The 55,762-nt window shown below is 67.3% G+C and carries 55 protein-coding genes (1 of these 55 cut by a window edge); 33 read left to right on the forward strand and 22 right to left on the reverse strand.

The genetic code is table 11. The features are described from left to right. The first annotated feature begins 137 nt into the window (after positions 1-137). The 5 genes from TSH20_RS16515 to TSH20_RS16535 all read left to right on the forward strand — a co-directional run bounded on the left by TSH20_RS16515 (position 138) and on the right by TSH20_RS16535 (position 2,607). Positions 138-794, forward strand: a complete 657-nt coding sequence (locus TSH20_RS16515) for a cytochrome c oxidase subunit 3 family protein (protein ID WP_109075757.1) — start codon at positions 138-140, stop codon at positions 792-794. Next, the gene (locus TSH20_RS16520) at positions 791-1,123 is read left to right on the forward strand and encodes a cytochrome C oxidase subunit IV family protein (RefSeq protein ID WP_109075758.1); all 333 of its coding nucleotides are present in this window, start codon (positions 791-793) and stop codon (positions 1,121-1,123) included. The genes TSH20_RS16515 and TSH20_RS16520 overlap by 4 nt, the downstream gene beginning before the upstream one ends. 25 nt (positions 1,124-1,148) lie before the next feature. Continuing rightward, on the forward strand, positions 1,149-1,622 hold the full coding sequence (locus TSH20_RS16525) for a hypothetical protein (protein ID WP_109075759.1): 474 nt from the start codon (positions 1,149-1,151) through the stop codon (positions 1,620-1,622). A 235-nt stretch (positions 1,623-1,857) separates the two neighbouring features. After that, on the forward strand, positions 1,858-2,052 hold the full coding sequence (locus TSH20_RS16530; protein ID WP_109075760.1) for a hypothetical protein: 195 nt from the start codon (positions 1,858-1,860) through the stop codon (positions 2,050-2,052). 210 nt (positions 2,053-2,262) lie between these two features. Beyond that, positions 2,263-2,607, forward strand: coding sequence for a hypothetical protein (locus TSH20_RS16535; RefSeq protein ID WP_109075761.1), 345 nt, complete (start codon positions 2,263-2,265; stop codon positions 2,605-2,607). A 31-nt stretch (positions 2,608-2,638) separates the two neighbouring features. Here the strand turns inward: TSH20_RS16535 and TSH20_RS16540 are convergent, their stop codons facing one another. Genes TSH20_RS16540 through TSH20_RS16565 form a run of 6 tightly spaced genes read right to left on the reverse strand, consistent with a single transcriptional unit; the run spans position 2,639 to position 8,253 of the window. After that, entirely contained in the window at positions 2,639-3,463 is an 825-nt protein-coding gene (locus tag TSH20_RS16540) for a quinoprotein dehydrogenase-associated SoxYZ-like carrier (RefSeq protein ID WP_109075762.1), read from the reverse strand. Positions 3,464-3,499: 36 nt separating this feature from the next. Continuing rightward, positions 3,500-4,435 (reverse strand): quinoprotein relay system zinc metallohydrolase 2, encoded by a 936-nt coding sequence (locus TSH20_RS16545; protein WP_247871344.1) that lies wholly within the window; start codon positions 4,433-4,435, stop codon positions 3,500-3,502. Continuing rightward, positions 4,432-5,301 (reverse strand): triphosphoribosyl-dephospho-CoA synthase, encoded by an 870-nt coding sequence (locus tag TSH20_RS16550; RefSeq protein ID WP_109075763.1) that lies wholly within the window; start codon positions 5,299-5,301, stop codon positions 4,432-4,434. Before TSH20_RS16550 ends, TSH20_RS16545 begins: the two co-directional genes overlap by 4 nt. Continuing rightward, complete coding sequence (gene mch / locus TSH20_RS16555; protein WP_109075764.1) at positions 5,298-6,272, reverse strand: methenyltetrahydromethanopterin cyclohydrolase; 975 nt, start codon at positions 6,270-6,272, stop codon at positions 5,298-5,300. Before mch ends, TSH20_RS16550 begins: the two co-directional genes overlap by 4 nt. Beyond that, positions 6,272-7,177: an NAD(P)-dependent methylenetetrahydromethanopterin dehydrogenase gene (locus TSH20_RS16560; RefSeq protein ID WP_109075765.1), complete on the reverse strand. Its 906-nt coding sequence runs from the start codon at positions 7,175-7,177 to the stop codon at positions 6,272-6,274. Before TSH20_RS16560 ends, mch begins: the two co-directional genes overlap by 1 nt. Before the next feature lie 59 nt (positions 7,178-7,236). Then, entirely contained in the window at positions 7,237-8,253 is a 1,017-nt protein-coding gene (locus TSH20_RS16565; RefSeq protein WP_109075766.1) for a beta-ribofuranosylaminobenzene 5'-phosphate synthase family protein, read from the reverse strand. Between the two features lie 296 nt (positions 8,254-8,549). Between TSH20_RS16565 and TSH20_RS16570 the strand changes: the two genes are divergently transcribed. The 9 genes from TSH20_RS16570 to pqqA all read left to right on the forward strand — a co-directional run bounded on the left by TSH20_RS16570 (position 8,550) and on the right by pqqA (position 17,336). Further along, complete coding sequence (locus TSH20_RS16570) at positions 8,550-9,806, forward strand: formylmethanofuran dehydrogenase (protein ID WP_109075767.1); 1,257 nt, start codon at positions 8,550-8,552, stop codon at positions 9,804-9,806. Beyond that, a complete protein-coding gene (locus tag TSH20_RS16575; RefSeq protein WP_109075768.1) occupies positions 9,800-11,476 on the forward strand; it encodes a formylmethanofuran dehydrogenase subunit A in 1,677 nt (558 codons plus the stop codon). The genes TSH20_RS16570 and TSH20_RS16575 overlap by 7 nt, the downstream gene beginning before the upstream one ends. Next, positions 11,476-12,387 carry a formylmethanofuran--tetrahydromethanopterin N-formyltransferase gene (fhcD, locus tag TSH20_RS16580; protein ID WP_199231985.1) on the forward strand — a complete coding sequence of 304 codons (912 nt, stop codon included), beginning with the start codon at positions 11,476-11,478 and terminating at the stop codon, positions 12,385-12,387. Before TSH20_RS16575 ends, fhcD begins: the two co-directional genes overlap by 1 nt. Beyond that, on the forward strand, positions 12,384-13,139 hold the full coding sequence (locus TSH20_RS16585) for a formylmethanofuran dehydrogenase subunit C (RefSeq protein WP_109075769.1): 756 nt from the start codon (positions 12,384-12,386) through the stop codon (positions 13,137-13,139). Before fhcD ends, TSH20_RS16585 begins: the two co-directional genes overlap by 4 nt. A gap of 19 nt (positions 13,140-13,158) precedes the next feature. Beyond that, positions 13,159-14,376 carry an ABC transporter substrate-binding protein gene (locus tag TSH20_RS16590; protein WP_109075770.1) on the forward strand — a complete coding sequence of 406 codons (1,218 nt, stop codon included), beginning with the start codon at positions 13,159-13,161 and terminating at the stop codon, positions 14,374-14,376. A 13-nt stretch (positions 14,377-14,389) separates the two neighbouring features. After that, on the forward strand, positions 14,390-15,364 hold the full coding sequence (locus tag TSH20_RS16595; RefSeq protein WP_109075771.1) for a PQQ-dependent catabolism-associated beta-propeller protein: 975 nt from the start codon (positions 14,390-14,392) through the stop codon (positions 15,362-15,364). 148 nt (positions 15,365-15,512) lie between these two features. Beyond that, positions 15,513-15,896, forward strand: coding sequence for a hypothetical protein (locus TSH20_RS16600; RefSeq protein ID WP_109075772.1), 384 nt, complete (start codon positions 15,513-15,515; stop codon positions 15,894-15,896). A 314-nt stretch (positions 15,897-16,210) separates the two neighbouring features. Next, positions 16,211-16,741 (forward strand): formaldehyde-activating enzyme, encoded by a 531-nt coding sequence (fae, locus tag TSH20_RS16605; RefSeq protein WP_282183574.1) that lies wholly within the window; start codon positions 16,211-16,213, stop codon positions 16,739-16,741. 514 nt (positions 16,742-17,255) lie between these two features. Next, positions 17,256-17,336: a pyrroloquinoline quinone precursor peptide PqqA gene (gene pqqA, locus TSH20_RS16610; protein WP_085083035.1), complete on the forward strand. Its 81-nt coding sequence runs from the start codon at positions 17,256-17,258 to the stop codon at positions 17,334-17,336. A gap of 73 nt (positions 17,337-17,409) precedes the next feature. Here the strand turns inward: pqqA and TSH20_RS16615 are convergent, their stop codons facing one another. The 3 genes from TSH20_RS16615 to TSH20_RS16625 are packed head-to-tail and all read right to left on the reverse strand — an operon-like array spanning position 17,410 to position 20,266. Continuing rightward, positions 17,410-18,246 carry a dihydrofolate reductase family protein gene (locus tag TSH20_RS16615; RefSeq protein ID WP_109075773.1) on the reverse strand — a complete coding sequence of 279 codons (837 nt, stop codon included), beginning with the start codon at positions 18,244-18,246 and terminating at the stop codon, positions 17,410-17,412. Beyond that, complete coding sequence (locus TSH20_RS16620; RefSeq protein ID WP_109075774.1) at positions 18,243-19,151, reverse strand: RimK family alpha-L-glutamate ligase; 909 nt, start codon at positions 19,149-19,151, stop codon at positions 18,243-18,245. Before TSH20_RS16620 ends, TSH20_RS16615 begins: the two co-directional genes overlap by 4 nt. After that, positions 19,148-20,266 (reverse strand): ATP-grasp domain-containing protein, encoded by a 1,119-nt coding sequence (locus tag TSH20_RS16625; protein WP_247871345.1) that lies wholly within the window; start codon positions 20,264-20,266, stop codon positions 19,148-19,150. The genes TSH20_RS16620 and TSH20_RS16625 overlap by 4 nt, the downstream gene beginning before the upstream one ends. A 173-nt stretch (positions 20,267-20,439) precedes the next feature. Here TSH20_RS16625 and TSH20_RS16630 point away from each other — a divergent pair, with 173 nt between their 5' ends. The 5 genes from TSH20_RS16630 (at position 20,440) to TSH20_RS16650 (ending at position 26,274) form a co-directional block, all read left to right on the forward strand. Beyond that, positions 20,440-21,228, forward strand: a complete 789-nt coding sequence (locus TSH20_RS16630; protein ID WP_109075776.1) for an ABC transporter ATP-binding protein — start codon at positions 20,440-20,442, stop codon at positions 21,226-21,228. Further along, positions 21,225-22,040, forward strand: a complete 816-nt coding sequence (locus tag TSH20_RS16635; RefSeq protein WP_109075777.1) for an ABC transporter permease — start codon at positions 21,225-21,227, stop codon at positions 22,038-22,040. The genes TSH20_RS16630 and TSH20_RS16635 overlap by 4 nt, the downstream gene beginning before the upstream one ends. Before the next feature lie 399 nt (positions 22,041-22,439). Further along, positions 22,440-24,275, forward strand: a complete 1,836-nt coding sequence (locus tag TSH20_RS16640) for a methanol/ethanol family PQQ-dependent dehydrogenase (protein WP_109075778.1) — start codon at positions 22,440-22,442, stop codon at positions 24,273-24,275. A 123-nt stretch (positions 24,276-24,398) separates the two neighbouring features. Next, positions 24,399-24,926: a c-type cytochrome gene (locus TSH20_RS16645; RefSeq protein WP_109075779.1), complete on the forward strand. Its 528-nt coding sequence runs from the start codon at positions 24,399-24,401 to the stop codon at positions 24,924-24,926. A 7-nt stretch (positions 24,927-24,933) separates the two neighbouring features. Then, a complete protein-coding gene (locus TSH20_RS16650) occupies positions 24,934-26,274 on the forward strand; it encodes a quinoprotein dehydrogenase-associated putative ABC transporter substrate-binding protein (RefSeq protein ID WP_109075780.1) in 1,341 nt (446 codons plus the stop codon). 9 nt (positions 26,275-26,283) lie between these two features. On the opposite strand, the gene TSH20_RS16655 is transcribed toward TSH20_RS16650, so the two are convergent. Then, a complete protein-coding gene (locus TSH20_RS16655; protein ID WP_247871346.1) occupies positions 26,284-26,922 on the reverse strand; it encodes a hypothetical protein in 639 nt (212 codons plus the stop codon). Positions 26,923-27,033: 111 nt separating this feature from the next. Here TSH20_RS16655 and TSH20_RS16660 point away from each other — a divergent pair, with 111 nt between their 5' ends. The 5 genes from TSH20_RS16660 to TSH20_RS16680 all read left to right on the forward strand — a co-directional run bounded on the left by TSH20_RS16660 (position 27,034) and on the right by TSH20_RS16680 (position 30,793). Further along, a complete protein-coding gene (locus tag TSH20_RS16660) occupies positions 27,034-27,519 on the forward strand; it encodes a DUF3280 domain-containing protein (protein ID WP_247874483.1) in 486 nt (161 codons plus the stop codon). Positions 27,520-27,592: 73 nt separating this feature from the next. After that, on the forward strand, positions 27,593-28,039 hold the full coding sequence (locus tag TSH20_RS16665) for a dihydroneopterin aldolase (RefSeq protein WP_109075781.1): 447 nt from the start codon (positions 27,593-27,595) through the stop codon (positions 28,037-28,039). A 46-nt stretch (positions 28,040-28,085) separates the two neighbouring features. Further along, positions 28,086-29,471, forward strand: coding sequence for a DUF6513 domain-containing protein (locus TSH20_RS16670; protein WP_109075782.1), 1,386 nt, complete (start codon positions 28,086-28,088; stop codon positions 29,469-29,471). Between the two features lie 3 nt (positions 29,472-29,474). Further along, on the forward strand, positions 29,475-30,059 hold the full coding sequence (locus TSH20_RS16675; RefSeq protein ID WP_199231986.1) for a DUF447 domain-containing protein: 585 nt from the start codon (positions 29,475-29,477) through the stop codon (positions 30,057-30,059). Further along, positions 30,056-30,793 (forward strand): (5-formylfuran-3-yl)methyl phosphate synthase, encoded by a 738-nt coding sequence (locus TSH20_RS16680; RefSeq protein ID WP_109075783.1) that lies wholly within the window; start codon positions 30,056-30,058, stop codon positions 30,791-30,793. The genes TSH20_RS16675 and TSH20_RS16680 overlap by 4 nt, the downstream gene beginning before the upstream one ends. Here TSH20_RS16680 and fdhF read toward each other — a convergent pair. The 11 genes from fdhF to TSH20_RS16735 all read right to left on the reverse strand — a co-directional run bounded on the left by fdhF (position 30,753) and on the right by TSH20_RS16735 (position 45,046). Beyond that, positions 30,753-33,524 carry a formate dehydrogenase subunit alpha gene (fdhF, locus tag TSH20_RS16685; RefSeq protein ID WP_109075784.1) on the reverse strand — a complete coding sequence of 924 codons (2,772 nt, stop codon included), beginning with the start codon at positions 33,522-33,524 and terminating at the stop codon, positions 30,753-30,755. The two genes, TSH20_RS16680 and fdhF, sit on opposite strands and share 41 nt — an antisense overlap. Before the next feature lie 10 nt (positions 33,525-33,534). Further along, entirely contained in the window at positions 33,535-35,310 is a 1,776-nt protein-coding gene (locus TSH20_RS16690; RefSeq protein ID WP_247871347.1) for an NAD(P)H-dependent oxidoreductase subunit E, read from the reverse strand. Between the two features lie 114 nt (positions 35,311-35,424). After that, positions 35,425-36,165, reverse strand: a complete 741-nt coding sequence (gene gph / locus TSH20_RS16695) for a phosphoglycolate phosphatase (RefSeq protein WP_109075785.1) — start codon at positions 36,163-36,165, stop codon at positions 35,425-35,427. Positions 36,166-36,176: 11 nt separating this feature from the next. Then, the gene (fba, locus tag TSH20_RS16700; protein WP_109075786.1) at positions 36,177-37,268 is read right to left on the reverse strand and encodes a class II fructose-bisphosphate aldolase; all 1,092 of its coding nucleotides are present in this window, start codon (positions 37,266-37,268) and stop codon (positions 36,177-36,179) included. Positions 37,269-37,285: 17 nt separating this feature from the next. Then, positions 37,286-39,310, reverse strand: coding sequence for a transketolase (gene tkt / locus TSH20_RS16705; protein WP_109075847.1), 2,025 nt, complete (start codon positions 39,308-39,310; stop codon positions 37,286-37,288). A 92-nt stretch (positions 39,311-39,402) separates the two neighbouring features. Continuing rightward, complete coding sequence (locus TSH20_RS16710; protein ID WP_109075787.1) at positions 39,403-40,278, reverse strand: phosphoribulokinase; 876 nt, start codon at positions 40,276-40,278, stop codon at positions 39,403-39,405. A gap of 14 nt (positions 40,279-40,292) precedes the next feature. Next, on the reverse strand, positions 40,293-41,405 hold the full coding sequence (locus TSH20_RS16715; RefSeq protein ID WP_109075788.1) for a class 1 fructose-bisphosphatase: 1,113 nt from the start codon (positions 41,403-41,405) through the stop codon (positions 40,293-40,295). A gap of 46 nt (positions 41,406-41,451) precedes the next feature. Continuing rightward, complete coding sequence (cbbX, locus tag TSH20_RS16720; RefSeq protein ID WP_247871348.1) at positions 41,452-42,372, reverse strand: CbbX protein; 921 nt, start codon at positions 42,370-42,372, stop codon at positions 41,452-41,454. Beyond that, complete coding sequence (gene rpe, locus TSH20_RS16725) at positions 42,369-43,079, reverse strand: ribulose-phosphate 3-epimerase (RefSeq protein ID WP_348770441.1); 711 nt, start codon at positions 43,077-43,079, stop codon at positions 42,369-42,371. The genes cbbX and rpe overlap by 4 nt, the downstream gene beginning before the upstream one ends. A 16-nt stretch (positions 43,080-43,095) precedes the next feature. After that, complete coding sequence (locus TSH20_RS16730) at positions 43,096-43,536, reverse strand: ribulose bisphosphate carboxylase small subunit (RefSeq protein ID WP_109075791.1); 441 nt, start codon at positions 43,534-43,536, stop codon at positions 43,096-43,098. Between the two features lie 13 nt (positions 43,537-43,549). Next, positions 43,550-45,046: a form I ribulose bisphosphate carboxylase large subunit gene (locus TSH20_RS16735; RefSeq protein ID WP_109075792.1), complete on the reverse strand. Its 1,497-nt coding sequence runs from the start codon at positions 45,044-45,046 to the stop codon at positions 43,550-43,552. Between the two features lie 122 nt (positions 45,047-45,168). On the opposite strand from TSH20_RS16735, the gene TSH20_RS16740 reads away from it, so the two are divergent. Continuing rightward, positions 45,169-46,116 carry a LysR family transcriptional regulator gene (locus TSH20_RS16740; protein ID WP_247874484.1) on the forward strand — a complete coding sequence of 316 codons (948 nt, stop codon included), beginning with the start codon at positions 45,169-45,171 and terminating at the stop codon, positions 46,114-46,116. 9 nt (positions 46,117-46,125) lie between these two features. Here the strand turns inward: TSH20_RS16740 and TSH20_RS16745 are convergent, their stop codons facing one another. Beyond that, on the reverse strand, positions 46,126-46,893 hold the full coding sequence (locus TSH20_RS16745) for a DeoR/GlpR family DNA-binding transcription regulator (protein ID WP_109075848.1): 768 nt from the start codon (positions 46,891-46,893) through the stop codon (positions 46,126-46,128). A 274-nt stretch (positions 46,894-47,167) separates the two neighbouring features. Between TSH20_RS16745 and deoC the strand changes: the two genes are divergently transcribed. From deoC to TSH20_RS16785, 8 genes are all read left to right on the forward strand, one after another. Then, positions 47,168-47,839: a deoxyribose-phosphate aldolase gene (gene deoC / locus TSH20_RS16750; protein ID WP_109075794.1), complete on the forward strand. Its 672-nt coding sequence runs from the start codon at positions 47,168-47,170 to the stop codon at positions 47,837-47,839. Positions 47,840-48,025: 186 nt separating this feature from the next. Next, positions 48,026-49,072 carry an autoinducer 2 ABC transporter substrate-binding protein gene (locus TSH20_RS16755; RefSeq protein WP_109075795.1) on the forward strand — a complete coding sequence of 349 codons (1,047 nt, stop codon included), beginning with the start codon at positions 48,026-48,028 and terminating at the stop codon, positions 49,070-49,072. An 85-nt stretch (positions 49,073-49,157) separates the two neighbouring features. Continuing rightward, positions 49,158-50,660, forward strand: a complete 1,503-nt coding sequence (locus TSH20_RS16760; protein ID WP_109075796.1) for a sugar ABC transporter ATP-binding protein — start codon at positions 49,158-49,160, stop codon at positions 50,658-50,660. Positions 50,661-50,672: 12 nt separating this feature from the next. Next, positions 50,673-51,650, forward strand: a complete 978-nt coding sequence (locus tag TSH20_RS16765; protein ID WP_109075797.1) for an ABC transporter permease — start codon at positions 50,673-50,675, stop codon at positions 51,648-51,650. Between the two features lie 12 nt (positions 51,651-51,662). Then, a complete protein-coding gene (locus TSH20_RS16770) occupies positions 51,663-52,655 on the forward strand; it encodes an ABC transporter permease (protein ID WP_109075798.1) in 993 nt (330 codons plus the stop codon). Between the two features lie 24 nt (positions 52,656-52,679). Next, on the forward strand, positions 52,680-53,765 hold the full coding sequence (locus TSH20_RS16775; protein WP_109075799.1) for an aldose 1-epimerase family protein: 1,086 nt from the start codon (positions 52,680-52,682) through the stop codon (positions 53,763-53,765). A gap of 15 nt (positions 53,766-53,780) precedes the next feature. Continuing rightward, a complete protein-coding gene (gene rbsK, locus TSH20_RS16780) occupies positions 53,781-54,704 on the forward strand; it encodes a ribokinase (RefSeq protein ID WP_109075800.1) in 924 nt (307 codons plus the stop codon). Positions 54,705-54,788: 84 nt separating this feature from the next. Beyond that, a protein-coding gene (locus TSH20_RS16785) for an FGGY-family carbohydrate kinase (RefSeq protein WP_109075801.1) crosses the window boundary here: on the forward strand, positions 54,789-55,762 show its 5' portion. It continues 679 nt past the right edge of the window; 974 of the gene's 1,653 nt are visible here — the first part of the coding sequence; the start codon lies at positions 54,789-54,791; the stop codon falls past the right edge of the window.

Here is a 55,762-nt window from a genome sequence, read left to right on the forward strand (position 1 = left end):
GCGGGCAGGATCCAACCCGTGGGCGGCGACCGGGCTGGAGTGGCAGACCTCCTCCCCCCCGCCCGCCCACAATTTCGATAAGACGCCCACAGTCACCCGACCGCCCTACCAGTACCGGCCGGAACCGGAGCCGCAGGATGTCTGACGCACCCGTCATCCCACAGCCCGAACCGCAATACGCGACGGCGGAACAGCAGGCGGAGACCGCAACCTTCGGCATGTGGGTGTTCCTGGCGACGGAGATTCTGTTCTTCGGCGGGATGCTGCTGGCCTACACATGGCTGCGCACCACCTACCCGGAAGGCGTGGCGGAGGCCGGGCGCCACACCAAGATCGTCATCGGCTCCGTCAACACGCTGGTGCTGCTGACCAGCAGCCTCACCATGGCCTGGGCCGTCCATGCGGCGGAGCATGGCCGGCGCAAGGCTCTGACCCGGCTGCTGGCGGTCACCGCGCTGCTGGGGCTGCTGTTCCTCGGGCTGAAAGGCTACGAATACCACGAGGAGTGGACCGAGCATCTGGTGCCGGGGCTGAATTTCCATGAGGACAGCGTGCATGCCCAGACGATCGAGCTGTTCTATTTCCTCTATTTCCTGCTGACGGGCATCCACGGCATCCACGTCACCATCGGCATCGGGCTGATCGCGGTGATGGCGGTGCGGGCGCGGCGCGGCGCCTTCTCACCCCGCTACTACACGCCGGTGGAGGTGACGGGGCTGTACTGGCACTTCGTCGACATCGTCTGGATCTTCCTCTACCCGCTGATCTATCTGGTCGGACGGAGCGGACCATGAAGGCACCTCCCCTCCCGCTGCTGTTGACCTGGGCGGCGCTGCTGGCGCTGCTGGCGGCGACGCTCGCCCTTTCCTATGTGCCGATGCCGGGGCCGATGAACGTCGTCGTGGCGCTCGGCATCTCGGTGGCGAAGGCGCTTCTGGTGCTGGCGCTCTTCATGAAGCTGTTCCGCGCACCGGCGCTGACCCGTGCCGCGGCGGCGGCGGGCCTGTTCTGGCTGGCGGTCCTGTTCGCGCTGTCGGCGACCGACTATCTGACCCGCAAGGTGGAGCATGCGGGCGACCTGCCGGCGCCCACGGGACGCGAACACCAGCCGGGCAACCGCTGATCCGGCAAAGGAGGAGGCAGACGCGATGCATTCAGACGCCACCAGCCGGCTGGTCGATGCCGTGGTCCGCACCCGCCACATGCTGGACGCCGCACGGCGCGAGGCCATCGAACATTTCGGCGAAGGCGCCCGCGACGGCCGCAAGGTAACGATGCTGAAGGACATCCGCGACCTGCACGACCGCATCATCCGGCCTATTACCGACTCCCGGCAGCCGATCGTCCGCGAGGTCGGCACGGTGTGGTTCCAGGAGGACATCGACCTCGTCCACGAGATGCCGCGCGCCATCGTCCATTTCACCTCGCTCGACACCGGGATGGATGCCCCGCGCGCCTATATGACCTTCCATGTCGGAGAGGACGGCACGACCTCGGTGTCCGAGAATTTCCTGACGCCGGTGAAGACGACAGACGTGCTGACCTGCCGGCTGGACGATCTCGACAGTGAGACCGTCGCCGGGATGATCGACAGATTCCTGGCCAAGGCGATGCAGGGATGAAGGGCGACATGCCCCTGCCCGCAATGCGCAAGCTGCCGCAGACCCTCCCCACCGCGACGATCTGCAGTCCCGGGTGTTCACACAAAGTTGGTTTTCCATAAACCATGCGCCTTGACTCCGGCGCTGGATTTGTGTGCAGTGCAACATAATTCCCCGTGCATGAACCTGGACGGCCGCCGCCGAATCAAGGCGCCCAACCGAGGTCGCCCCAACATCCATGACGGCTGGAGATGTCATGATCGAGTTGTTCCTCGTGGTCTGCCTCGTTTCCGATCCCGACCGCTGCACTGTCGAACGCCCCGCATTCCAGGAACCGTTCGTCAATGTGATGGCCTGTTCGCGCAACGGTATGTTCCGGGCCGCCGAATGGGCGGAACAGCACCCGAAATACACAGTCCGCCGCTGGAAATGCGGACAGCGCCAGATCTGATACGGGTGAGCCGGCAAGGGGAGGGTGGTTTTCGGTGCGTCCGCAATGCGCCCGGGCATGATGCCGCGCGGCCACCCCGAAAGACACCCACCCCTTTTGAGTGGCCCAATTCCATCCGCATCCGTGATTGTTATATAGAGCAATCATTGCTGAACCATGGGACCGTCCTCCCCGGCACGCGCCCATGGGTAAGATGGGGGAATTCCGGCCATGTCTGTTCGCATCGCGTTTGTCCTCGCGGCGGCCCTGCTGTCGGCGGGTTCTGCCGCCGCCAGCCCGGCGAACGACTATCCAACGGCGGCGCGGGCCGATTATGTCATCGCCTGCATGGCGTCCAACGGCCAGTCGCACATCGTCATGGAGAAATGCGCCTGCAGCATCGACGCCATCGCCGACCGCATCAGCTATGACGACTACACGGCCATCGAGACGGTGAAGGTGATGGCCGACCAACCGGGCGAGCGCGCCGGAATCTTCCGCAGCGCGGGCTGGGCCAAGGACCTGATGGACCGCTTCCGCCAGGCCCAGGTCGCCGCCGACCGCCAGTGCTTCTGACCAGTGCTTCCGAAAGGATCGCGGCCGGCGGCTAAAGCGCCGGCTCATCCTTGCGGCTTCCGGCCGTCAGGGGAACGGTACGGGTGAAGGTGGCACCCTTGGTGTCGTGGGCGACCACCTCCAGGCTGCCGCCCTCCACCGGAACGAAACTGAAGCGGAGGTTCGGGTCTTCGCTGATGGAGATGTCGGTGTCCGCCTCCAGCACCGTCTGCCCGCCGACCCGGATGGCGATGGATTGGACATAATGGGCCGGGATATAGGTACGGCTGACCTGATCGAACTGCAGACCGCTGCTGTTGGGATGGCTGATCATGACCTGGGCCGTCGCCGGGCTGCCGGGAGTCAACGTCTCCGGCAGTTTCACCTTGATGCGGCCGAGGCGCGCCATCGCCTCCTGCGGGTCCTTGACGGCGGGGGCGGAACAGCCGCCGGCCGCCTTGACGTAGGCTTCGGTCATCAGCAGCCGGCCGTCCTGGGTCTCCCCCACTGCACGGACATTGGTGTATTCGTTGACGCGCACACGGGTCTCGATGCCGCCGCCGGCACTGGCCGGGCCGAAACGGAAGGTGGCGGCCAGCGGCACCGGGTTCTTGTCGACCAGCAGCGACAGCGTCTTCAGGCGAAGCGACGATTCGACCTCGACCCGCACCGGAACCAGCGCAGCGTCATAGGCGCGGGCCGGCGCGTCGATGCGGATGCGGTCGCCAGCCTCCTCGATCGGGCGGTCCTTGAAGTACATGTCGTGCAGCACGTCCCAGCGCGCCGAGTCGTCAGCCGCATCCCCAGCGGCGAGCACAGGCGTGGACAGGACGACCAAAAGCCCCATCAGTGGCCCCGATAGCGGATATCGCGTCATCGCTCCCTCCCTGGATTTGTCCCGTGGCGTCCGCTCCTATTCCCATTCCAGCTCGACGAAGGTCGCCGTGACGTTGCGCGGGTTGTATGCATCGAACAACAGCCAGCGGTCCCGTTCGTCCTCCGCCACGCTTGCAACGGCATCCTGGATGCTGCCGCCGGCCTTCAGCACCCGCCGCACCCCTTCCACCAGCACCGTCAGGTAACGCCGTTCGGCGTCCAGCGCGCCCGGCCAATCGACGACCGCAGGACCATGGCCGGGAACGGCACGCACCGCCGGCACCCGCTCCAGACTGTCGATCACCCGCAGCCAGCCAAGCGCATTGCCGTCCACCGCCGGAAGATGATCGACGAACAGCAGGTCACCGGCGAACAGGGTACCCGTCTTGCGGTCGAAGACCGTCAGGTCATTGTTGGTGTGCGCCGTGGGATAGGCGGTCATCACGATGATGCGGTTGCCAAGGTCGATCCGCACCTCCTCGGAAACCGGCCGGTCGACGCGGACCGGGACGATGCCGGCAGCCGCATCCTCCCCCAACTCGTCGGCCAGACGCTGCCGATAGACCTCCTGCCGGGCAGCCAGCGCATCCCGGAGATTGGCATGGCCAGTGATCGGCACGTCGGAGAAGGCGGCGTTGCCGAAGACATGGTCGGGGTGCATGTGGGTGTTGATGACGACCACCGGCTTTCTGTCGGTGCGGGCGGCGATGGCCTCGCGCAGGCGCCGCCCCAGTTCCGGCGTGCCGCCGGTGTCGATGACCGCCACCCCGCTGTCGCCGACGATGAAGCCCATGTTGGCGGTATCGCCGTGGTTGTCCGGCGCCGGTTCGGCGATGACGCCCTGGTGGACGAAGACGCCGGGCGCCACTTCCGTCACCGCCAACGGCTCCGCCGATGCGGACGCGGTTGCCACCATGAGGCACAGCGCGGCGGCCAGCGTCTGGCGACGGCCGATGTCGAGACCAGCGGTCATGCCCGTGTTCCTGTGTGGGCGTCTTCCCGCTTCTCCAGCCAATAGGCGAAGAGGCTGGCGACGGTGAGGTCGGCGGAGGTGCCGGGGTTGATGCCCTGCCATTTCAGTCGCGCATCGAAAACGAACAGATGCTCGCGCCGTAGGGCTGCCGACGATGCCTCCGCCACCTGCCTGCGCACATCGCGGGCTTCGGTCAGCACGGCCGCGGCAATCACCTCCCCATGCTTGCGCAGGATGTGGCTGTCGGGGAAGGAGGTCAGGAATTCCAGGTAAACGGCTTCGGCCAGCGACACCGCATCGGCGTCCGCCGCCGACCTGTTCGCCAGCGACCGGGCGCAGGCGACCCCGATGTCGAAAACGTCGCGGTAGCCGTCGGCATATTGGGCGGCGATGCGGTCGCGCGACCGGGCGGCTGCCATCGCCTCGCGCAGGTCCACCGTCGCCGGGCCGGCGACGTCATGCTCCGGCGCTTGGCCCAGCCCGCCGGGCGAAGCAAGGCGGATCGCCGCGAACGCAGCTTCGGCATCCTCCACCGTCAGCGTTCCCAGCACATCGCCCACCCGATCCCGCAGAGGGCGCACGGCCGGCATCTCGGCGGCGTAGGCCAGCGGGGCGCACAGCAGCAGGATGCCAAGGTTGGTGTTGCAGCCCACCACCGCGCGGGTCGCCTGCACCGCCCGCAGGATGCGTTCGCCAACCGGAGCATGCGCCCGTGCGATCTCCGGCGCGGCGGCCTCCGCCGACCGCAGGAAGTCCTCCACCGTCATGCCATGGCCGGCGGCGTGCACATGGACATTGCCGGGCTTCAACGCCATCACCTCCGTCCGGCAGACGGCCATGAACAGCTCTGCCACCGCGGCGCTCATCCCCCTGTCCCGCTGAAGGAGCGGTCGAGCATGTCCGGCGCAAGGCGCCCGCCATGGAAGCTGCGCCCACTGTCGAGCGCAGTCACCACCACGCGGGCCGGTGCGAACAGCAGGGGATCGATGGCGTAGAAATCCTTGTTCACCGCCGCGAACACTTCGGCGAAGGGACGCCCGTAGTCGCGGGACTCCGTGCTGGGCAAGCGCCGCGCCAGATCGGCGGCGGCATCCTCCGGTCCGGTGACGAAAAGCTGGACGGTGCCGCCGAACAGGATGGCGTCGTTGGTCCGCCCCATCGCCTCGACGAAGCCCTTGCCGGGCGGCGGCAGGGGGGCCACGCCGATGCCGTCGGCGACATGCTCCAGCGGGAAGCCCAGCGCGTGCACCTTGTGCAGCGCCACCTCCAGCACGCGGGCGACGATCTGCACCGTACCGGCGAGGCTTGCCGTCGGCGTCAGCACCAGCGTCAGCCGCTCCGGCGCCACCCCGCAGTCGGCCGCGATCCGCTCGACCAGCGCTGCCGGCGGGACGGTTCCGCTTTCGAGCACCAGTACGGCATGGTCGCCGCTGTCGCCATAGCCAAGCTCGTCGAACAGCGTCTCCTTGCGGGACAGCGCGCGGCCGGGACCGGAGCCGAGCGCGAAGAAGGAGCCGCCCTCGTCCTTGTGCGACAGGCTCCAGCCGGCATATTGGCTGCCCAGGCAGGCGAGCACCGGGTCGGTGCTGTGTACTGCCACCTGGAATGGCCAGCGGTCGGACTGGGTGTCGGCCTGAAGCGTCACCCGGCCGAGGCCACCCATGCACAGCTCCGCGATGCGCCGACCGGTTTCCAGACCGCCGGGACAGGCGATCCCGCCATCGACGATGGTGGCGCCGGCCACCCTGTCAATGCCAAGCCGCAATTGTACCGCATCGGCGACCAAGGCCGCGGCGAGCGGGCCGGACAGGGCCGACAGGCTGGGGCGCTGCTGCATCACTTGGCCTTTCCCGCAATGGTCCGCGCCGCGTCCATCGCGTCCTGGAAATCGAAGGCGACGGCGGTGCCGCCGGTCTGCATCCGCTCCAGCAGATGGTGCTGGACCTTGAACTTGACGTTGCCGATGGCAAGCGCGCCGATGCCGACGGCGCCGGAATGGCCAGGCAAGGGTGTGCCATCATCCTGCACGCCGACACCCTCCACGCCGGCCGGCGGTACGGCGTTGATGTCGGCCGCCACGCGCAGGCGCTTGGCGGAGCGCAGATCGTCTGCCGTCAGCACCGTAACCCCGGCCTTGCCGCAGGCCAGCACGACCTCCGCCCGGTCCATCAGCGCCGCCTTGCCGCCCGTGGACGTGTCGGCGCAGGACAGCGTGACGCCATAGCGCCGGCCGAACTCCTCCGCCTTGCCCTGCACGGCCGAAACGCCGCGGTGGCTGACCAGGGTGACATTACCGCCGGCCTGCGCGGCGATCAGCCCGGCGATGCCACCGACCACGCCGGTGGCGCCATAGACCTGGACGTCGAGCCCGGTGAGGCCATCCACCCCCGACCGCCGCAGGGCGCGTTCGACCACGGCGACCATGGCGGCGGCGGTGGTGAAGGCGCCGGACGGATCGGCGAAGACCGAGATTTGGAAGGGCGGGAACATCGCCTTGCGCGCGACGTCAAGCATGTCCAGCGCCATCGCCGCGTCGCGCCCGCCGATGAAAAGGCCGGTGCGCACCGCGTTCTTCGGATCGCGGGAGAACATGGCGTCCTGGGTCAGCGCCTCGACCTGGGCGGTCTCGATGCCGGTATAGGGGACCACCGTGTCGATGCCGGCATCCACCGCCATGTTGACGTCGAACGGGCTGACATTCGCCAGCGGCGTGATCATGTGCAGCACGTAAGGGGCGCCCATGCCTGCCTCCATTTCAGTCGTTCACCGGCCAATTGTCGGCCAATTGTTCAACAGCGCGCTCATTCGCCCGCGGCGCGCCGGATCGGGGGCGCCGGTTCCGCATCGGCCGACAGGTTCCGCACCGTCGCGCCGACATTCCGCCCGCGGCAGACCATCACCTCCAGCGGCGAACCGGCCCAACGCACGCGCATCTCGCTGGCAAGCCTTTCCGCCAGTGCCGCATCGCCGACGATGGCGAAGCAGGTCGGCCCCCACGAGCTTTGCCCGACCCCGGCGATCCCCTGCGCCTCCAGCCATGCCAACGCCTCGGCCACCAAGGGGCTGGTGAAGCGCCCACCCTGGGCCGGGGCGAAATGGTCGCCGACCGTGCGCTGAAGCTCGCCGATGGCCTGTCCGAACCGATCCACATCGCGTTCGGCCAGCGCCGGCAGCGCGACCATCAGCATCAGCCGGCAAAGATGGGCCGCGGCGTCGGGCGGAAAGGGCGGCAGCCGGCGGAAGGCTTCGACTTCCGGTGCGCCGTGCAGCCCGTGGCCGCCGCGATGGAGCAGCAGCAGGATGCGCCAATCGTCGGGGAAGGGCGCCCGCGCGATCACCGGCGGTGCGGCGTCCAGCCCGCCCCGGCCACCGTCCAGCAGCACCCCGCCCTGCTCGAAGGCAGCCAGCCCGATGCCGGAGCGTGCCCCCCGCTCCAAGGCGCGGGCCAGATCGCGGGCGGCGGTGCCCCGCCCCTCCAGGCAGGTGAGCGCCGTAGCGACCGCGAGATCCGTTTGAGTGCCGGAGCCCAAGCCGACATGGGGCGGAATCGCCTCCTCCACCATCACGTCGACGGCATCCGGCAGGCCTGCTTCCCGGCCCAGCCGTTCGATGCTGCGGCGGACGCGGTCGGCCGATGGCCCGCTGACCGTCAGCCTGTCGGCCGGGCGGGCGCGCAGGACGATGGCCGGCCGGTCGATGGCGATGCCGAGACTGCCGAAGCGGCGCCCCAACCCGCCATTGAGATCGACGAAGCCGGCATGCAGGCGTGCAGGCGCACGGACCCACACCTCTCCTATCCGATTGCGCTGGTGGCTCATCTGCATTCCCTTTGCGCGGGTCACCGCACAATGTTAGCGTTACGAACAAAATTGTCCGTAGCGCGAACGAGTATCCACGCGCGGTAACCCAAACGGGGCACGGAAACACAGGGAGGAAAACGGGCATGACCGGACCGCTCTGCCTGCCGATGATCGACCATGGCCGAATATTGTCGACTCTATTCCGGGCCTTGTGCTTGAGCGCCCCCTGGCGAAGACCGTCACTCTTTTCGAACTACTCGGATTGACTGCGTTTTTCTGCAAAAGCGACTTTCCGCTCAGCCGAATTGGGGGCCATGACCTTCCACCCCGACATTCTCTGTCCGTTCTGCGGCCTCGGCTGCGGTGACATCGGAATCGACCAGGACGATTCTGGCATCGCTCCCCGGCCCAGCGGCTGTCCGCAAGCCGACCGGCTGTTCCGCCGATCCGCAACGGTGCCGACGGACGCCCGCATGGCCGGAGCCGCCGTTTCCATCGACGATGCCGTTGCCGAGGCAGCCCGGCTGCTGGGCGCCAGCCGCGCACCGCTGATCGCCGGGCTGGCGACCGATGTGGATGGCGTGCTTTCCGCCCTGACTCTGGCCGAACGCATCGGGGCGACGGTGGACCATGAGCGGTCCGACGCGCTGTTCCGCAATCTGGCGGTCCTGCGCCGCTTCGGCTGGTCGACCACCACGTTGGCCGAGTTGCGCAACCGCAGCGACCTCGTCCTCGTCGTCGGCCCGGACCCGGCCGCCGCCTTTCCGCGCCTGTGGGAGCGCTGGGTGGTTCCGGAACCGGCCTTCATGCCCGATGGAGCGCGGAGCGTCGTTTTCCTGGGTGGGGAGCCCATGCCGGAGACAGCGCAACTCCTGGGCGGGCAAATCGAAACGGTCGATCCGGGGGCCGCGGATCTCGCCACGCTGGTCGCCGGGCTGCGGACGGCTCTGGCCGGCAGGGCGGCGACTGGCGACCCGATGACCGGACTGGCGGCCCGGCTGCGCGCTGCCCGCTATGCGGTGGTGGTCTGGGCGGCGGGTCTGTTCCAGGGGCCGCAGCCGGACATGGTCGTGGAAGGGTTGGTCCGGCTGATCCGTACCGTGGACGGCACCACCCGCTGCGCCGGGCTTCCGCTGTCGGGGGCCGACAACGTGATCGGCGCCAATCAGGCCTCCGGCTGGCGCACCGGCTTTCCCTTGCGCACCGGCTTCGACGGCGGCGTGCCGACGCACGATCCGGAACGGTTCGACTGGCGCCGCCGCCTGCAGGATGCCGACGTGACGCTGTGGATTTCCGCCTTCCGCCCGGAGATGCCGGAATTCAGTACCAACGGCGCCGTCATCATGCTGGCGCCGCCGGAAATGGCCATGACTCCCGAACCGGCTCTGTTCATCCCGGTGGGGACGCCGGGCATCGACCATGCGGGCGACGTGTTCCGCGCCGACAGCGTGGTGGCGCTGCATGCCGGAATGCTGATCGACCGTGGCCTGCCCAGCGTTGCCGGGGTGATCGGCCGCATCCTGGCGGCGCTCAACCAGACCGCCACAGTCAAGGAGACCGCCGGATGCTGACGAAGCTTGCCGGCGGACGGCTGTTCGACCCGGCCAATGGCCGGCACGGCGAGGTCGCCGACCTCTGGCTGCGCGACGACCGCGTCACCGCCGATCCGGGGCCGGGTGCCACGCCCGACGTGGTGTATGACGTGACCGGCAAGGTGGTGATGGCGGGCGCCATCGACATCCACAGCCATATCGCCGGCGGCAAGGTCAACCTCGCCCGCATGCTGATGGGCGAGGAGCACGACCGGCACCGCTTCGCCGGCAGCGCCTGCGGCTGTGACAGGATTGGAGGCGGAAGCGGCATCGCCACCCCCTCCACCCACACCACCGGCGCCCGCTATATCGAGATGGGATTCACCGCCGCCTTCGAGCCGGCGATGCTGGGGTCCAACGCCCGGCACGCGCATCTGGAGATGAGCGACATCCCCTATATCGACACCGGCGGCTATCTGGTGCTGGGAAACGACGATTTCCTGCTGGACCTGATCGCCACCAACGCCGGGCAGGCGGCGGTCAACGATTATGTCGCCTGGATGCTGACGGCGACACAGAGCCTTGCCGTCAAGGTCGTCAATCCCGGCGGCATCAACGCCTTCAAGTTCAACGCCCGCAAGCTCGACCTCGACGAGGCCGGGCCGCACTACGGCGTCACGCCGCGCACCGTCCTGACCGTGCTGGCCCGCGCCGTGTACGAATTGGGGCTGCCCCACCCGCTGCATGTCCATGGCTGCAACCTGGGCATTCCCGGCAACGTGGCGACGACACTCGACACCATCCAGGCGGCGTCGGGCCTGCCCATGCACATGACGCACATCCAGTTCCACAGCTACGACACGGCGGGCGACCGCAAGTTTTCTTCCGGCGCCGCGGCGCTGGCGGAGGCGGTGAACCGGACGCCGACGCTGTCGGTGGACATCGGGCAGGTGATGTTCGGCCAAACGGTAACCGCGTCGGCCGATACCATGGCGCAGCGCCACACCGCCCCGCTTGCCCATCCCCGCAAATGGCTGGCGATGGACATCGAATGCGAGGCGGGATGCGGCGTGGTGCCCTTCCGCTATCGCGATAATTCCTATGTCAACGCGCTGCAATGGGCGATCGGGCTGGAGCTGTTCCTGCTGCTCGACGATCCCTGGCGGGTGTTCCTGACCACCGACCATCCCAACGGCGCACCCTTCACCTTCTATCCGGAGCTGATCCGGCTGTTGATGGACCGCGATTACCGTCTGGCGAAGCTGGCGGAGATCCATCCCGACGCGCCAGCCCACACCACGCTGGGCTCCATCACGCGCGAATACACGCTCCCCGAGATCGCCATCATGACCCGCGCCGCGCCGGCCCGCATCCTGGGGCTCGCCGACCGCGGCCATCTGGCGCCGGGCGCGTCGGCCGACGTTACGGTCTACAGCGATCTGCCCGACCGCCGCGCCATGTTCGAGCGCCCCGATCTGGTCTTCAAGAGCGGCCGGCTGGTGGTTCGGGACGGGGCGCTGGTGGCGATGGCGCAGGGCTGCACCCATGTCGTCCGTCCCGGCTTCGACGATTTGATCGAGCGCCGCATCGCCCGCTATTTCGACGAGCGCATCGGCCTGCCGATCAAGCATTTCCGCATCCAGGACGCGGAAATCCGCCACGGAGCCGGTCCGCAGCTTCACCCCTGCCGGCGGCGGGAGGTGCCGTGATGGCGGAGATGCAGATCAACGGCGTACGCATCGAGGACACCTTCGCCGAGGCGTTTCCGATGACCTACACACGGCTGGTCATCACCGCCGACACGCCCGCCTGGGTCGATGCGGCAACCTCCAGCCTGACCGGCTTCGCCACCTCCGTCATCGGCTGCGGCTGCGAGGCGGCGGTGGAACGCCTGCTGACGCCGGAGGAGACGCCGGACAGCCGGCCGGGGGCCGCGGTGATGATCTTCGGCATGTCCACCGGTGACCTCGCCAAGCTTGTCGTCAACCGCGTCGGGCAATGCGTCATGACCTCGCCGGGGTCGGCCTGCTATGCCGGACTTCTCCAGGGGACCAAGCGCATCCCGCTCGGCAATGGACTGCGCTACTTCGGCGACGGGCACCAGATTTCCAAGAAGTTCGGCGACCGCCGCTTCTGGCGCCTGCCGGTGATGGACGGAGAGTTCGTCTGCGAAGACAGCGTCGCCGTGGCCAAGGGGATCGGCGGCGGCAACTTCCTGATTCTGGCCGCCAGCCACCGCCAGTGCCTCGCCGCGGCGGAGGCGGCGGTCGCGGCGATCCGGTCGCTGCCGGGCGTCATCCTGCCCTTCCCCGGCGGCGTGGTGCGCTCAGGCTCCAAGGTCGGATCGAAATACAAGGCGCTGATCGCCTCCACCAACACGCGCTTCTGCCCGACCCTGCGGGCAGTCGAACCTGAAACCCTGCTCTCCCCGGACGTCGAGGCCGTGCTGGAACTGGTGCTGGACGGCACAGACGAGGCGGCGATCCGCGCCGGCATGCGGGCCGGCATCGCAGCCGCCGCAGCCGGCGGCACGGCGGCCGGCGTCCTGGCGATCACCGCAGGCAATTATGGCGGAAAACTCGGGCCGCACCACTTCCACCTCCACGAGGTGATGGCATGAGCGGCCTGACCCTGACCTTCCGCGGCGATGCCGGGACGATTGTGGACATGTCCGCCCTGCTGCCTGAAAGGCTCGCCGGCCAGACGGCGGAAGACATCGCCGGACTGCCGCTGCCTCGCGGCGGCGGGGTGACGACGGTCGGCGAAATGTTCGAGCTTTCGGCCGGCGATGCGGCCGAAGCGATGCTGATCCGGCCGGGGGAGGCCGTTCTGCACCGGGTCGGTGCCGGCATGGCGTCCGGCCGCATCCTTGTCGAGGGCGATGTCGGAAGCCACGCCGGCGCCGGGATGAGCGGCGGCCTGCTGCGCATTACGGGCAATGCCGGCGACGCGCTGGGCGGTGCCCTGCCCGGCCTGCCGCTTGGGATGCGGGGCGGGCTGATCAGCGTCGGCGGCAGCGCCGGGGACCGCACGGCCGAGCGGATGCGGCGGGGGATCGTCGTCGTCGACGGCACGGTCGGCGCCTATGCCGCCGGCTTCATGGTGGCCGGAACGCTGGCAGCCGGAGGGGGATGCGGCCCGCATCCGGGCTTCGGCATGCGGCGCGGCACGCTGCTGCTGGGTCGGCGGCAGGATGCGGTGCCCGATGGCTTCGCCGATGGCGGTACGCGTGACTGGCTGTTCCTGCATCTGCTGCGGCGTGGATTGGAGGGGACCGGAAGCTGGTTCGAGCGTGCGGGAACCACCCGCGCCCATCGGTTCATCGGCGACCTTGCGGAAGGAGGGCATGGTGAAATTCTGGCGATGGCCTGAACGACGATCCCGCTTATCGATGTGCCGCCTTGCGGCTGTGGTTCTGCCGGCCATCGGCTTGCTGGCCCTTGCATCGCCGGCCATGGCCCAGGGGACCGGTCGGCAGGACGCCGGCACGAAGGTGATGCTGATCGGCTATCTCGCCCGCCAGGAGGACCCGCGCACGCCGCTGAGCTTCCTGGAGCCGGTCGCCACCGACGAGGGGCTTCAGGGCGCACGGCTGGCGCTGGCCGACAACAACACAACGGGCCAGTTCCTCAATCAGAGCTACCGGCTGGTGGAACAGGTGCTGCCGCAGGATGGCGACATCTCCGCCGGGGTGAAGGCGCTGGCCGACGAGGGGGTGCGGTTCGTCGTTGCCGACCTGCCGGCTGACGCGCTGCTCGCCGCCGCCGACCGGCCGGAAGCGAAGTCCATGCTGTTGTTCAACGCGCGCGCCACCGACGACGCGCTGCGCAACGACCAGTGCCGGGCCAACATCCTGCACACCGCCCCCAGCCGGCGCATGCTGGCCGACGCGCTGGCGCAATATCTCGCCTGGAAGAAATGGACGCGGTGGAGCCTGCTGACCGGCCGCGATCCCGGCGATGCGCTCTATGCCGAGGCCGTCCGCCGCGCGGCCAAGCGCTTCGGCGGCCGGATCACCGACGAGAAATCCTGGACCTTCGACACCGGAAACCGGCGCACCGACACGGGCGTCACCACCATCCAGTCGGACATCCCGCTCGCGACCCAGGGGCCGGACTATGACGTGCTGATCGTCGCCGACGAGGCGGGCGATTTCGGCGACTATCTCGACGGCCGCACCTGGTATCCGCGCCCGGTCGCCGGCACCCAGGGGCTGACCGCCACCGCTTGGTCGCGGGTGAACGAGCAGTGGGGCGCCACCCAGTTGCAAAACCGCTTCGAAAAGCTGGCCGGCCGCTGGATGACGCCACGTGACTATGCCGCCTGGCTCGCCGTGCGCAGCATCGGGGAGGCCGCCGCCCGCACCAACGCCACCAGCTTCGACGACCTGACCGCCTATCTGCACAGCCCCGATTTCGAACTGGCCGGCTTCAAGGGCGAGGCCCTCTCCTTCCGCGCCTGGAACGGGCAGATGCGCCAGCCCATCCTGATCGCCGGGCCGCGGATGCTGGTTTCGGTGTCACCACAGGAGGGATTTCTGCACCCCGTGACACCTCTCGATACGCTCGGCGACGATGCGCCGGAAAGCAAATGCCGTCTCAACCGATAGGGCGGGCCACTCCATGCGATTCCTGCTGTCCTACACCCTGCTTCTTCTCGCCGGTCCGGTCATGTTGGCCGAGCCCGTGTTCGCCGAAACCATCTTCGTGTCCAACGAGAAGGACAACCAGATCGCCGTGGTCGACGGCGACAGCCTGCAAATCAAGAACAAGATCAAGGTCGGCCGCCGACCACGTGGCATCACGCTGAGCGCCGATGGGACGCAGCTCTTTGTCTGTGTCGGCGACGACAATCGCATCGACGTGGTGGACATCGCCAGCGGCAAGGTCGTCCACACCCTGCCCTCCGGGCCGGATCCGGAGCTGTTCGTGCTGTCTCCGGACGGCAAGAAGCTCTATGTCGCCAACGAGAACGACAACATGGTGACGGTCATCGACGTCGCCGACCGGAAGGCCATCGGCAACATCCAGGTCGGCGTCGAGCCGGAGGGAATGGGGATCAGCCCGGACGGCAAGATCCTGGTCAACACCTCCGAAACCACCAACATGGCGCACTTCATCGACACGGAGAAACACAACGTCATCGGCAATGTGCTGGTGGACAGCCGGCCGCGCGTCGCCCGTTTCACCGACGACGGCAAACAGGTTTGGGTGTCGAGCGAGATCGGCGGCACGGTCAGCGTGATCGATCCGGCGGCGCTCAAGGTGATCAAGAAGATCAAGTTCGAGGTCACCGGCGTCCGGCGCGAAGCCATCCAGGCGGTGGGCATCCAGATGACCAAGGACGGCAAGCGCGCCTTCGTGGCGCTGGGACCGGCCAACCGGATCGCCGAGATCGACACCGGCAGCTTCGAGGTGAAACGCTATTTCCTGGTCGGGCAGCGTGTCTGGAACCTCGCCTTCTCCCCCGACGAGAAGCGGCTCTACACCACCAACGGCATCAGCAACGACCTGTCGGTGATCGACCTGGAGCGCAACAAGGTGATCAAGAGCATTCCGGTCGGCGGCGCGCCCTGGGGCATCGTTGTCAAGCCGTGAGCTGACGGAACCCGGAACCCGAACGCCCGGTTGATGGGGGATGGCCGGGTGCGTCGGCGACCTTGGCCGACGGCCCGACGCGGCGCGCGGCAGGGACCGACGGGTCCTGATCCGCCGTGCCGGAACCGTCCATTCCCGGAGACATGCGATGAAGCACTTCACGACCCTGCCCCTGACCGGCCTTGCGTTGGCTGCCGGCCTCGCCATTGCCGCAATGCCCGCTTCGGCCCAGACCGGCAGCAACTCGAACGACAATTCCACTGGCACCACCACTGGCACCACAACCCAGAACGCTCCGGCCGGGACCAGCGGACAGCTGCCGCCCGACTCCCTGCCCGGCAAACGCCAGGGCGCCATCGGTGGTGCGCCGGTGTCGCAGGGCAGTTCCGGCTCCTCGACCGAAGGCACCACCTCGCCGACCGGAAAGCTGCCAGACGATTCCCTGCTGAAGGAGCGTCAGGGGACGATCGGCGGGCATCCGGTCACCCAAGGCGGCTCGGGCCAATCGGATGACAAGAAGGACGAGCAATAGCCGGCACCTCTCGCCCGGCTTCGTGACGTGATCGCGGCCGCTGCCACCGAAGATGGGGTAGCACTGTCCGAAAGGCCGTGCCATCCCGGTCAGGACCAGGGAAGCGGGAAGGCGGCGGCTGCGATTTCAAGTTACTCCGAACCTCTTTTGAGAGTTTGTTAGCAAAACAAACAAGATGCCATAATGGCTGCCGTGACCGACGCCGTGCCCGCAGGTATCCAGTGAACAGTCATGCTGGATCCGTGTGGCCGGCGTGCCCCGCATGACCTGCGGCGGTCCTCCAATGATTTCAAAATGCATGGGAGAAAGCGGCGATGGGCATGTGGCAGGGGTCATCCCCGAAAATCAATCGTGTGCTGGTGGGCGAATCGCTGGTCGGCGACGGCAATGAGGTCGCGCATATCGACCTGATCATGGGGCCGCGCGGCAGTGCCGCGGAGACCGCCTTCTGCAATGCGCTGACCAACAACAAGGACGGCTTCACCAGCCTTCTGGCGGTCATCGCCCCCAATCTGCAATGCAAGCCCTCGACCATCCTGTTCAACAAGGTGACGATCAAGGGCGCGGAGCAGGCGGTGCAGATGTTCGGCCCGGCCCAGCACGGCGTCGCCAAAGCGGTCGCCGACTGCGTCGCCGCAGGAACCATCCCGCAGGACGAGATCGACAACATCTTCATCTGCGTCGGCGTCTTCATCCATTGGGAGGCCAAGGACAACGCCAAGATCCAGGATTACAATTACCGCGCCACCAAGGAAGCGATCGAACGCGCGGTGTCGGGATTCCCGACCCTCAAGGATCTGCTGAACCAGAAGGATTCGGCAAAGCATCCGTTCGCCGCCGGCTAAAGGCCGATAGCGCCCAACCGGATGGCGGCGGCCGTGATGCGGTCGCCGCCATCCGGTGCTGTTGCAGAGTCGGCCGCATTGTCCGGCCACGGTCGAGCGATGTCAGCCAATCGCCCTCGGTCCGAGAGATAGGGTGGACTCCGGCTGACGGATTCATGCCGCGCCCTGCCGATCGGCAGGAAAGGACGGAATACCTTCAGTTCACTGGACATTTTTGCGATCGCCATAGCTGGCGGATCTCACGTCAAGCGGTCCAGGCCGAACCCCACGGGATTTTACAAACTCGACAACTCTTTCAACATCGTGCCAGATCAGCGGCTATTTCATAGAATTATTCCAGTTCCAATGAAGGAACCGCGCAACGACCATTTTGCGCCGCGCAAAGAACTAGCCATAATTCTCACAGCACTATCCGTTGGGGTTATGGTCGCTCCATGGCGGCACGGGTACAATTTCCTAGTGGGCTCCACCCGGCAATCCTGCCTGATCGCCCATTTCAGCGGAGGAAGCGGACATGAAGACTTGGCGCAAGCCGACGATTGTCGAGATTTCGGTCGGGACCGAGATCAACGCCTACGCCTGCGCCGGTTTGTAACCGGCGCATCCAATTGGCAAGGGTGACCCTTCCCTCAAACATCCGTCCACGCTTTTCACTCATGATGTTCCACTCAGGCCGGCCGCGGCTCGAAATGGGCGAAGAACTGCCCGGTGCCGTCAGGTGCGCTCGCATCATAATGCAACGCGCAGAGCCGCAGCCGGCCGGCATCGCCCAACTCCGGGCCTGACAGCATGCTGTGAAAACTCTCTCCACCGAGCAGGCGATGCGCGATGGTGAGATACAGCCGCGAAAGCCTGCCGTCCCGCAACATGGTGTCGAGCATCCGCGGTCCCGTCAGCAGATAGAGGCTGCGGAAGCCCATGCTGCCCAGTTCGCGGACCAATGGCCCACCGTCCACCGACATTCCCGCTCCAGCAACCAGCACCTCGTAACCGGCGGCGCGCCAGTTGGCGACCCGGTCGGGCGGCGCCCCGGCACCGGTGGCGATGATTACGCGCTGACCATGGCGCGCCAGCGAGCCCGGCATCGGGAACTCCAGGCTGGCACTGGCGACGACCACGGCCGGCTGCGGCGGCAGGCCGTTGTCCCCGCGCCACTGCGCAAGCTCCCGCGTCGCCTCCTGCACACCGACCTGCAGAACATCGTCCAGCCGCCCGGCCGCGAGGTCGCGCAGATAGCCGCCATGGGTGACGAGACAATCCGCCTGTGCCTGAAGTTCGAGGAACAGCCGGAAGTCGTTGCCGCTGACCAGCCCGGCCGGCAGCCGACTCTCCCCGGTGACGGGATCATGCAACGCGATGCGTCCGTCCAGACTGCCGACGAAGCTGGCATAGACGAAGGGAGCATCGGCACTCCCCCGCTCATGCAGACGGTGGGCGAGATAGGCGCCGGGAAGCGCGATTTCCTCCGGTGCGCCGGGAAAGAGGCGGAGCATGCGTGCGGTCATCGCGGCCCTCCCGGCACGGCGGCATCGACCCGGCGAAGGAAATCCGCGGCAAGCGCATCGGCGATGTCGATTTTGCTGACCGACTGCAATCCCTGCCAAGCGGGCATCGAGTTGACTTCCAGCACCAGCCAGCGGTTTTCGTCGCCGGGAGCGGGAATGAGATCGACGCCGGCATAGTCCGCGCCGACCGCTGCAGCGGCCCGCACCGCCAGATCGGCGACGGCACCTTCGGGGATCAACGCCTCGCAGCTTGCACCCTGATGGACATTCGTGATCCAGCTGCGGCCATGGCGGATCATCGCCGCCACCGCAACGCCGCCCACCACGAAAACCCGGCAGTCGCGCCATTCGCCCTCCCGGCGCGGCGGCACGAAGGGCTGCAGGTAATAGACGCCGGCGACGGCTTCGGGCTCCGGCACCTCGTCCGGCCGCGACAGGCGGCGCAGACCGCGCCCTTGGGCGCCGAACAGCGGCTTCAACACGCAATCCGGCGAGTCGGCCACCGCGGCGCGGGCCAGTTCGGCGGACTGGACGGCCACGGACGGTGGCGTCGGTAGGCCGGCATGGGCCAGCAGGAAGCTGGTGGTGCTCTTGTCCACACAGCGCTCGATGGCGCGCGCCGTATTGTAGACCGGCACCCCCAGACGATCCAGCGCATGGAGCACCCCCAGCCGCAGGGTCACCTGTTCGAAGCTGCCCTGCCCGACCACGCGCACGAAGGCACCGGACGGCAGCGTATCGCCGAACCCCGGCAGCAGAAGCCCCGTCTCGGTCCGTCCGACGGCGAAGCCACAGCCGTTCAGCGGCACGCGCCGGCATTCGACTCCCCGGCGTGTGATCGCCCGCTCCAGCCGCGCCGCATGCCAGTCGGCCCCGTCGGTGAACAAAGCGACCACATCGGTCATGCTGCCTCCGCCAAAGCATGGTGCAAATACAGCTCACGCGCACGCCGGCCGGCAAGGCGGCGGGCTTCCTTCATATCGGGTCCATCTGCAATCACGGTACAAAGCGGAGAGCCCGCAGGAATGCGCGCGGGCGTGCGCGGACGGTCGGCGGTCCAATCCGGCCAGCACAAGCCATCCTGAAGCAGGATCGGCGCGGCGCTGTAGACCACGAGGGCGGCGCGGCAGCCGGTGAGCGGCGGCAACCCCGAAGGCAACGTCCCAGCGCAGGCGGCCAGATGCAGGCTGAACAGGCTGGGCATCGGCGGCCGGTCGAACAGGTCGAGCGTCGCACCCGGCCGCGGATTGATCTCCAGCAGGCACCAGCCGGCCGGTCCCGCCAGGAAATCGGCGCTGTTGAGCCCGACCAGCCCCACCGCGGCGGCGATCCGCGACACCGCATCGATCATCGCCGCGGCGGTCCCGCCGGAAGCCGGCATGGGGCCGACCGCCCCGCCATAGCGGTAGGGTTGGCCGGGAGCCGGCGCCACCCATTGCCGGCTGAATCCGATTGGCAGCACACGGCGGCCATCGGCCAGGAACAGCAGGGACACCGGACGCCCGGCGCTGCGGCGCTGAGCATAATGGCCGGCCGTCAATCGCGAGGAGGCCGGCCGGATGTGAGCGCCACCGCTGGCGCCCGCACGCTTCATCAGCCAGCCCCCGGCATCGGCCGGCGGCGCCGTGGCGACCTCCGGATGCGGAATGCCGAGGCCGGCAAGCAGGTCTGCGAAGGCGAACGGGTCCTTCAGCCGCGCCACCGTTTCCGCCCGATTGCCGATCACCGGCCGGCTGCGCGCCAGTGCCGTCAGCAGTTCGGGCCGATCCTCGAACCCGGCGCCATAGACCAGCGGCAGCCGGGACAAATCCGGCGCGGCCAGCGCCCGCCGCAATGCCGCAACGGGAATGCGCAGCTGCCGTGACGGCAGGGTCCGGCAAGGATCGGCCATGGCGGCTGTATCGGTATCGGCGAACAGGTCCAGGGCAGCGACGCTCCGCCCACCGCGGCAGGCGCTTGCCACCAGTGCCCGCGCCGACAACGCCACCACCACGAATTCCGGGACTGCCGTCGCGGTCAAGCTCCGCTCCCCCTGCGAAAGCATCTTGAACATTCATTTGCAATCCCAACAATCATGCGCAGCAGCCATCTTTGCAATGACCCTTCCGAACAACGGCCCGTGCCGCCCGCCCGATGCCGCCAAGGGATCGCTGCTTGGGTCCGGAGCAGGGTACCCGCCTGGGGGAAGACTGGATGTACGAAGCCGTGATGCCTGCGGACCCTCCATCGATTCCCGCGATCCACGGCCCTCCCGCCTTGGCCGTGGAGGAGCTGAGCCACAGCTTCGGCAAGCGGGTGGCGCTGGACCACGTGTCCTTCGCCGTGCAGCCGGGTGGCTTCACCATGCTGCTCGGTCTGAATGGGGCGGGAAAGACCACGCTGTTCTCCCTGATCACCCGGCTCTATTCCAACCGCACCGGCGCCATCCGCATCTTCGGATTCGACCTGCGGCGCCAGCCGACCCGCGCACTGGAGCGGATCGGCGTGGTGTTCCAGCAGCCGACGCTCGACCTCGACCTGACCGTCCGTCAGAACCTGCGCTACCATGGCGGCCTGCATGGAATGGCGCCATCTGACTGCGAAGCCCGTGCGCGGGAGGAGTTGGCCCGCATCGGACTGGCGGAGCGCGCCGACGACAAGGTCCGGGCATTGTCCGGCGGCCAGCGGCGGCGGGTGGAGATCGCCCGCGCCCTGATACACCGGCCGAACCTGCTGCTGCTCGACGAGCCGACGGTCGGTCTGGACACCGAATCGCGCCGTCAAATCCTTGGCCATGTCCGCGCACTCTGTCGCGAGCAGGGGCTGGCGGTGCTGTGGGCCACCCACCTGTTGGACGAGGCGAGGGACGAGGATTCCGTCGTCATTCTGCATCAGGGACGGCTGCGCGCCTCCGGCAGCGTGCGCGCGGTCTGCGCCGGGTCGGGAGCCGCCACCCTGCCCATCGCCTTCGCCGCATTGACGACCGGGGAGCGCCGGACATGAGCGCCGCCACCTATTGGTACTGCCTGCGCAGCATCATCGTGCGCGAGGGGCTGCGCTTCCTGCACCAGCGCGAACGCTTCTTCGCCGCACTGGTCCGGCCGCTGGTCTGGCTGGCGATCTTCGCCGTCGGTTTCCGCGCCGTGCTGGGCGTGTCGATCATCCCGCCCTACGAGACCTACATCCTCTACGACGAATATGTCGTGCCCGGCCTGGTCGCGATGATCCAGCTGTTCAACGGCATGCAGAACTCCCTGTCGATGGTCTACGACCGCGAGATGGGGAGCATGCGGACGCTGCTGGTCAGTCCGCTGCCGCGCTGGTACCTGCTGGTCGCCAAGCTGCTGGCCGGCGTGGCGGTGTCGATCGCGCAGGTCTATGTTTTTCTCGGCATCGCATGGCTGTGGGGGGTGGAGCCGCCGCCGCTGGGCTATCTCGCGGCCTTGCCGGCACTGCTGCTCAGCGGGCTGATGCTGGGAGCGCTCGGCCTGCTGCTGTCATCCTTCGTCAAGCAGCTGGAGAATTTCGCCGGGGTGATGAATTTCGTGATCTTCCCGATGTTCTTCGCCTCCTCCGCCCTCTATCCGCTCTGGCGCATCAAGGAGGGCAGTCCGACGCTGTACCAGATCGCCGCCTGGAACCCCTTCACCCAGGCGGTCGAACTGATCCGCTTCAGCCTGTATCTCCGAGTCGACGTGACGGCGCTGCTGTGGGTGACCGGCTGTCTGGCGCTGTTCCTGGGAGCGGCGGTTCTGGCCTACGATCCTGGGCGCGGCTTCTGGGCGCGGCGGGGTGGACCGGCCGAACAGACCTGATACTGCGAGCTGAAGCTCTACCGCTCCCACCAATTGGGTAACGCTTCTGCGCCGTCCCTTCCGTTATTTCGCTTCTTCCAAAAACTTTCGAACGGTAGCGGAAAATAATCTTCACAGCCTATCTTTGTTTAAGCACACTGAATGTCAGCGTCGCCAACATAGTGCGGGGCAGTTTAGAACCTCGCCAACGGTCGTGATCCGGCATTTTCGACCGGCGCGCCTGCGATGCCGCAGCAGTTTGAATGCGGAGCGTCGGTGATCCATTCGCCCGACGCTCCCGGCCTACGTCACGCATCGATCATCGAGGGAGAACGCCCTCTCAAAGACCGCATTTTACCAAAGCAGCCGCCTGCCGCCGCACAGTCCCTGGGACAACCGTCAAAAAACGGGAGGAAACACATGAACCCCTTTGTGCGCTGTCTGCTCGTCACCGCCGCGATCCAGGCGGCCACCATCACAGTCGCCACCGGCGCTTTCGCCAACGACGACATCATGAAGAACCAGAAGGATCCGGCGAACTGGGCGTTGCAGCTCGGCAACTATGCCGGCCAGCGTTACAGCACGCTCGACCAGATCACCCCCAGCAATGTGAAGAACCTGCGGCCGGTGTGGCAGTTCTCCACCGGTGTGCTCCGCGGTCACGAAGGCGGTCCCATCGTCGTCGGCGACACGATGTACATCTCCACGCCGTTCCCCAACATCGTCTACGCGCTCGACCTCAACGACAACGGCCGCATCAAGTGGAAGTATGAGCCCAAGCAGGATTCGTCGGTCATCCCGGTGATGTGCTGCGACACCGTCACCCGCGGCGTCGCGGTGGCCGGCAACAAGCTGTTCCTGGGACAGGCCGACAACACGCTGGTGGCGCTGGACACCGAAACCGGCAAGGTTCTGTGGTCGGCCAAGAACGGCGACGCCACCAAGGGCGAGACGCTGACCGCCGCCCCGCTGGTGGTGAAGGACAAGGTCTATGTCGGCATCAGCGGCGGCGAGTTCGGCGTGCGCGGCCATCTGACGGCATACGACATCAACACCGGCAAGATGGTGTGGCGGGCCTATTCGACCGGTCCCGACAAGGACGTGATGATCGACCCGCAGAAGACGATGATGCTCGGCAAGCCGATCGGCGAACCTGACCTGGGCGTCAAGACCTGGCCGGCGGACCAGTGGAAGATCGGCGGCGGCACCACCTGGGGCTGGTACACCTACGATCCCGAACTGAACCTGATCTATTACGGCACCGGCAACCCGGGAACCTGGAACCCGACGCAACGCGCCGTCGACAAGGACCGGGCCAAGAGCGACAACAAATGGTCGATGACCATCTTCGCCCGCGATGCCGACACCGGGCAGGCGAAATGGGTGTTCCAGAAGACGCCCTTCGACGAATGGGACTATGACGGCGTCAACGAGAACATCCTGGCCGATGTCACCATCGGAGGAGCCAAGCGCAAGGCCCTGATCAACTTCGACCGCAACGGCTTTGCCTACACCATCGACCGTACCAACGGCGAACTGCTGGTCGCGCAGAAGTACGATCCGTCCGTCAACTGGGCGAGCGAGATCGACATGAAGACCGGGCGGCCGAAGGTGAACGACAAGTACAGCACCTTCGCCCAGGGCGAGGATCACAACACCACCGGCATCTGCCCGGCGGCGCTGGGATCCAAGGACCAGCAGCCGGCGTCCTTCTCGCCGGACAGCGGCCTGATCTATGTGCCGACCAACCACATCTGCATGGATTACGAGCCGTTCAAGGTCGAGTATTCCGCCGGACAGCCCTATGTCGGCGCAACGCTCAGCATGTATCCGGCTCCGAATTCGCATGGCGGCATGGGCAATTTCATCGCCTGGGATCCGTCGGCCGGCAAGATCGTCTGGTCGAAGCCCGAGCGCTTCGCAGTGTGGAGCGGCGCCCTGTCGACCAAGGGCGGCGTTGGCTTCTACGGGACTCTGGAAGGCTATCTGAAGGCGTTCGACCTGAAAGACGGCAAGGACCTGTACAACTTCAAGACCTCGTCCGGCATCATCGGCAACGTCAACACCTACATGCACAAGGGCAAGCAGTATATCGCCGTGCTGTCGGGTGTCGGCGGCTGGGCCGGCATCGGTCTGGCGGCCGGACTGACCGGCGAGCAGGAAGGCCTGGGCGCGGTCGGCGCACACAAGGCGCTGGGCGAATACACCCAGCTGGGCGGCACGCTGACCGTCTTCGCGCTGCCCGACAACCAGTGATGTGCCGGCAGAGATGAACAGGCAGTGATGCACAGGCGGGCGCCGGTTCCCTTGAGGGCCGGAGCCCGCCCTTTTCCAAGCTGATGGTGCCTATGCATGAAGGCAGTGGGGAGAAAGAGCAAGATGCCCAAATACCTGATCGGGCTGTGCGCCGCCGTCGGGTTCACCGCGACCCTGACCCTCGGTACCGCGTTCGGCCAGCAGGATGCCGCACAGAAGCCAACCCAGAGCCAGGCATCGCCGGACGGAAAATCGACACAAGAGGCGAAGGCCGCCAATCCGGAAGAGCTGATGGATGACCAGGGCGTGCCGCTCTACATGGTCAAGGACGGCAAGGTGGATAAAGGGACCTACAACGGTTATCGGCGCTACGCCTCCTCCTGCCATGTCTGCCATGGACCGGACGGGCTCGGCTCGTCCTTTGCGCCGGCGCTGGTCGATTCACTCAAGCGGATGGACTATTGGCAGTTCACCGACGTGGTGACCAACGGCCGCACCAATATGGGCGCCACCGGCGACAAGGTGATGCCGACCTTCGGGTCCGACCCGAACGTGATGCTGAACCTCGCCGACATCTACCGCTATCTCAAGGCCCGGTCCGACGACAAGCTCGGCCGTGGCCGGCCCGAGCGGATCAAGTCGGCATCGTGAGCCCGGCATGACCCGCCGGCCCGCTTTTCCTTCCCATGCCCTGCTGCTGGCCGTCGCGCTCTGCGCGGCGGCCGTGCCCGCCCGGGCGGCATCGGGGCAGGCGGAGGGCATTCCCACCGACGTGCTGCGCGTCTGCGCGGATGCCAATCTGCTGCCCTTCTCCAACGACCATGGCGAGGGGTTCGAGAATCGCATCGCCCAGCTGATCGCCGACGATCTGAAGGTGAAGCTGGCCTTCACATGGTGGCCGCAGACCATCGGCTTCGTCCGCAACACGCTGCGCACCCGCCAGTGCGATCTGGTGATGGGGACCGCGGTCGGCGAAGAGCTGATGCAGAATACCAATCCCTATTACCGATCCACCTATGCGCTGATCTACCGGAAGGATTCCGGGATCACCGCCAGGACCCTGGCCGATCCGTCCTTGCAAGGGGCGCGGATCGGTATCGTCGCCCGCACGCCTCCATCCACCGTGATGCTGCGCCACGGGCTGACCAACCTGGAGCCCTACCAGCTCGACACCGACACGCGCGCCCACCACCCAGCCCAGCGGGCGGTGGAAGACGTCGCGGAGGCGCGTACCGACGCGGCCATCGTCTGGGGTCCCATCGCCGGCTATTTCGCCGCCCGGCAACAGGTGCCGATGGCGGTCGTGCCGCTGATGGACGAGCCGGGAACCACCCCCTTCCAATACATGATCTCCATGGGCATCCGCCCGGATGAGCCGGACTGGCGGCACTGGCTGAACAATTTCATCGTCCGCCGCCAGAGCGACATCGACCGCATCCTGGCCGAATACCATGTCCCGCTCGTCAATGCCGACGGCACCATCCGGGCGGAGGTGGCGGAACCCGACGGCTATCGCATGGCCGACTACCGGGCCCCGACGCCGCCCGGTCTGCGCGGCGCCGAAACGGTGGGTCCGGCGGAGGTCGAACGGCTGGCGCAGGACGGCGCCATCCTGATCGACGTTCTGCCGACACCGCCGAAGCCCGAAGGCCTGACATCGGAGAGCCGGTGGGTGCCGCCGCCGCATCGTAGCCTGCCCGGCGCGCACTGGCTGCCCAATGTCGGCTATGGCGCGCCGTCGGCGGAGCAGGAGGCCTATTTCCGCACGAGTCTCGAAAAGTTGACCGCAGGCGACCGCAAGCGCCCGCTGGTGGTGTTCTGCCAGCCGAACTGCTGGATGAGCTGGAATGCGGCCAAGCGCGCGGTCGCCCTGGGATATGAGGCGGTCAAATGGTATCCGGCCGGCACCGAAGGCTGGAAGGCCGCGGGGCACGAACTGGTCACCATCGAACCGGAACCCCAGCCCGACTCCCAGCCGACATCCAAGGTGGCGAACTGAGCGATGGGCTCAGGACAGCAGCGCCGACAGCATCCGGGCGATCTGGCCGAGCCGTTGTTCGATCAGGGCCGGCTGCTCGCACACCGCGCCCTGCGCCCGCCGGCGGTCGTCGAGAATGCGGCGGTCCCAGGCGATGGCATCCTTGATCTCCTTTGCCCGGGCCGGATCACCGGATGCGGCGTCCAAGTCGCGCAGGGCCGCGGCGATGCGTTCACGCAAGGCCCGCTGGTGCTGGGCATAGCGCTCGATGGATGCGATGGCGGCGCTGCGCCGGCGGTCCAGCGTCTGGAAGGTGCCGGCGAAAGCCAGGGCGATCCGATGGTCCCGTTCCGGCGAAGCCCCCTGCGTCTCCGGTCTGGCCAGCGCCTCGGCCTCCGGTTCCAGGGTGGCAGGGTCGACGCTGTCGTCGGACGCGCGCCGGACCAGGGTGGCGACCGCCGGGTCACGCTGCCATTCGTCCCCCAACCCATCGACCGACGGACCGTCCCAGATGGACGCCGGCGACAGGGTCGGGACCAGGATCTGCTGACAGGGCCAATCGGGATTCTTCGGGTCCTGCGCCCAGCCGGCGGCAGGCAACCCGACGAACACGGTTGTGGCGAAAACCGCGGCGAGGGCGGTTCCGAGGGTGGAGGAATATCGTTGCATGGCAAGAATGATGGCCTCGCCAACGATTGGACGCAATCGGAACCGGTGCGCAAAAGGGGATGCCCGATGGATCATGTGGGGAGGTGGAACGGAGCCGCTATCATCGCACTGGTGACACTGGTTCTGGCGGCATTCGCGGCGGCAGCCCCCGCATCGGCACGGACGCTGGTCCTGGACCTCGAACTGGAGGACAGCAGCGGCGAGCCCCCAGCCGCGGATCATGCGGAACGGTTGAAGCGGGTCAGCGCGGAGCTGCGGCATGCCTTGGACGCCAAGGGTTACGATGTGATCGACGATGCCGCCACGGCGCAGCTGACGGCGAGGCTGGTGCCGCCGGGGACGGCGATCCGTTCATGCAACGGCTGCGAACTGGACATCGCGCGCGCCGCCGGTGCCGATCTGGTCGTCTACGGCATCGTCCGCAAGGTCAGCAGCCTGATCCTGTGGATCGGGCTGGTCGTCGAGGATGTCGCCACCGGGCGCGTGGTGACGACGGCACGCGGCGACATCCGCGGCGACAACGAGACCTCATGGTCGCGCGGCGTCGGCTGGCTGGTCGACCATCGGCTGGCGGAGCATGCGCCGGGAAAACGCTGAGCGGGCATGGACCGTCCGACGGACGGCCGCCGCAACAAACGACCGCCGGACAGGCGGCGGGGAGGACCGAGAGATGCCGGACGAGTCCCAGAGCGGCTACAGCAGCATCATGAATGTCCTGCGGCCACCGCCGCCGCGCACCGCCGCGGTGATGCGCCGGTACGATCTGGTGCTGCGCGACTATGTCGGCGAGTTCCGCATCGGCGTCTGGGATCACGAGAAGACCCGGACCCAGCGCGTGCGCGTCAGCCTGACCGTCACCGTCGAGGTGCCGAACCGGCCCTTCGTCGACGACCTCGACGCCGTCGTCTCCTACGAATACCTGATCCAGGGGGTCGAGGCCTTCACGCGGAGCCCCCACATCCAGCTTCTGGAGGTCCTGGCCGAAAAGCTGCTGGCGCTGTGCCTGTCGCCGCCGCAGGCGGTCTTCGCCCGGGTGCAGGTGGAAAAGCTGGAAATCGTCCCGCAGGCGGCCGGCGTCGGGGTGGTGCTCACCGGTGCAAGGGACCCGGTGCAATGACCGGGCTGACAGGCAGGATTTGGGTCGAGCGGGAACGGGAGGCGGCATGGCCCGGCACATCCTGTTCCTGACCGGCTCCCTGGCGGAGAACCGACTGCGGCAGGTTCTGCACTCGCTGGCCCCCCTGCCCTTCGAGGCGACCATCGTCAACCTCGGCGTCAAGGTCGCGGCACTCGCCACCACCGAGATCGTGTTGCGGCGGCTGGACTCCGCACATGGCGCCGACCTGATCCTGCTGCCGGGCCGCTTCCGCGGCGATCTCGACATTCTCGCCGCCCATTTCGGCACGGCCGTCGAGCGCGGCCCCGACGAGCTTGAGGATCTGCCGCAGTATTTCCAACGACAGGCCCGCCCCCTCGATCTCAGCCGCCACGACACCCGCATCTTCGCCGAGATCGTGGATGCGCCGTCGCGCGACACCGCCGCCATCCTCGCCAAGGCGGCGGAGCTCCGCCGGGACGGCGCCGACGTCATCGACCTCGGCTGTCTGCCCGATACCCCCTTTCCCCATCTGGAGGAGGCGATCGGCGCCCTGCAGGATGCCGGCTTCAGCGTCAGCGTCGATTCCCTGAATGCGGACGAGCTGTGTCGCGCCACCCGGGCCGGCGCCGATTATCTGCTCAGCCTGACCGAGGAGACGATCCATCTCGTCGACGAGGGGGAGGCCGTCCCGGTGCTGATCCCGACGGCGCCGCAGGACCTCGACAGCCTGGAGCGCGCCGTCGACGCCATGAACCGGCGCGGGCGGCGTTTCCTGGTCGATCCAATCCTGGAGCCGATCCACCATGGCTTCACCGATTCGCTGCTGCGCTACCGCACAGTGCGCGAGCGCTGGCCCGATGCGGAGATCCTGATGGGGATCGGCAATGTGACCGAATTGACCGACGCCGACACGCCGGGCGTCACCGCCGTTCTGATGGGAGTGATCTCAGAGCTGCGGATCGGCAACGTCCTGGCGGTGCAGGTCAGCCCGCATTGCCGGCGCGCCATCCGCGAGTTCGACGTGGCGCGGCGCCAGTTCTTCGCCGCCCGCGCGGCGCACAGCATGCCGCGCGGCTTCGGCACCGGGCTGCTGTGCCTGCGCGACCGCCGGCCCTTCGTCCGCAGCGCCGAGCAGATCGCCGAGACCGCGGCACAGATTCGCGATCCCAATTACAGGGTGGAGGTCAGCGACGAGGGGATCCATCTCTACAACCGCGACGGCCACCATCGCGCCTCCGATCCCTTCGACCTGTTTCCGAAGCTGGATCCCGGCATCGACGCCGGCCATGCCTTCTATCTCGGGGTGGAACTGGCCCGGGCACAGATCGCGTGGCAGCTCGGCAAACGCTATGCCCAGGACAGCGAATTGCGCTGGGGGGCCGCGACGGACGAACCACAGGACGATCCCACCGGCTTCCACGCCGTCGGCCCGACCAAGCGAGGCGGCTGAGCCATGCCCATGATCCGCGAGACCATCATCACCACCACCGGCGCCGACGGGGGGGCCCATGTGGCGCCGATGGGCGTGACGGTGGAGCCGGACGGCGAGGGCGAGCGCTTCATCCTGGCCCCGTTCCGGCCGTCACGGACGCTGGACAATCTGTTGGCCCGGCGCTGTGCCGTCGTCAACCACACCGACGACGTGCGTGTCTTCGCCGGCTGCATCAGCGGACGCCGCCGCGACTGGCCAACCGTTCCGGCGGACCGGATCGACGCGCCCCGTCTGGCCGACTGCCTGTCGCACGAGGAAATCACCGTCGTGCAGGTGGAGGACGACCCGGTTCGCCCACGCTTCCACTGCCGCGCCATCCATGTTGCGACGCACGCCCGCTTCCGCGGCTTCAACCGGGCGCAGGCGGCGGTGATCGAGGCGGCGATCCTGGTCAGCCGGCTGCACATGCTGCCCATGGACAAGATCGCGCGGGAGGCCGACTATCTGTCCATCGCCATCGGCAAGACCGCCGGCCCGCATGAGCTGGAAGCCTGGGATTGGCTGATGGCCCGCATCGCCGCTCACCACGCGGGGGAGGACACATGACCGGATGGCTGGCCAGCGTCGCGGACGCGGCGGAAATCTCCCTGGTCCTGCCAGCGGGACCCGACATCCTCGACCTGAAGGATCCCGGCGCCGGAGCGCTCGGCGCCTGGGATCCGGAGGATATCGCCTTGGTGGTTCAGGACATGGCGAACATGCCCCGGCGGCCACGGCTGAGCGCCACCATCGGCGACCAGCCGATGCGGCCCGACGCCGTGGTGCCGGCGGCACGCCGGATCGCCGGCACCGGCGTGGATTTCGTCAAGATCGGCTTCGCACCCGATGGCGCGCCCGACCGCTGCATCGATGCGCTGGCGCCACTGGCGGCGGAGGGAGCAAAGCTGATCGCCGTGCTCTTCGCCGACCTGTGGCCCGGCGATCCCTGCTGCCTGCCGATCGACAGGCTGGCCGCCGCCGGCTTTCGCGGGGTGATGCTGGACACCGCCGGCAAGCGCCAAGGCCTGCGCCACCATTGGCAGGATGACCAATTGGGCTCTTTCGTGTGCTGCGCACGGGCGCACCGGCTGCTGACCGGGCTGGCCGGGTCGCTGCGGGTCGCAGACATCCCGGCCCTGATGGCCCTGTCGCCCGACTATCTCGGCTTCCGCGGCGCACTGTGCGGCGGGCAGCGGACCGCCGGCATCGACCCGCAGGCGGCCTCAAAGGTCGCCGCCTGCGTGGCCGGGTTGCCGACGGCTACTCCGCCGCCTCGGCAACCTGAGCCCGTTCGATCTTGATCGCGCAGTATTTGAACTCCGGGATCTTGCCGAACGGGTCGAGCTGCGGGTTGGTCAACACATTCGCCGCGGCTTCCGCGTAGGCGAAAGGAATGAAGACCAAGCCCACCGGCATGCGGTCGTCGATGCGCGCCTTCAGCCTGATCGTGCCGCGGCGGCTCGACACCAGCATGTAGTCGCCGCTCCTCATCCCGGCGCGGGTGAGGTCGTGCGGAGAGACATAGGCGACCGCCTCCGGCTCCACCGCATCCAGAACGCTCGACCGCCGGGTCATCGACCCGGTGTGCCAGTGCTCCAGCTGACGCCCGGTGGTGAGCACCAGCGGGTAGTCGAGGTCCGGCGTCTCCGCCGGATTGATCGGCCGCGCCGGCACGAAGCGCCCGCGGCCGGACTTGGTCGGGAAGCCGTTGCCGAAGACGATGTCGTGGCCGGGCTCGTCGGGGCCGTCGACCGGATAGGTGACGGAGCCTTCGCGCTCCACCCGCTCCCAGGTGATGTTGGCGAGCGACGGCATGGCGCCGACCATCTCCGCGAACACCTCCGACACATGGGTGTAGTTCCAGTTCAGGCCGAGACCGCGCGCCATGTCCTGGATGATCCACAGATCCTGGCGGGCTTCACCCGGCATCGGCACCGCCGCGCGGCCCATCTGGACCTGACGGTTGGTGTTGATGACGGTGCCGTCCTTCTCCGGCCAGGCCGAAGCCGGAAGCACCACGTCGGCGTATTTCGCCGTCTCGGTCAGGAAGATGTCCTGCACCACCAGATGGTCCAGCATGCCCAGCGCCTCGCGGGCGTGGGTCACGTCGGGGTCGGACATCGCCGGGTTCTCGCCCTCGATGTAGAGCCCCTTGATCCGGCCGTCATGGATGGCGTCCATGATCTCGACCACGGTCAGGCCGCGCTTGCCGTCCAGCTTGGTGCCCCAGTAGTTCTCGTAGAAGGACTGGACCTCCGGATCCTCGACCGACTTGTAGTCGGGGTAGAACATCGGGATCAGGCCGGCGTCGGAGGCGCCCTGGACGTTGTTCTGGCCGCGCAGCGGGTGCAGGCCGGTGCCGGGGCGGCCGATCTGGCCGGTGACGAGCGACAGCGCGATCAGGCATCGGCTGTTGTCGGTGCCGTGGATGTGCTGCGACACGCCCATGCCCCAGAAGATGATCGACGCCTTGGACCGGGCGAACAGCCGCGCCACCGTGCGCAGGGTCGCGGCAGGGATGCCGCAGACCTTCTCCATCTCCTCCGGCGGGTAATCCTTGACCGTCTCGGCCAGCGCCTCGAAATCCTCGGTGTTGGCCTGGACATATTGGCGGTCGTACAGCCCCTCCGCGATGATGGTGTGGAGGATGGCATTCAGCATCGACACGTCGCGGCCCGGTGTGAACTGCAGCATGTGCGTGGCGTGGCGCGCCATGGCGAGCCCGCGCGGATCCATGACGATCAGCTTCGCCCCGCGCTCCGCCGCGTTCTTGAAGAAGGTCGCGGCGACGGGATGGTTCTCCGTCGGGTTGGCGCCGATGATGACGATGACCTCGGCGTCCTCCGCCGCCATGAAGGGCGCCGACACCGCTCCCGACCCGACGCCCTCGATCAGCGCCGCCACAGACGAAGCGTGGCAGAGACGCGTGCAATGGTCGACGTTGTTGGTGCCGAAGCCAGTGCGGACCAGCTTCTGGAACAGGTAGGCTTCCTCGTTCGACCCCTTTGCCGACCCGAAGCCGGCCAGCGCATTGCCGCCGCGCTCGTCGCGGATCTTGCGCAAGCCCCCGGCCGCCACCGCCAGCGCTTCGTCCCAGGTCGCTTCGCGGAAATGGGTGAAGGGGTTCATCGGATCGATGTCGACGTCATGCTTGGACACGCCTTCCTTGCGGATCAGCGGCACGGTCAGGCGGTCGCCGTGATGGGCGTAATCGAAGCCGAAGCGGCCCTTGACGCACAGGCGGTTCTGGTTCGACGGGCCGTCGCGGCCATCGACGGCGACGATCTTGTTGTCCTTGACCTTGTAGGTCAGCTGGCAACCGACGCCGCAATAGGGGCAGACCGAGTCGACCTCGCGGTCGGGCGCGTTGGTGTAGACGCCCTGCTGGTCCACCAGGGTGGCCGGCATCAGGGCGCCGGTCGGGCAGGCCTGCACGCACTCGCCGCAGGCGACGCAGGTGGACTGGCCCATCGGGTCGTCGAAGTCGAAGACGATCTTTTCCAGATGCCCGCGCGCCGCCATGCCGATGACGTCGTTGACCTGAACCTCGCGGCAGGCGCGGACGCACAGGTTGCAATGGATGCAGGCGTCGAGCTGGACCGCCATCGCCGGATGCGACATGTCGTCGGTCTTGGTCGGCCGGTCCACGGTGGGGAAGCGGCTGCCGGCGATCTCGACTTTGTCGGTCCATTTCCAGAAGGTGGAGTTGGGGTCGTGCGCAGTCTCCCGCTCCGGCTGGTCGGCCAGCAGCAGTTCGAAGACCAGCTTGCGCGACGCCTTGGCCCGCTCCGACGCGGTGCGCACCGTCATGCCGGACTTGGGCTTGCGGATGCAGGAGGCGGCGAGCACGCGCTCGCCCTCGATCTCCACCATGCAGGCGCGGCAGTTGCCGTCCGGGCGGTAGCCCGGCTCCGGGCGGTGGCAGAGATGCGGGATCTCGGTGCCCACACGGGTGGCGACCTGCCAGATCGTCTCGCCGTTGCGTGCCTCGACCTCGGTGCCGTCCAGGGTGAAAGTGATGCCGTTGGACATGTCGGTCTCCTTACCCCTGCGACCCGGTTGCGCCCTGGGCAGTGCCCTGGCGCGACACGAAGTCTTCACGGAAATGCTTCATCACCAGCTTGATCGGATTCATTGCCGCCTGCCCCAGGCCACAGATCGAGGCATCGCCCATCACGGTGGCGAGCGCCGCCAGCAATTCCTCGTCCCATTCCGGCTCGCTGATCAGGCGCACGGCCTTCTCGGTGCCGACCCGGCAGGGGGTGCACTGGCCGCAGCTCTCATCCTCGAAGAATTTCAGCAGGTTGAGCGCCACGTCGCGCATGTTGTCCTTGTCGGACAGCACGACGACGGCGGCCGAGCCGATAAAGGAACCGTGCGGTTCCAGCGTGCCGAAATCGAGCGGGATGTTCGCCATCGACGCCGGCAGGATGCCGCCCGATGGGCCGCCGGGCAGATAGCCCTTCAGCGTGTGGCCGTCGGCCATGCCGCCGCAATACTGCTCGATCAGTTCCAGCAGCGTGATGCCGGCCGGGGCCAGCTTGACCCCCGGCTCCTTCACCCGTCCGGAGACCGAGAAGGTGCGCAGTCCCTTGCGCCCGTTCGCTCCGTGGCTGGCGAACCAAGACCCGCCCTTCTCCAGGATCTCGCGGACCCAGAACACCGTCTCGATGTTGTTGATCAGGGTCGGGCGGCCGAACAGGCCGACCACCGAGGGGAAGGGCGGCTTGTGCCGGGGCAGGCCGCGCTTGCCCTCGATGCTTTCCAGCATCGCCGATTCCTCGCCGCAGATATAGGCGCCGGCGCCGCGCCGCAGATGGATGCGAGTATGGCGGGCCAGGCCGGCGGCCTCGACCTTCGGGATCTCGCGCAGCAGGATTTCCCGGCATTGCGGGTATTCGTCGCGCAGATAGATGTAGACGTCCGTCGCCTCGACCGTCCAGGCGCCGATCAGCATCCCTTCCAGGAAGCGGTGCGGGTCGCGCTCCAGATGGAAGCGGTCCTTGAAGGTGCCGGGCTCGCCCTCGTCGCCGTTGATCGCCATCATGCGCGGCCCCGGCTCCGCCCGGACATAGCGCCATTTCAGGCCGGTGGGGAAGCCGGCGCCGCCCAGGCCGCGAATGCTGGAATCCTCCAGCATCTTCAGCACGGCATCGACGTCGCGCGCGCCGTCCAGGCATTCGGCCAGCATCTTGTAGCCGCCGCCGCGGATATACTCGTCGAAGCCCAGATAGTTGGGGATGTCGGGGTGGGTATGGCCGTGGGCGACGGCGTCGAGCACGCTTTCGACCGTCGCGTTCTCGTGCGGGGCATGACCGATCGCCACGACGGGCGCGTTGTTGCAGCCGCCCATGCAGGGCGCGCGGACGACGCGGACCTCGCTCTCGTCGACGCCGGCCTTCAGCGCCTCGTGAAGCTGCTCAGCCCCGGCGAGCGCGCAGCTCAGCGAGTCGCAGACGCGGATGGTGAGCTTCGGCGGTGCAGGCTCGCCGTCCATCACGATGTCGAAATGGGCGTAGAAGGACGCCACCTCGAACACCTCGACCAGCGCCAGCCGCATCTCCTTCGCCAAGGCGGCGAGGTGACGGGCATGCAGGCAGCCGTAATGGTCCTGCAGCAGGTGGAGATGTTCGATCAGCAGGTCGGCCTGACGGGAGCGGTCGCCGAGAAGCGCCCGCACCTCCTCCAAACTGACGGGATCGACCTGACGTCCCTTCTGCTGGTCGCGCGTCTTGCGGCGGCCGGAGCCGGGATGGATGCTGCGGGCAGGAACGCCGCCGGGCGGCGTCGCGCTGATGATCGGTGGGAATGCGGTCACGGCGGTTCTGGCCTCTGCTGGATGGTCCGCGCTTCTGGTTGTCGCGATCCCAAGTTCCTGGTGTCTCGTATACCAGATGCCACGATAACGCATCTGCTGCTGAATGTCAGCATTCTAAATCATGTTCGGCAGCGACCGGATGGGAATGTCGGATGGGTTGTCGGGAAGATTTCGGCGGACGGCCTCCAGCGCGTCCGGAAGGTCGGTAAAGCGATGGATCAAGCGGTCGGCGGGAAGATCGGCCGGGTTGCCGCGGGCGTACCCATAGGAAACGAGGATGGAGGCGACCCCGGCGGCGCGGGCGGCGGCCACGTCATTGGGACCGTCACCCACCATCACAGCGGCAGAGGTCGGGGCGCCAGTGGTCGGTCCGTTCAGCGCAGCCAGCACCGCCAGCAGGGGTTCCGGGGCCGGTTTGCGCTGGGGCAGGCTGTCGCCGCCGACGATGGCGCCGAAGAACGGCAGAAGCCCCAGTTCGGCCAGCAGGCTGCGGGCGATCGCCTGGGGTTTGTTGGTGCACAGGCCGATGGAGTGGCCGGCGTCGGCCAGCCGCGCCAACGTCTGAGGCACGCCGGGATAGATGCTGCCAGGATCGGCGGGAAGTGCGGCGTAGAGGTCGAGGAAGCGGGCGAAGGCCGGACCGACCTCGGCCGCCGGCAGCGCCCGGCCGGTGGCGGCGAAGCCGCGCTCCACCAGCGGCCGGGGACCGTCGCCGATGAAGCTGCGCAGCATCTCCCCGGTCACCGCCGGTCGGCCCCGTTCGGCGAGCAGGCGGTTGAGGGCGTGGCCCAGATGCGGCGCGCTGTCGATCAGCGTTCCATCGAGATCGAAGATCACCGGTGCCGGCTTGCCCAACGTCCCCTCCGTCAGCCGGAGGCCATCAACGCCGGGGATCGCCGCTCCATCGCCGCGAACTCCAGTGCCGCGGCGCGGGCGGCCATGCGTTCCAGCGGAAGCGGGACGATCCGCTCCGCCTGCCCGGCGGTCCCGAAGGCCTCGAACCGCTCGCGGCAGAGGGTGCGGGCGGCCTTGGTCGCCTCGGCCAGGAATTTGCGCGGGTCGAACTCCTCGGGCCGCGTCATCATCGCGCGGCGCAGGCTGCCGCTCATGGCGAGGCGGATGTCGGTGTCGATGTTGACCTTGCGCACGCCGTTGCGGATGCCCTCGCGAATCTCCTCGACCGGAACGCCGTAGGTTTCGCGGATGCTGCCGCCATGGGCGCGGATGATCTCCAGCCACTCCTGCGGCACGCTGGACGATCCGTGCATCACCAGATGGATGTCGGGGATGCGGTGGTGGATGGCGCGGATGCGGTCGATCGCCAGCACCTCGCCATCCGGGCGGCGGCTGAACTTGTAGGCGCCATGGCTGGTGCCGATGGCGATGGCGAGCGCGTCCACCCCCGTCCGCGCCACGAAATCCGCAGCCTGCTCCGGGTCGGTCAACAGTTGGTCGCGCGACAGCGTCCCGACCGCGCCGGAGCCGTCCTCCTCCCCCGCTTGGCCGGTCTCCAGCGAGCCGAGGCAACCCAGCTCGCCCTCCACCGAAACGCCGACGGCGTGCGCCTGCTCCACCACCTGCCGGGTGACGCGGATGTTGTAGTCGTAGCTTGCCGGCGTCTTCATGTCGTCCAGCAGCGAACCGTCCATCATCACGCTAGTGAAGCCGGAGCGGATCGCCTGCTGACAGACGGCCGGGCTGGCGCCATGGTCCTGGTGCAGGCAGATGGGGATGTGCGGCCACATCTCCACCGCCGCCTGCACCATATGGCGCAGGAACGGCTCGCCGGCATATTTGCGCGCGCCGGCGGACGCCTGCAGGATCACCGGGCTGGCGCAGTCGTCCGCCGCCTGCATGATCGCCTGGATCTGTTCCATATTGTTGATGTTGAAAGCCGGCACGCCATAGCCATGCTCGGCCGCATGGTCGAGGAGCTGTCGGAGGGAGATCAGGGCCATCGCAGGAAGTCTCCGGTTCAGAACTGGGGGGAGCAGAGGCGTTGGGCGCGGTCGGCGACCGCCTCCGCAGTGATGCCGAAGTGGCGGTAGAGGTCGCCGGCGGGGGCGGATTCGCCGTAGCGGTCGAGGCCGACCACGTCGCCGTCCAGCCCGACAGTGGCGCGCCACAGCCCGGTCGCCCCGGCCTCCACCGCCAGCCGGGGAACGCCGTCCGGCAGCACGCTGCTGCGCCATGCTTCGTCCTGCAGGTCAAAGATCTCGCAGCAGGGCATGGAGACGACCCGGGCGGCGATGCCGCGGCCGGCGAGAAGACGCCGTGCCTCCATCGCTATTGGCACCTCCGATCCGGTGGCGATCAGCACCACATCGGGCCGTCCGCCATCGGCCAGCACATAGCCGCCGCGGGCCGCGTCATGAATCCGGTCCGTGCCGGATTGGCCAGCTCCTTGGGCCGGCAGGGTCTGGCGCGACAGCAGCAGGGCGGTCGGCCCGTCCGCCCGTTCGACCGCTGCCCGCCAGGCGATGGCGGTCTCCAAGGCGTCGCAGGGGCGCCAGACATCGAGGTTCGGCATCAGGCGCAGGCTGGCTGCATGCTCGACCGGCTGGTGGGTCGGGCCGTCCTCGCCCAGGCCGATGCTGTCATGGGTGAAGACATAGACAACGCGCAGCCCCATCAGCGCCGACAGGCGCAGGCCGTTGCGGGCATAGTCGGAAAAGACCAGGAAGGTGCCGCCGAAGGGAATGACGCCACCATGCAGCGCCATGCCGTTCATCACCGCGGCCATGCCGAACTCCCGCACGCCGTAATGGAGATGGCGACCGCCGCTTCCCAGCCAGTCGGTGAGATTGGAACCGGTCAGATCCGCCGATCCACCCAGCAGTTCGGGCAGCAGGCCGGCAAGCGCCTGGATGGCCTGCTGGGACGCCTTGCGCGTCGCCATCGGCTCCGCCCGCTCCGCAACCGCGGCGATCCAGGCATCGGCCGCTCCGGCGAATCCCTCCGGCAGCTCGCCACGCATGCGCCGCAGGAACTCGGCCGCAGCCTCTGGGTGGGCGTCGGCATAGGCGTCGAAGCGGGCCTGCCAATCGGCCTGCGCCGCGGCACCGCGCCGCCGGGCGTCCCAGCCGGCGCGTACCTCGTCCGGCAGTTCGAAGGGCGGAAAGGTCCAGCCGAGCGCGGCCCTGGTTGCCGCGACCTCTCCGGCGCCGAGCGGTGCGCCATGCACATCGGCCGACCCGGCACGGGTGGGGGAGCCGTGGCCGATCACCGTCCGGCAACAGACCAATATCGGCTTGCCGCAGGAAGTCAGCGCCTCGTCGATGGCGGCGTCGAGTGCGTTGGAATCGTGGCCGTCGACCTCGCGGATCACGCGCCAGCCATAGGCCTCGAACCGCCGCGGCGTGTCGTCGGCGAACCAGCCGGTGACGGGGCCGTCGATGGAAATACCGTTGTCGTCATAGAAGACCACCAGCTTTTCCAGTCCCAGCGTGCCGGCCAGCGAGCAGGCCTCGTGGCTGATCCCCTCCATCAGGCAGCCGTCGCCGACGAAGCAGAAGGTCCGGTGATCGATGATCCGGTGCCCAGGCCGGTTGAACTCCGCCCCCAGCAGCCGTTCGGTCAAGGCCATGCCGACGGCGTTCGCAAGGCCCTGCCCCAGCGGCCCGGTGGTCGTCTCCACCCCCGGTGTGACCCCATACTCCGGATGGCCCGGCGTGCGCGAACCGAGCTGCCGGAAACGCCGCAGTTCCTCCATCGGCAGATCGTATCCGGTCAGGTGAAGCAGCGCGTAGAGCAACATGGAGCCGTGCCCGTTCGACAGCACGAAACGGTCGCGGTCGGGCCAGCGCGGGTCGGCCGGATTGTGGCGCAGATGACGGTGCCACAGCGCCTCGGCGATGTCGGCCATGCCCATCGGCATGCCGGGATGGCCGGAGTTCGCAGCCTCCACCGCGTCGATGGCGAGCATGCGCAGCGCGTTCGCCAGCATACGGCGGCCGGAGCCGTTGTCTGGACTCTCATCGGGAATATCGGCTGGCGGCATGGCAAGCCGGTCCTGTTCGCGGACCTCTTGGGCCGCGGTCATCGACGCAGTCATGGCTGGTGTCCTCCCCGGTATCGGCTTTCCGGCGCCCTTCAGAACGCCTTCTTCTTGCGGTCGGCGAGTTGCCAGATCATCGGCGTGAAGATGAGCTGCATCGCCAGCGCCATCTTGTCGCCCGGACAGACGATGGTGTTGGGCCGGGTCATGAAGCTGTCCTTCAGCATCGACAGCAGATAGGGGAAGTCGATGCCCTTCGGCCGGGTGAAGCGGATGACCAGCATGCTCTCATCCGACGTCGGGATGTCGCGGGCGATGAAGGGATTGCTGGTGTCCACCGTGGGAACACGCTGAAAATTCACGTCAGTGCAGCTGAATTGCGGGCAGATGTATTTCACGTAGTCGGGCATGCGCCGCAGGATGGTGTCGACGATGGCTTCTTCCGAATAGCCCCGCATGTTGCGGTCGCGGTGGATCTTCTGGATCCATTCGAGGTTGACGATGGGAACCACGCCGATCTTCAGGTCGGCGTGACGGGCGAGGTCGACGCGGTCGGTGCGAACGCAGCCGTGCAAGCCCTCGTAGAACAACAGATCGGTGCCCGGTTCGATCTCCTCCCATGGCGTGAAGGTGCCGGGCTCCTGGCCATAGGGTTCGGCCTCCTTCTCGTCATGCAGGTACTTGCGGAACCGACCACCACCGGTCTCGCCATAGCTGCGGAACAGGTCGTCCAACTCCTCGAACAGGTTGGCGTCGGGTCCGAAATGGCTGAAGGTGGAATGGGGCTCCTCCTGCGCCTCGGCGACCTTGGCGCGCATCTCCCGCCGGTCGTAGCGGTGGAAGCTGTCGCCCTCGACGATGGCGGCGGACACACCCTCCCGGCGGAAGATCTGCTGGAAGGTGCGGGTGACGGTGGTGGTCCCGGCGCCGGAGGAGCCGGTGACGACGATGATCGGATGACGGGCCGACATGGTGTGTTCCTCCCTCAACCAAGTGCCGCGGACTCAGGCGCCAGGAACAGCGACCGGCTGCCGAACAGCGGCGCATGGAAGGACAGTTCCTCCCCCCGGTCGTAGGCGGCGTGATAGGCGACCAGCCGCTCCACCTCCGCCTTCGACCCCAGGATCACCGGCACGCGCTGGTGCAGGGCCATCGGCTTGATGTCGAGGATGCGCTGCCGTCCGGTGCTGGCCGCCCCGCCCGCCTGTTCCACCAGCATGGCAATGGGGTTCGCCTCGTAGAGAAGCCGCAGCCGTCCCGGCTTGTGGGTGGGACGGGCATCGCGCGGATAGAGGAAGACGCCGCCGCGGATCAGGATGCGGTAGACCTCCGCCACCAGCGACGCGATCCAGCGCATGTTGAAATCCGCCTCGCGCGGGCCGGAGCTGCCCTTGATGCATTCCTCGACATATTGGCGCACCGGCGGTTCCCAGAAGCGGGCGTTGGAGCTGTTGATGGCAAATTCGCAGACATTGTCGGGAATGCGCATGTTCGGATGGGTCAGGGTGTAGGCGCCGATCTCGCGGTCCAGCGTAAAGCCGTGCACGCCTTCGCCGAAGGTGGCGATGATCATGTCGGCCGGACCGTAGAGGGCGAAACCCGCCGCCACCTGCTGGGTGCCGGGCTGGAGGAAATGCTCCACCTCCGGCTCCTCCACGCCGTCGGGCGCCTTGAGGATGGAGAAGATTGTGCCAACCGTCAGGTTGACGTCCACATTCGACGAACCGTCCAGCGGGTCGAAGGCCAGCAGATAGCGGCCGCGCGGGTATTCCCGGGGGATGCGGTAGGGCTCCTCCATCTCCTCCGACGCCATGCCGCAGAGCTTGCCGCCATATTCGCAGGTGCGCAGCATGATCTCGTTGGCGATCAGGTCCAGCGGCTTCTGCGTCTCGCCATGGACGTTGACGCCGGGTTCCGGAGCCGGGGCGGCAGGCTGGCCAGCGGCAGGCTGCAGCGACCCGCGGGCGGCGGCGCTGGCGATGAACTTGCACGCGGTCTGCACATCGTTGAGCAGGGCGGTCAGGTCGGTGTCGGCCCCGCCGCGGCGGCGCTGGTCCTCGATGATGAATTTGCTGAAGGTCGTGTGACGGTGCGGCATCGGTTCCCCCTCTCTCGGTGTTATGTGCGGCCGGCTTGTTGCCGGCCTATTGTGTGAAGACGCGGCTTTGGCGGATGTCCTCCTCGGCGATGGTCAGCAGGTCGGCGGCGCCGATGACGCTGCTGCGCGCCTCGAAGAGGCGGTTGGCCTGACGCAGGCGGGCGCGGTCGAGTGCGTTGCGGATGGAGCGGGCGTTGGCGAAGCGCGGCTGCGCCATCCGGCAGACGATGTAGTCGGCCATCGCCCGCTCAGCCTCCGGCGCGAAGCGGTACTGCATGCCGGCCGTCATCAGCCGGGCGATCTCCAGCAGCTCATCCGCTTCATAGTCGGGGAAATCGACATGGTGGGCGATGCGCGACGCCATGCCGGGGTTGGAGCGGAAGAAAATGTCCATCCGGTCCCGGTAGCCGGCGAGGATCACCACGAGGTCATCGCGGTTGTCCTCCATCACCTGGAGCAGGATTTCGATGGCTTCCTGGCCATAGTCGCGCTCGTTCTCCGGCCGGTAGAGGTAATAGGCCTCGTCGATGAACAGCACGCCGCCCATGGCGCGCTTCAGCACCTCCTTCGTCTTGGGTGCGGTGTGGCCGATATACTGGCCGACCAGATCGTCGCGGGTGACGCTGACCACATGATCGCGACGGATGTAACCCAGCCCATGAAGAAGCCCGGCCATCCGCCGCGCGACCGTGGTCTTGCCGGTGCCGGGATTGCCGGTGAAGCACATGTGCAGCGATGGCGGCTCCGCCCGAAGACCGATGCTGCGGCGGGCGCGTTCCACCAGCAGCAGGGCGGCGATCTCGCGGATGCGGGTCTTCACCGGCGTCAGCCCGACCAGCTCGCGGTCCATCCCCGCCAGCATCTCGCCGATGCCGGAGTCGCGGTAAAGCGCGTCGAGATCGACGGAGGGGGCATCGGCCGGGCGGTCACATGTCTCCAGATCGAGAAGGTCGGCTGCTTCGCTCATGCCGCCCTCCATTCCGGTTCGGTCATCAGGGCGGCCCGCATGCGCCCTACCACGCCGCGATAGCCGCCGTCGGCGTCCGCCGCCCCGAAGATTGCCGAACCGGCAACGAAGACGTCGGCTCCGGCGGCGGCGACGGCGCGGATGTTGTCGGGCTTGATGCCGCCGTCCACCTCCAGCCGGATGTCGCGGCCGGTGCGCTCACGGTGGCGATCGATGCGGTGGCGAACCTCGGCGATCTTGTCGAAGGCGGAGGGGATAAAGGACTGGCCGCCAAAGCCGGGATTGACCGACATGACGACGATCAGGTCCAGCCGGTCCATCACATGGTCCAGATGCGCCAGAGGCGTGGCCGGGTTCAGCGCCAGCCCGGCACGGCAGCCCTGCTCGCGGATCAGCGCCAGAGTGCGGTCGGGGTGGTCGGACGCCTCCGGGTGGAAGCTGATGATGTCGGCGCCGGCGTTGGCGAACAGCGGCACCAGCGCATCGACCGGGCGCACCATCAGGTGAACGTCGATGATTGCGCGGGTGCGGGGGCGGATCGCGGCGCAGACCAGCGGACCGATGGTCAGGTTGGGGACGTAGTGGTTGTCCATCACGTCGACATGGACGACCTCGCAGCCGGCCTCCACCACCCGCTCCACCTCCTCGCCCAACCGCGCGAAGTCGGCGGACAGGATCGAGGGGGCGAGAAGGTATCCATGTCCCAGCTCACGTTCCCCCGGTTCACGTTCCATGACGGGTCTCCCCGCCATATCGTTCGCCGGACGGGCGGCCGGTGGCATAGCTACGCACCGTATAGCCGATGCGCCGCCCCGGCCCCTCGGCACGCAGCAGCTCGAAACCGGGCTCCACGGCCGGACGGTTGACCAGGTAGGACATGCGCACCGTCTCGAAGCCGTGCGAGCTGTCGAAGGCAAGGACCTTCACATACTGGTCGGGATGGGCGGTGCGGCAGGCATCGATCTCCATCATCACGCCCTTGGCGTCGCGCAGGTCGAACATGGGGTTGCCCCACATCGTCCAATAGCTGTTGCGCGGGTGCGGGTCGTCGGTGAACTCCACCGCCACCGCCCAGCCCTGGTCGAGGGCATATTGCACCTGTTTCGTGATCTCCTCGTCCGTCAGGTCCGGCAGGAAGGAGAATTGGCCCTGGGTCAAATGCATGGGAATCGCTCCTTCACATCGCCGCGGTGGGGGTGGGGACGTAATCGACGCTGTCGGTGGAGGCATAGTCGAAGGTGACGTCCTTCCAGGTGTCGAGCGCCGCGCGCAGCGGTGTGCACCAGCGGGCGGCGTCGCGCAGGATCTCCGGCCCCTCGTTCCAGATGTCGCGCCCTTCATTGCGAGCCTTGACCATGGTTTCCAGCGCGACGCGGTTGGCGGTGGCGCCCGCCTGGATACCGTCGGGGTGGCCGATGGTGCCGCCGCCGAACTGCAGGATCACGTCCTCGCCCAGGTATGTCAGCAACTGGTGCATCTGTCCGGCATGGATGCCGCCGGACGCCACCGGCATCATCCGCTTCAGCCCGGCCCAGGGTTGGTCGAAGAAGATGCCGTGCTGCAGGTTCTGCGGGACGTGGGTCTCGCGGCAGGTGTCGTAAATGCCGCGGATGACGTTGGGATCGCCCTCCAGCTTGCCGACGACGGTGCCGGCATGGATGTGGTCGACGCCGGCCATGCGCATCCACTTGGCGATCACGCGGAAGGACACGCCGTGGCTCTTCTGCCGGGTGTAGGTGGAATGGCCGGCGCGGTGCAGGTGCAGGATCATGTCGTTGCGCCGCGCCCACTTCGCCATCGACTGGATGGCGGTGTAGCCGATCACCAGATCGATCATGATGATGACGCTGCCCAGCTCCTTGGCGAACTCGGCCCGCTCGTACATGTCCTCCATGGTGGCGGCGGTGACGTTCAGGTAGGTGCCCTTGATCTCTCCAGTCTCGGCGGTGGCGCGGTTCACCCCCTCCATGCAGTAGAGGAAGCGGTCGCGCCAATGCATGAAGGGCTGCGAGTTGATGTTCTCGTCGTCCTTGGTGAAGTCGAGCCCGCCTTTCAGCGCCTCGTACACCACGCGGCCATAGTTGCGGCCGGAAAGACCCAGCTTCGGTTTCATGGTGGCGCCCAGCAGCGGCCGGCCGAAATTATTGAGCCGCTCGCGCTCCACCACGATGCCGGTCGCCGGCCCCTGGAAGGTCTTCAGATAGGCGACGGGGATCCGCATGTCCTCCAGCCGCAGCCCCTTCAAAGGCTTGAAGCCGAAGACGTTACCGATGATGGACGCGGTGAGGTTGGCGATTGACCCTTCCTCGAACAGGTCGAGTTCATAGGCGATGTAGGCGAAATACTGGCCGGGCGTGCCCGGCACCGGATCGACGCGGAAGGCCTTGGCGCGATAACGCTCGCAGTCGGTCAGGCGGTCGGTCCACACCACGGTCCAGGTGGCGGTGGAGCTTTCACCGGCGACCGCCGCCGCCGCTTCCTCCGGATCGACGCCGTCCTGCGGTGTGATGCGGAAGACAGCGAGCACGTCGGTGTCCTTCGGTTCGTAATCCGGTTCCCAATAGCCCATCTGCCGGTATTTCAGCACGCCCGGCCGGTAGCGGGCCTTGGGGTCGCTCACCACCCCGTTGCTGGCTTCCTGGCTGCTGGGGAGCGTCGTCGATACGTAATTCATCGTCTTCACCTCGCCGGTGGCGTTCGGTTCGTTCGATGAAAATGTTAGCCGCACGTACTGTTGAGGAAAATTCAAATACACAGCATAATATGGCTAGGGATCCCTGATGAATGGGCCGGCCGATGACCATCCAGCACGCCACCCTGCGCCAGCTTCAGATCTTCACCGCCGCTGCCCGCAGCCTGTCTTTCGCACGGGTGGCAGAGCAGTTCGGCCTGACCCCCGGCGCGGTCTCGTTCCAGATCAAGCAGGTGGAGGGCCATTGCGGTTTTCCGCTGTTCGAGCGGGTGGGCCGGCGCGTCGTCCTGACGGAGGCCGGGCGCGACCTGCTGGAACATGCGACGCTGATCCTCCAGGCGCTGGACAATGCCGACCGGCGGATGCAGGCGCTGAAGGGGGTGACCGGCGGCAACGTCACCATCGGACTGGTCAGCACCGCCAAATACATCGCCCCGCACATGGTCTCCCGCTTCCAGGCGGAGCGGCCGGGCGTGTCGATCCACCTCCAGGACGGCAATCGGCGGGAGGTGAATGCGATGGTCGCCAAGGGCGAGGTCGACCTCGCCATCATGGGCCGCCCGCTGGACGGGGAGGAGTTGCTGGCCGAGCCCTTCGCCCGCCATCCCAGCATCATCATCTGTGCGCCGACCCATCCACTGGCCGATGCCCCGGCCCTGCGCCTGTCCGATCTGGCCGGCAGCGGCTTCATCGCCCGGGAGGAAGGCGCCGGCACGCGGGCGCTGACCGACGCCTACTTCAATGGCCGCGGCTTCACCCCCCACATCGTCATGACCTCCAGCAGCAACGAGACGATCAAGCAGGCGGTCATGGCCGGCATCGGCGTCGCCCTGCTGTCCCGCCACACCGTGGATTTGGAACTGGCGCTGGGGATGCTGCGGGAATTGAAGGTGGAAGGGCTGCCTTTGATGCGGTCCTGGTACATCGCCCACCGCCGCAGCCTGCCGCTGCTGCCGGTGCATGCGCAGTTGCGCAGCTATCTGCTGGAACGCGGGCAGGCGATCATCGACAGCATCCAGGCCAGCCATCGGGCGCTGGTGCTCGGCACCTGAACCCAGGCGTCATGTCAGCACGATGTGCACCCCGGCAGCGGTCAACCGCTCGGCCCGCACACTGTCCAGCCCGTTGTCGCAGCACAGGAAACCGAAGCTGTCGAGCTTGGCGAAGAAGGCCGGCTTGACCTGATCGAACTTGCTGCTGTCGATCACCAGCGCCTTGGTCACGGCGTTGGCGATGGCGGTCTGCTTGATCTCGACCTCGTGGAAGTTGGAGCAGCTGATCCCCAGCGACTCATGCACGCCGCCGGCCGAGATGAAGGCGGTGTTGATGCCGATGCCGCGTAGCATCTCCAGCGACTCCGGACTGGAAAAGGACGCCGAGGAGGCGTGATAGAGCCCGCCCAGCATGACCACGCGCACGCCCGGCTTCTTGCAGACGATCTCCGCGATGTTCATCGCGTAGCAGACCACGGTGATCTGGCTGTCGGCCGGGATGCGGCTGGCCAGATGGGTGGTGGTGGTGCCGCAGTCGATGAACACCGTCTCGCCCGGCTTCAGCAGGGTCGCCGCCGCCTCGCAGGCGGCCCGCTTCATCTCGATGTGAGTGTCCCGCTCGCGGTCCAGGATATAGCCCATGCCGCCGGCGCTCTCCAGCCCGCCGGCGATGTAGCCGCCGAGATAGGCGAACCGCCCGCCGCAAGACGCGATGTCGCGCCGCACCGTCATTTCGGAAACATCCAGCAGCCGCGCCGCATCCTTCAGCCGGAGGTAGCCGCCGGCATCCAGCGCGGACTGCAACCGGTTCAGACGCTCAGCCCTTCTCATCGACATGTCCGCATCCCGCACCGTTTCCGCCCATCCTGCGCGCGGCCGCACCATACAATCCAGACGAGTTAATCCCAATGGCGCAAACCAATAAGCGGGATGGCCGTGGCCAGGATCACAAGGGCATGCATTGATCTTGACACAGAGCGCGACAGCGTGAAACTATCCTTTCAGAAAATGTTAGAATGTTAACATCGTAACGAACTTCGAAGCGGTGTCGGCATTCCGGCGACAAGGAGGAGAGGCCCCAAGGGATAAGGGGCTCCCCGGGAGGACCAAGATGCCCATGCCCAGCGTTCCGACCGAACCGGCCGGTCTGGCTCCGTTCATCGACCACACCCTGTTGCGCCCGGATGCTCAGCCCGCCGATGTTGAGCGGCTGTGCGACGAAGCGCGCGCGCACGTTTTCAAGGCGGTCTGCGTCAACCCCATCTTCATTCCGCTCGTGAGCGAACGGCTGGCCGGATCGCCGGTGGCGCCCTGCGCCGTGATCTGCTTCCCCTTCGGCGCCGATCCAACGGCGATCAAGGCGGACGAGGCGGAGTGGGTGGTGCGCCACGGCGCCCGCGAGGTCGACATGGTGATCCCGATTGGCCTGCTGAAAGCCGGACGGACGGCGGAGGTGCGCGACGACATCGCCGCAGTCAAGCGGGCCTGCGGCGACGCCCTGCTGAAGGTCATCATCGAGACCAGCCTGCTCACCGATGAGGAGAAGGTGCTGGCCTGCCGACTGTCGCAGGAGGCCGGAGCCGATTTCGTCAAGACCTCCACCGGCTTCGCCGGCGGCGGCGCCACCGTCGAGGATGTGGCGCTGATGCGCCGGACCGTCGGCGACGGCATGGGTGTCAAGGCTTCGGGCGGCGTACGGACCACCGAGGATGCCCGCCGCATGATCGCGGCCGGTGCCTCGCGCATCGGCGCCAGCGCCAGCGTGACCATCGTCGGCGGCTGACCCCGCCGGCGGCGCGCACGCCGCACAGCGTGCCGGTCGGGCGGGAGTTCCGTCCGTCCCACCCGGCACGGCATCACGAAAAACGGAACGCGGAAGGGGTGGCAAACACCCCGGCGCCGACGGTGGGTTGCGGGTTCCCGTCTCTGCCGTGCTGCGCGAATCGCCTCTCATGGGAGTCACGCCAACATGAAGAAGTTGCTGTCTTCGCTCATCGTCGCCGCATCGCTGGTCGCCGGACCGGCGATGGCCGCCGATCCGGTTCCGACCCCGGATGCCGTCAAGACGCTGAAGTCCGACGCCACAAAGAAGAAGTACACCATCGCCACCGTGGTGAAGGTCGATGGCATCGCCTGGTTCGACCGCATGCGCGAAGGCGTGAAGCAGTTCGCCGCCGACACCGGGCACGACACCTGGATGGTCGGGCCGAGCCAAGCCGATGCCGCGGCGCAGGTCCAACTGGTCGAGAACCTGATCGCCCAGGGCGTGGACGCCATCACCATCGTCCCCTTCTCCGTCGAGGCGGTGGAGCCTGTGCTGAAGAAGGCGCGCGACCGCGGCATCGTGGTGATCGCGCATGAGGCGTCGAACATCCAGAACGCCGACTATGTGCTGGAGGCTTTTGACAACTTCGCCTACGGCGCCAAGCTGATGGAAGTGCTGGGCAAGGCGATGGGCGGCGAGGGCAAGTATGTCTGCACGGTCGGCAGCCTGACGTCCAAGTCGCAGAACGAATGGATCGACGGCGCCATCGCCTATCAGAAGGAACATTTCCCGAAGATGCAGTTGGCGACCAACCGTCTGGAGACCTATGACGACGCCAACACCGACTACAACAAGCTGAAGGAAGTCCTGACCACCTATCCGGACCTGAAGGGCATCATCGGCGGCCCGATGCCGACCTCGGCCGGTGCCGGGCGTCTGATCGCCGAGCGCGGGCTGAAGGGCAAGCTGTCCTTCTCCGGCACGGGTCTGGTGTCGGTGGCCGGCCAGTATCTGGCCCAGGGCGACATCCAGTACATCCAGTTCTGGGATCCGGCGGTCGCCGGCTATGCCATGAACATGCTGGCGGTGATGGCGCTGGACGGTAAGAAGGACCAGATCAAGGCCGGCCTGAACCTCGGCTTGCCCGGCTACACCGACCTGACCACCCCGAAGGGCGCGAAGCCGAACCTGCTCTACGGCCAGGGCTGGGTCGGCGTCACCAAGGACAACATGGACGCCTACAACTTCTGATGACCCCGGGGGCGGGCGCCGATGGCCGGCAACGGCTGCCGGCGCCCGCGTCTTCATCCTTTCCTCGAACCGCCGGGCGGAAGACATGTCAGACGGTTTCATCGAACTCCGGGACATCCGGAAGGTGTTTTCCGGCGTCGTCGCGTTGGACACCATGTCGCTGGTCATCAGGCCAGGCGAGATCCATTGCCTGGCCGGAGAGAACGGGTCGGGCAAATCCACCGTCATCAAGATCATGTCCGGCGTCTATCAGCCGGACGGCGGCGAAATCCTGATCGACGGCAAGCCGGTGACCGGCATGACGCCGATCGACGCCATCGCCCGTGGCGTCCAGGTCATCTACCAGGACTTTTCCCTGTTCGGGAATTTGACGGTCGCCGAGAATCTGGCGATGAACGTCCATCTGGGCGAAAAGCGGCGCCTGATGAACTGGCGGCGCACCCGCGCCATCGCCCGCGAGGCGGTGGACCGGCTGGGCGTGGAACTGGACCTGGATGCGGAGGTCGCCTCGCTGCCGACCGCCGGCAAGCAGCTGGTCGCCATCGCCCGCGCCCTGATGTCCGACGCCCGCCTGATCATCATGGACGAGCCGACCACCGCCCTGACCCGCAAGGAGGTCGAGACGCTGTTCCGCATCGTCCGCGACATCCAGGCGCGCGGCATCGCCATCCTGTTCGTCAGTCACAAGATGCGCGAAATGCTGGAGATCAGCGAGCGCATCACCGTCATCCGCAACGGCCGCAAGGTGGCGGAGGGGCCGACCGGCGACTTCGACGAGGCGCTGATCACCCGCCACATGACCGGCGGCGACATCCTCAACGAACCTTATGTCTGGACCCCGCCGCCCGGCACGCAGGTGCCGCCCCGGCTGGAAATCCGCGACCTGACCGTCCCCGGCAAATGCGAAGGGCTGAACCTCGCCATCCGGCCGGGTGAGATCGTCGGGCTGTCGGGCCTGCTGGGGTCCGGACGCACCGACCTGGCGCTGGCGCTGTTCGGCATGGTCCCGAACCACCGTGGCGAGATCCTGATCGACGGGAAGCCGGCGCGGCTGCGCACGACCCAGGAGGCCATCGCCGCCGGCATCGCCTATGTGCCGGAGGACCGCCTGACTGAAGGGCTGTTCCTGCCGCAGAGCATCAAGCGCAACATGCTCGCCACTTCCTATGAACGGCTGGCACCCAAGCTGGTGATCGACCGCGACCAGGCCGAGGAGATGACGCAGGGCATGGTCCGCGCCATGCAGATCGCCACACCCACCGCCGAGAAGCCGGTGATGCAGCTGTCCGGCGGCAACCAGCAGCGCGTGGTTCTGGCCCGCTGGCTGCTGACAGACGCCCGCGTGCTGATCCTGAACGGCCCGACGGTGGGCGTCGACGTCGGATCGAAGGCGGAAATCCATGCCAAGATCCGGGAGCTGGCGCAGCATCACGGCCTCGCCGTCCTGATGATCTCCGACGACGTGCTGGAGCTGGTGCAGAACTGCAACCGCATCGTGCTGATGCATCGCGGGCGCTTCATCGACGATCTGCCCGCCACCGACATCACCGAAGAGACGGTCAGCGACCGGCTCAAGACCTTTACCTGAGGGGAGGAACCGATGGCCCTGCTCCGCCGGTCGGAAACGGTCATCGCGGGCATCCTGCTGCTCGCCATGGTCCTCATCGGCACGATCAACCCTGCCTTCTGGCAGCTCGACAACCTGTTCAGCCTGATGCGCAGCAACGTCATCATCGGCATCATGGCGATGGGCGTGCTGCTGGTGCTGATCTCCGGCGGCATCGACGTGTCGTTCCCGGCCTTCGCCGTCGCAGCCATGTATCTGACGATCAAGGGTATGCTGGCGCTGGGATACAACGGCGTCGTCCTGCCGCTGCTGGCCGCCACCGTCATGGGGTTGCTGTTCGGCGCGGTGAACGGCTTCTTCGTCTATAAATTCCGCATGATCCCGCTGATCGTGACGCTGGGCACCAGCGCCATGGTGCGCGGCTTCCTGCTGGGCGTCGTCGGCACCAGCATGATCAACATCAACAAGATGCCGACCGCGCTGATCGACTTCGCCCGCACCGAGGTGGTCAGCGTGACCAAGGCCGACGGCACCACCTATGGCCTGACGGCGATGGTGCTGATCTATCTGGGGCTGGCGGTCCTCATCCATCTGGTGCTGCGCTACACCATGATCGGCCGCAGCGCCTACGCGCTGGGCGGCGATCCGGAAGCGGCGCGGCGGGCCGGCTTCGACCTGCGCAAGACCATTTTCTTCGTCTACTGCGTCGCCGGGGCGCTGGCCGGCTTTGCCGGTCTTCTGCACAGCGGCATGATCTGGCTGGCCAACCCGCGCGATTTCGTCGGGCTGGAACTGGACGTGATCGCCGCGGTGGTGCTGGGCGGAGCGTCGATCTTCGGCGGCCGGGGCAGCGTTCTCGGCACCATGCTCGGCGTTTTCATGCTGGTGATGGTCAAGAACAGCCTGATCATCATGCGCGTGGACACCACCTGGCAGCTCGTCGTCGTGGGGTCGATCGTCATCGTCGCGACCGCCCTGTCGGCTTGGCGCGACCGTCGCCGGACGGCGTGAGGAGGCGGGAGCATGAAGGCACAAATGAACATCCGCAGTCTGGTCAACCGCGACAACAACATCGTCCAGCTGCTGGTGATGACGGTGCTGATCTTCGTCGTGATGACGGCGCTCAGCCCCGACAAGTTCCTCCGTTACTACAACTTCGAATCCCTCACCTACATCTTCCCCGAACTGGGCCTGCTCTCCATCGCGATGATGATCGCCATGCTGACAGGCGGCATCGACCTGTCGGTGGTGGGGGTTGCCAACCTGTCGGGCATCCTGGCCGGCGTACTGTTCCACAAGATGGCGGGGGCGGCCGGCATCGCCGACACCGGGATCCTGACCGTCCTGCTGGGCGGGGTCATCGCGCTCGGCACCGGGCTGGTGGCGGGGACCGTCAACGGGCTGCTGATCACCCGGCTGGGCATCACACCGATCCTGGCGACGCTGGGGACAGGGCAAGTCTTCACCGGGCTTGCCATCGTGCTGACCGGCGGGCCGGCCATCGTCGGCTTTCCCGCCGCCTGGGCCTTCGTCGGCAATGGCAAGATCCTGGGGCTGGCGACGCCCTTCGTGCTGTTCGCGGTGATCGCGGTCCTGATCGCCTTCCTGCTGACCCGCACCGCGCTCGGCATCAATCTGATGCTGATCGGCACCAACCCGAAGGCGGCGCTGTTCGCCGGTCTGAAGCGGGAGCGGATGGTGCTGTACAGCTACATGCTGACCGGCGTTCTGGCGTCGGTCGCCGGGATCATCCTGTCGGGGCGGACCAACGCGGCCAAGTCGGACTATGGCAACTCCTACCTGTTGCAGGCGGTGCTGATCGCGGTGTTGGGCGGCACCAACCCGGCTGGCGGCCGGGGAACGGTGCTGGGGATCACCATCGCGGTGGTGGCGCTGATGCTGCTGTCGAGCGGCTTCCAGATCCTGCGTTTCTCCAACCACCTGATCGACTTCATCTGGGGCGCGTTCCTGCTGCTGGTCATCGCCATCAACGCCTACAAGAACCGTACCCGCTAGACGGCCTTCCAGGGAGGACATCACATGAGCGTCCGAACCGCCATCCATTTCCGCAAAAGCTTCTTCGGCGAAGCGGAGCGCCCGGTCGCCGAGGCGCACGGCATGACCGCCAGCCTGTTCCGCTATGACAGCGGGATCGAGGCGGTGCGGCTGTCCAACCGGCGCGGGCATCTGGTGGTGCTGCCCTATTACGGCCAAATGGTGTGGGACGCCGTGTTCGACGGTGTCGACCTGACCATGGCGAACATGTTCGACATGCCGCGGCCGGCGACCGAGATCGTCGGCACATACGGCTGCTTCGCCTTCCATTCCGGGCTGCTGCGCAACGGCTGCCCGGGTCCGCAGGACAGCCACCTTCTGCATGGCGAGATGCCCTGCGCCCCGATGGATGCCGCCGGGCTGGAGGTGGGGGAGGACGACGAAGGCCCATACATGGCGGTCACCGGCCGGCGTGAGTATGTGATGGGTTTCGGCGCCCACTATGTCGCCCGCCCACGCGTGGCGCTGCGCCCCGGCTCCGCGCTGTTCGACATCCGGATGGAGGTGGAGAACCTGTCGGGAGCGGCGATGGACCTGATGTACATGTGCCACGTCAATTTCGCCTTCGCCGAGGGCGCTCGCATCGTCCAGCCGGCTCCCTTCACGCCGGAGGCGACGGCGGTTCGCACGGTGGTGCCGGCCCATGTGCCGCGCAGCCCGGCCTATGACGCGCTGCTGTCCGACCTCGCCCGCGATCCGGCGGTGATGGAGGTGCTGGACGAGCCCGAGCGCTACGACCCCGAGCAGGTCTTCTACATCCGCGGCCTGCGCACCGACGAGGAGGGCGGTACCGCGGTGATGATGCGGCGGCGCGAGGGCGACGCCTTCCACATCGCCTACAGCACGCGGGAGTTCCCCAAGACGGTGCGCTGGGTGCTGGTCAACAGCGATCAGAAGGTTTGCGCCTTCGCACTGCCCTCCACATGCGAGCCGGAGGGCTATGCTGCGGAGGCGATGAAGGGCAATGTCCAGAAACTGGCGGGCGGCGAGACGCGGCGCTTTTCCGTCCGGCTGGGCTATCTGACCGCCGACGAGGCCGAAGCCGAGGAATGCGCCATCCGGGCGCTGTGAGAGGAGATACCGAAGATGGGCAAGATCGCCGTGGTCGGCAGCAACATGGTCGACCTGATCACCTACACCGCCCGCATGCCCGGCCCCGGCGAGACCATCGAGGCGCCGCGCTTCGAGATGGGCTGCGGCGGCAAGGGCGCCAACCAGGCCATCGCCGCCGCCCGGCTGGGCGCGGAGGTGATGATGGTCACCAAGGTCGGCGACGACATCTTCGCCGACAACACCATCCGCAACTTCGAAGCGTCGGGCATCGACACCCGCTATGTCGAGCGGGTGCCCGGCACCTCCAGCGGCGTCGCCCCGATCTTCGTCGAGCCGTCGGGCGAGAACAGCATCCTGATCATCAAGGGCGCCAACGCGCTGCTGTCGCCGGCCGACGTCGACCGCGCCGCCGAGGATCTGAAGGGCTGCGACCTGATCGTCATGCAGTTGGAAGTCCCGCTGGAGACGATTTACCACACCATCGAGTTCGGCGCGCGGCATGGCATCGAAACCCTGCTGAACCCGGCCCCGGCGCCTGCCGATCTCGACCCCAAGCGGATCGAGCAGGTGACCTTCCTGGTGCCGAACCAGACGGAGCTGGCGACCATCTCCGGACTGCCGGTCACGTCGGAGGCGGAGGCCGAGACGGCGGCGAAGTCGCTGATCGAGCGCGGCATCCGCACCGTCATCGTCACGCTGGGCGCGCGAGGGGCGTTGTTGGTGACGAAGGGCGAGGAGACGCGGCGGATCGAGCCGGTGCGGGTCACGCCGGTCGACACCACCGGGGCCGGCGACGCCTTCATCGGCAGCTTCGCGCGCTATTATGTCGAGAACCGCGACCTCGACGCCGCGCTTCACATGGCGGTGCGCTATGCCGCCGACAGCATCACCCGGCCGGGCACCCAGAAATCCTATGCCAGCCGCGAGGCGTTCGAGGCCTTCTGCGCCAGCCTTTAGCTTTTTTGATTTTCCGTGCGATTCACGCTTCAGACGATTCCGTCTGAAGCGATCGCACTCCAAGCGTCGGACGGAGGACACGCCATGACGCGCGCCGTGATCGGAGTCGACGTGGGGACCGGCAGCGCCCGCGCCGGCATCTTCGACCTTGCCGGGCGCCGGCTGGCCGCCGCCTCCCGCCCCATCCGGATGTGGAAGCCCGATCCGGAGTGGGCGGAGCAGTCCTCCGACGACATCTGGGCCGCCGTCTGCGTCGCGGTGCAGGAGGCGTTGGCCGCATGCACCGAAAGGCCGGAGGTGGTCGGCATCGGCTTCGACGCCACCTGTTCGCTGGTGGTGCTGGACGCCGCCGGGCGGCCGGTGACGGTCGATCCGGATGGGGACGATTCCCGTAACGTCATCGTCTGGATGGACCATCGCGCCATCGACCAGACCGACCGCATCAACGCCGGCGGGCATGAGGTGCTGCGCTATGTCGGCGGGCGGCTGTCGCCGGAGATGCAGACGCCGAAGCTGCTGTGGCTGAAGGAAAACCTCCCGGCCAGCTGGAGCCGCGCCGCCCACTTCTTCGACCTGCCGGACTTCCTGACCTGGCGGGCGACCGGGGCGACGCGGCGGTCGCTGTGCTCTCTGGTGTGCAAGTGGACCTATCTGGGGCATGAGGGACGGTGGGACGACGGCTATCTCCGCGCCATCGGACTGGGCGATCTGGTGGATGAGGGCCATGCCCGCATCGGCACCGATGTCGGCGAGGTCGGCAGCGCCATCGCCGGTGGGCTGACGGCGGAGGCGGCGCGCGAGCTTGGGCTGACGCCGGGCATCGCGGTCGGCACCTCGCTGATCGACGCCCATGCCGGCGGGATCGGGGTGATCGGCGTGCCGCTGGAGGCGTCGGACAGCGTCGATTTCGACCGGCGGCTGGCGCTGATCGGCGGCACGTCGAGCTGCCATATGGTGATGAGTCCGGCAGCGCCGCGCTTCATCCCCGGCGTCTGGGGTCCCTATCATTCGGCCATGCTGCCGGGGCTTTGGCTGAACGAGGGCGGGCAGTCGGCGAC

Source organism: Azospirillum sp. TSH20 (genome assembly GCF_003115935.1).
Lineage (GTDB): Bacteria > Pseudomonadota > Alphaproteobacteria > Azospirillales > Azospirillaceae > Azospirillum.

What these genes read in the sequence shown, in the direction of transcription:
- TSH20_RS16755 (WP_109075795.1), top strand. Translation starts at nt 48,026, where the DNA reads ATGAAGAAGTTGCTGTCTTCGCTCATCGTCGCCGCATCGCTGGTCGCC.
- TSH20_RS16735 (WP_109075792.1), bottom strand. Translation starts at nt 45,046, where the DNA reads ATGAATTACGTATCGACGACGCTCCCCAGCAGCCAGGAAGCCAGCAAC.
- TSH20_RS16565 (WP_109075766.1), bottom strand. Translation starts at nt 8,253, where the DNA reads ATGAGCCACCAGCGCAATCGGATAGGAGAGGTGTGGGTCCGTGCGCCT.
- TSH20_RS16615 (WP_109075773.1), bottom strand. Translation starts at nt 18,246, where the DNA reads ATGACCGCACGCATGCTCCGCCTCTTTCCCGGCGCACCGGAGGAAATC.
- TSH20_RS16525 (WP_109075759.1), top strand. Translation starts at nt 1,149, where the DNA reads ATGCATTCAGACGCCACCAGCCGGCTGGTCGATGCCGTGGTCCGCACC.
- TSH20_RS16550 (WP_109075763.1), bottom strand. Translation starts at nt 5,301, where the DNA reads ATGAGCGCCGCGGTGGCAGAGCTGTTCATGGCCGTCTGCCGGACGGAG.
- TSH20_RS16640 (WP_109075778.1), top strand. Translation starts at nt 22,440, where the DNA reads ATGAACCCCTTTGTGCGCTGTCTGCTCGTCACCGCCGCGATCCAGGCG.
- TSH20_RS16545 (WP_247871344.1), bottom strand. Translation starts at nt 4,435, where the DNA reads ATGACCGCTGGTCTCGACATCGGCCGTCGCCAGACGCTGGCCGCCGCG.
- TSH20_RS16635 (WP_109075777.1), top strand. Translation starts at nt 21,225, where the DNA reads ATGAGCGCCGCCACCTATTGGTACTGCCTGCGCAGCATCATCGTGCGC.
- TSH20_RS16520 (WP_109075758.1), top strand. Translation starts at nt 791, where the DNA reads ATGAAGGCACCTCCCCTCCCGCTGCTGTTGACCTGGGCGGCGCTGCTG.
- TSH20_RS16515 (WP_109075757.1), top strand. Translation starts at nt 138, where the DNA reads ATGTCTGACGCACCCGTCATCCCACAGCCCGAACCGCAATACGCGACG.
- TSH20_RS16540 (WP_109075762.1), bottom strand. Translation starts at nt 3,463, where the DNA reads ATGACGCGATATCCGCTATCGGGGCCACTGATGGGGCTTTTGGTCGTC.
- fba (WP_109075786.1), bottom strand. Translation starts at nt 37,268, where the DNA reads ATGGCCCTGATCTCCCTCCGACAGCTCCTCGACCATGCGGCCGAGCAT.
- TSH20_RS16775 (WP_109075799.1), top strand. Translation starts at nt 52,680, where the DNA reads ATGAGCGTCCGAACCGCCATCCATTTCCGCAAAAGCTTCTTCGGCGAA.
- TSH20_RS16595 (WP_109075771.1), top strand. Translation starts at nt 14,390, where the DNA reads ATGCGATTCCTGCTGTCCTACACCCTGCTTCTTCTCGCCGGTCCGGTC.
- TSH20_RS16730 (WP_109075791.1), bottom strand. Translation starts at nt 43,536, where the DNA reads ATGCATTTGACCCAGGGCCAATTCTCCTTCCTGCCGGACCTGACGGAC.
- TSH20_RS16630 (WP_109075776.1), top strand. Translation starts at nt 20,440, where the DNA reads ATGTACGAAGCCGTGATGCCTGCGGACCCTCCATCGATTCCCGCGATC.
- TSH20_RS16560 (WP_109075765.1), bottom strand. Translation starts at nt 7,177, where the DNA reads ATGGGCGCCCCTTACGTGCTGCACATGATCACGCCGCTGGCGAATGTC.
- TSH20_RS16710 (WP_109075787.1), bottom strand. Translation starts at nt 40,278, where the DNA reads ATGTCGGCCCGTCATCCGATCATCGTCGTCACCGGCTCCTCCGGCGCC.
- TSH20_RS16535 (WP_109075761.1), top strand. Translation starts at nt 2,263, where the DNA reads ATGTCTGTTCGCATCGCGTTTGTCCTCGCGGCGGCCCTGCTGTCGGCG.
- TSH20_RS16575 (WP_109075768.1), top strand. Translation starts at nt 9,800, where the DNA reads ATGCTGACGAAGCTTGCCGGCGGACGGCTGTTCGACCCGGCCAATGGC.
- fhcD (WP_199231985.1), top strand. Translation starts at nt 11,476, where the DNA reads ATGGCGGAGATGCAGATCAACGGCGTACGCATCGAGGACACCTTCGCC.
- TSH20_RS16765 (WP_109075797.1), top strand. Translation starts at nt 50,673, where the DNA reads ATGGCCCTGCTCCGCCGGTCGGAAACGGTCATCGCGGGCATCCTGCTG.
- TSH20_RS16675 (WP_199231986.1), top strand. Translation starts at nt 29,475, where the DNA reads ATGCCCATGATCCGCGAGACCATCATCACCACCACCGGCGCCGACGGG.
- TSH20_RS16570 (WP_109075767.1), top strand. Translation starts at nt 8,550, where the DNA reads ATGACCTTCCACCCCGACATTCTCTGTCCGTTCTGCGGCCTCGGCTGC.
- TSH20_RS16670 (WP_109075782.1), top strand. Translation starts at nt 28,086, where the DNA reads ATGGCCCGGCACATCCTGTTCCTGACCGGCTCCCTGGCGGAGAACCGA.
- TSH20_RS16645 (WP_109075779.1), top strand. Translation starts at nt 24,399, where the DNA reads ATGCCCAAATACCTGATCGGGCTGTGCGCCGCCGTCGGGTTCACCGCG.
- TSH20_RS16620 (WP_109075774.1), bottom strand. Translation starts at nt 19,151, where the DNA reads ATGACCGATGTGGTCGCTTTGTTCACCGACGGGGCCGACTGGCATGCG.
- TSH20_RS16650 (WP_109075780.1), top strand. Translation starts at nt 24,934, where the DNA reads ATGACCCGCCGGCCCGCTTTTCCTTCCCATGCCCTGCTGCTGGCCGTC.
- TSH20_RS16665 (WP_109075781.1), top strand. Translation starts at nt 27,593, where the DNA reads ATGCCGGACGAGTCCCAGAGCGGCTACAGCAGCATCATGAATGTCCTG.
- TSH20_RS16585 (WP_109075769.1), top strand. Translation starts at nt 12,384, where the DNA reads ATGAGCGGCCTGACCCTGACCTTCCGCGGCGATGCCGGGACGATTGTG.
- TSH20_RS16600 (WP_109075772.1), top strand. Translation starts at nt 15,513, where the DNA reads ATGAAGCACTTCACGACCCTGCCCCTGACCGGCCTTGCGTTGGCTGCC.
- deoC (WP_109075794.1), top strand. Translation starts at nt 47,168, where the DNA reads ATGCCCATGCCCAGCGTTCCGACCGAACCGGCCGGTCTGGCTCCGTTC.
- fae (WP_282183574.1), top strand. Translation starts at nt 16,211, where the DNA reads ATGGGCATGTGGCAGGGGTCATCCCCGAAAATCAATCGTGTGCTGGTG.
- rbsK (WP_109075800.1), top strand. Translation starts at nt 53,781, where the DNA reads ATGGGCAAGATCGCCGTGGTCGGCAGCAACATGGTCGACCTGATCACC.
- cbbX (WP_247871348.1), bottom strand. Translation starts at nt 42,372, where the DNA reads ATGAGCGAAGCAGCCGACCTTCTCGATCTGGAGACATGTGACCGCCCG.
- mch (WP_109075764.1), bottom strand. Translation starts at nt 6,272, where the DNA reads ATGCAGCAGCGCCCCAGCCTGTCGGCCCTGTCCGGCCCGCTCGCCGCG.
- TSH20_RS16745 (WP_109075848.1), bottom strand. Translation starts at nt 46,893, where the DNA reads ATGTCGATGAGAAGGGCTGAGCGTCTGAACCGGTTGCAGTCCGCGCTG.
- TSH20_RS16715 (WP_109075788.1), bottom strand. Translation starts at nt 41,405, where the DNA reads ATGCCGCACCGTCACACGACCTTCAGCAAATTCATCATCGAGGACCAG.
- pqqA (WP_085083035.1), top strand. Translation starts at nt 17,256, where the DNA reads ATGAAGACTTGGCGCAAGCCGACGATTGTCGAGATTTCGGTCGGGACC.
- TSH20_RS16680 (WP_109075783.1), top strand. Translation starts at nt 30,056, where the DNA reads ATGACCGGATGGCTGGCCAGCGTCGCGGACGCGGCGGAAATCTCCCTG.
- TSH20_RS16590 (WP_109075770.1), top strand. Translation starts at nt 13,159, where the DNA reads ATGTGCCGCCTTGCGGCTGTGGTTCTGCCGGCCATCGGCTTGCTGGCC.
- TSH20_RS16655 (WP_247871346.1), bottom strand. Translation starts at nt 26,922, where the DNA reads ATGCAACGATATTCCTCCACCCTCGGAACCGCCCTCGCCGCGGTTTTC.
- TSH20_RS16770 (WP_109075798.1), top strand. Translation starts at nt 51,663, where the DNA reads ATGAAGGCACAAATGAACATCCGCAGTCTGGTCAACCGCGACAACAAC.
- TSH20_RS16530 (WP_109075760.1), top strand. Translation starts at nt 1,858, where the DNA reads ATGATCGAGTTGTTCCTCGTGGTCTGCCTCGTTTCCGATCCCGACCGC.
- fdhF (WP_109075784.1), bottom strand. Translation starts at nt 33,524, where the DNA reads ATGTCCAACGGCATCACTTTCACCCTGGACGGCACCGAGGTCGAGGCA.
- TSH20_RS16740 (WP_247874484.1), top strand. Translation starts at nt 45,169, where the DNA reads ATGACCATCCAGCACGCCACCCTGCGCCAGCTTCAGATCTTCACCGCC.
- TSH20_RS16760 (WP_109075796.1), top strand. Translation starts at nt 49,158, where the DNA reads ATGTCAGACGGTTTCATCGAACTCCGGGACATCCGGAAGGTGTTTTCC.
- tkt (WP_109075847.1), bottom strand. Translation starts at nt 39,310, where the DNA reads ATGCCGCCAGCCGATATTCCCGATGAGAGTCCAGACAACGGCTCCGGC.